Source organism: Ketobacter sp. MCCC 1A13808 (assembly GCF_009746715.1).
In the GTDB taxonomy this organism is placed as follows: Bacteria; Pseudomonadota; Gammaproteobacteria; order Pseudomonadales; family Ketobacteraceae; genus Ketobacter.
Genome location: NZ_VRKW01000008.1, coordinates 115,344 through 173,014, shown reverse-complemented (window position 1 = coordinate 173,014; position 57,671 = coordinate 115,344). Strand labels below are relative to the sequence as shown.

Below are 57,671 nucleotides of genomic sequence, written 5' to 3'. Positions count from 1 at the left end.
ATCGAACTGTTAGCTTGGTGGCTCAAGCAAAAGAATCCGATTTCCGTGGAAAAATTGGCAGTTATTTACGATCGCACTATCGTTTCACCGGTTATCAGGCCGCAATGGAGTTAACTTCGAATAACGTTCGTTACTTACCTACAATTCGGCTACATTGTAAAGTCCCTTCCGCAATACATCCTGCTTTTCGTCGTCCATTAAAAATGCGTTAACAAACAAACGCTTTGTATAGCCTTTAAAAAGCTCAAAGATTGGACGACCTGACTAATTCTTTAGTTTGTCCGGTCTTGTCAGACAATTTATATAGCCTGCGGAAGCATTTTATAACAATATTTTATCGGATAGATTGTTACTATCTATGGGTTGCACATGTCATCGAAAATTCAGGTGCTCGTGCAGCCTGGCACAATAATAATCATTCAAAATAACAATTATAAAGTCAGACTAAATATGATCTATGGAAAAGTCAGGGTACTACGTAACTCGCACAGGGCCTTTAAGTGCATCCCTTGGTTGTTAATTTTGTTCGCATCTACATCTACCTACGCTGCATTTACTGATAGTTTGACTGTAGGTAACGCGAAGGCGCTTGGGCTGGGCCATGCGGTCACCGCCGACCCGCCAGGCATCGACTCCATCCATTTTAATCCAGCAGGCCTGACCCGGCTCAAAGGTCGCCAGATGCATATCAAGGGCGTCTATGGGCTTTTCGAGACGAACTATGATCTGGGCGGATACGGCGAATACCAACAGGGCTTAATCGACGAATTGCTGGAATATCAATATCCCGGTTCGAATGGTGTTATTCCACCAGAAGCCGAAGCGTATTTCTATGACGAAGCACTCAATTCAAAAAGTTCTGTTGAAGGTCCCACCGTTATGCTGCCGGGGGGAATGATCGATATACCGTTTGCCGGGGGAGTGATGGGTGGTGCGTCCTATTCTCCACCGGGTAGTAACATGACATTCGCCACTAACGTATATGCGCCGATGATGAGCGGCTATAATCGTGCAGAAGATGATCCCGGCCGCTTTTTTCAGGAACGCGGCGCATTTACGCTACTCACCTATTTCTCCCCTTCTGTTGGTATAGAGATATCAGACGAACTTCAGGTGGGCTTTGCTCTCAACTTCAGCTACGCCGGTATGGGACTTGAATTACCAGCACGCGAACCGCATCTTCTTTTGTGGCAATACGGACACCCCTGGTTCCAAGACAATTTCTGTAATGACGACGGCACGCCAACGGGTACTCCCGATCTCAATCTTTGCCATATTGTCAGCCCGTACATAAGCTACGGTGATCTGCGGATTGAAGCCGATCAGGCGCTCGTAATGAGTTATAACTTTGGCTTGTTGTGGAGCCCGGAGCCGTGGATAACATTTGGCTTGTCTTATAATTCCGCGGTGAAGAATGACCTTGATGGCGATTGGGAATTCCCCATCGACCCGTTTTTTAACCAAGTCTTGCTGGATAATATGAACGGCAGCTTATGGCCCTCATTCCAGGCGTTAACGGGTGCACTGGGGTTGCCGCTGCCGGGAGTGGCGGAGACCGAGGCTCAAGGCAAAGGTGGAAAGGTCAATGTGCAATATGAACTCCCTCAACACGCCAGTGCCGGGATCAGTATTCAGATTACACCCAAGTGGAAATATAACTTTGACGTGAAGTGGACAGAGTGGTCGGTGTTCAGCGATATCCAGATTAATTTTGACCGGGATATTGCGTTTTTAATGCTCGGCAGTATTGCTGATAAGCTGTTATATCGAGGCCAAAATGGAATCGAACCGAATGGCGTACGTTATCAGCTTAACCTGCAGGATGTTACCTATTGGGGAATGGGTACGGAATACCAGTACAATGACAAGCTGGCGTTCAGGCTGGGATATGAAAATCGCCCATCTGCGGTACCTTCAGAGACACCCAACGCGTTTATCCCTATTAACGACGGTATCCTTTATTCAGTGGGAATTGCCTATGAATTCGAAAGCGAAAACACGCTGGATTTTTCCATCGGCTATATGAATTCCAAATCCCACTACCCGCCCTGCTCGGCCGATTTGGGCAATGGATGTAATCCGAATAACGTCGCCTATGGTCCTTACCAAGGCCAGGACCTGCGCTCGGAGGTATCATTCCTACTCTTTGAAGTTTTATACAGTCGGTACTTTTGATAGCATCTAGAGCTGATTTTTTTGCGGAGTTAGAAATGGATATTATCCACCGACCCTTGTTCGCACCTGACCTACTGGTAAATGCGCTTGGCCAAGATCCTGGTCGACCATTGCTGAATATTCTGGGCGGTGCGATGCTTTCCGTGGGAGAGGTTCGTGACTCAACCAGTCAATTTTGTCAGGCTTTACGTAGTCTGGGTCTAACCAAAGGTTGGCGTATCGGTTTGTTGTCCTCTAACCGGCCTGAAGTTTTAATATTGGCCAACGCGGTGCAAATCAGTGCAGCCATTTATGTCCCCATGCATCCTCTGGCTGGATTTAATGACCACCTTCATGTTGTTACCGATGCCGATATCGATGTATTGGTATTTGACGCGGAACACTATTCGGAGCGCGCGGCTGCTTTAGCGGAACACGTTCCTGACCTGCAACTGCTCGCTTTCGGCAAATCGGATTTGGCCGACGATCTGACTCTGATTGCGCGACAATTCAGTCCTGTGCCATTGATTGCCCCACAGCTGGATGGGGATGATATTTTGAGGCTAGGTTATTCAGGAGGTACCACCGGCAAACCAAAAGCACTGGCCAGTGTTCAGCGCACAGGTATGGCAACCATATCCATTATGATGGCGGAATGGGAATGGCCTGCTTCATTGCGATTCTTGTCCTGCACGCCTCTCAGTCATGCCGGTGCGGCGATGTTTTTGCCGACGTTATTGAAAGGTGGCACCATGTTGGTGTTACCTTCATTCGATCCGGCGCAGGTATTACAGACCATCCAGGATTAAAAAATCAACTGCATTTTGTTGGTGCCGACGATGATCTACGCTCTTCTGGATCATCCCCGGTTTGATGAATTTGACCTATCCAGTCTGGAAACGGTTTTCTATGGCGCATCGGCGATTTCTCCTGCCAGATTGAAAGAGGCTATTGAACGGATTGGTCCGGTGTTTATGCAGTTCTATGGGCAGGCGGAAGCCCCCATGGCGGTGACTGTTTTACGCAAGCATGAGCACGACATTTCCAATCCTCAGCGGTTGGCCAGTTGCGGCCGACCGGTGCCCTGGTTGCACGTGGAATTGCTGGATGCAGATAATCAACCGGTTGCCGAGGGTGAGCCCGGAGAGATATGTGTACGTGGCCCTCTGGTAATGAACGGCTACCGTGATAATCCGGGTTTGACCGCCGAAACGTTTTCCGGTGACTGGTTGCATAGTGGCGATATAGCGATTCGGGATGCAGACGGTTTCTTACGCATTATAGACCGTACCAAGGATATGATCGTAACCGGCGGCTTCAACGTTTATCCTCGGGAAGTGGAAGATATCCTCGCGGAACATGCGGCGGTGTCGCAAGTAGCTGTGATTGGCGTGCCCCACGAAAAATGGGGCGAAGCGATCACTGCGTTGATCGTGCTGCGGGAAGGTGAGACAGCTGAACCGGAGGATTTAATTCAGCGGGTAGCTGACCGTAAGGGTTCTTTTCAGGCCCCCAAAACAATCGTGTTTATTGAGTCTATGCCGCTAACTCCGGTAGGGAAACCGGATAAAAAAGTGCTGCGTGAACGTTATCGTTTATAACAATCTTCGATCATAACTATTAACGAGAGTGACGCTCGTCCAGTGCCGCACGAATATCTAATTCCAGGAAGGCTGAACCAAATCGTTTAGACAAATTTTGGCAAATTACCGGTAGCTGATAATTGTCTTCGGCACCAGTGGTTACCCAAATCGCCAGACCGTATGCAGGAGAGCAGCGGAAACGCCACCAGGCCTCTTCACTGTCCGGCCGATCGGCTTCTGGTAAGTCCAAAGCATCCAGGTAAATGGCGATCAGGTCTTTTGCATGAGTTCGCCGATCTTCTTCACTGAGCGCGCTGATAATAAAATACCCCACGTCAAACGACCAATGCCCGCGACGAACAACCCCCCAATCATAAAAGCCCAGCGTCCCATCCGGCAGCAAATAGGTGTTTCCCACGTGTGCGTCGCCATGCAACAACGTCATTGGCCCTTCGTTTACGCTGCCCAGATAGTCTGTCCAGGCGTCGACCATCATGTTTGGCCCCTGCGCGATGATGGGGTCTGGAATATAGTCCAGTAACCGTGAGGTACCCCGTTTACAGCCGTATTTCAGTAAAAATTGGAACGTAGGTGAGGCTTTCCAGGGGTTGACCCAGCTTAGTTGCGGGTGGGATTTGTGATCATAGTTCCAAAAGCGACTGTGTAATCCAGCCAGTTCCCGAAGCCCGTTTGCAACAGCTTCAAAGCTTAAGGGTGTGGTTGCATCATTGAGCACAGCGCCACGCTCACTTACATCTTCCATCACTATTAAGTCATTTAGTCGCCATTGATCCACTGCTCCATAATAGAATGTGGGGTGCTCTATATTGAGAGCGACTTTGGATTCATAAAGCCTGCCTTCAATAAATGCGTTGCCGGTCATAGCGTGCAGAAATCGCCGCAGCCAATTGCCTTTGCTCTTTGCGAAAACCGTTTTCGGCCCCGCCCCTTGGGAGTAAGTTAAAGCGAAGCGCGCCCGGCTGCTTGTGCCATCGGAACGATAAACCAGATCGACACTAGAAACGTGTGTACCGGGATGGTGTCGCTGAATCGCTTTATTCATCCATTCCGTTGTCACTTTCCAGTCGGTGGGTATGGGGGAGCGCTTAAACAGGTCTTTTACATTCATATTCTTATCCGGTGAATGAAGTTTTATTATGATTCACCTGTATCTTATGAGCCATCTGTATCATAAGATAGTGCTTAACCTTGAATGTTAAGCCGCCTGCGGGGCAGATCAAAAATGATGGCGCTTGGAGGCAAATAAAAGTCGGGTTTTGCACGCACGCATTGAGTAAGGTGGCAAGATGGAGAGGAATTCGACAAAGCCAATGCCAGGAAAACCGGCCGATTCAAGGTCAACAAAATCGCGTGCGGCGCTTCGGGCAGCACTGCTTGTAATGCTTCGGCAAAAACCCTTAGCTGATATTACGGTTCGTGATTTAACCTTCAAAGCGGATATCGGGTATGCAACTTTTTTCAGACATTACCCGAATTTGGAATCACTGCTGGAGGATGTAGCGAAAGAACAAATTGATCAGGTGATCGGAGCCGTGCTACCCGTGATGGGTACCGCAAACGCATTGGATGCGTGCAAGGCCCTTTGCGCAGTGGTTGGAGCGCATCGAGCTGTGTGGGTAACGTTGCTGACAGGCGGCGCATTTGATGCAGTCAAGCAAGAGCTTTTGTTGTTGTCCCGCGAGTATGCGGCAATGCAAACCGGGCTAACCTCCTGGTTGCCTCCGGACTTGGGCGTCAGTTTATCGGTGAGTTGCACCTTGGAGCTATTGGTGTGGTGGTTGACCAGCCCAAATCCGGACTCGTCCGATAACATAGGCCAACTACTGCATAAGGTGATTCACGAGCGGTTGTTAATAAGTGAAACTTTTAATTGAATTGGGAATATGGATTTCCCGCTTATTGGATAGTGGCCGGTGATAGGAAGGATCGTCTGTGTTGCGGCCGGGCGTGCCGTTTTTATTAAGGTCAGCGAGGTTTGCGAAGGGGATGTCCATGGAGGGGATGCTACCGGACCACTCTATCGAATTAGTACGACACGCGATTTTCCATTGGCGATCCCTTCTTTCCAGGCGATCGATATAACGCCCGCCCGCTGCCCAGTTGCTGTGATCGCGATTGCGCCCCAGAAATAGGTAGTAAGTTTCTGTATGCGCGGTATTTCCGTCGATATCGCAACTGAAATTGCTCAGATTATGTTGCGTCGCCACTTGCCCCTCTTCGTGAAGGACTTTTGCCCATTCATAGAGTGCAGCCGGGTCGCCCACAAACACGCCTGCCGAAATGATGGCATCTGTGTGAAATGCGGATAGAAAAATTCCGCGATCGAAGCGATCTATGCCACGACTGAAGCGCACCAAACAATCGTAAATATCTTGTCTGTCCAAAAGTAATTGCAACTGTTCATTCATGACTGAATCTCGTCTATTCAATAGGCGTCCATATTGGTGCCCCACGGCTCTTTCGCAGTGATGGAATCACCTTGCCATCGATATCCACTACGCCGTATTGGTTTGCTAATTCAGCAGTAATAAATGTGCCCCCCGAACGTTTTACCAGCGCAGAATCCTGAGCCAGCGCGGCGATCACCCTACCGGCGAATTCAGTAGAACAGGCTTCTTCGGGCCGTGTCGCAGCACTGCCTTTTAGCTCGGGATTAGTCGCCAGATTTATTTTGGCCCGCTCGGTCAGGGTTAGCCCCTGCCATAAAGCGATAGACGTTACCTGATGTGGCTTGAGCTCGATTGCCATATCCCGTGCCATACGATCAACTGCTGATTTACTGGTGCCGAACACCACGCCATAGGTATAGGCAACACCGGTATAGCCAGAGATGGCAACAATCAAACCTGATTTCTTCGGCACCATGATGTTGGCAGCATGCCAGGCTGAAACAAAATTCGAGCGCACGCCGACCTCCATCATATTCCAGTTGGACAGAGGCTTTTCCCAGAAACCTTCTGGGTTAATCAGGTCATCGGACAAGGCAAAGGCGTTATTGACCAGAATATCCAGTGCGCCCTGCTCTTGGCGTACTTTCTCAAATAGCGCCGCAACCTGCTCATCGCAGCCGTGATCTACTTGTACCGCAACGCCTTTTCCGCCGCGCCTATTACACGCTTCCGCCGTTTCCCCTATGGTTCCAGGTAAAGGGCTGGCGCCTTCCGTCAGCGTTCTACCGGTAACGTACACGGTCGCGCCTTCGGCTGCTAGCGCCAGAGCAATTCCTTTACCAATACCCCGGCTGGCCCCGGTTACTACGGCGACCTTCCCCGATAATGCTTTCACTCTCTAATACCAAAAAACGCGTAACTGAAGTCGTTAGCGCACGCACCTGTATAATGCTCTGAACTGAATGGCTGGCCCATTAAGCCCTGCTCCCAATTCGCCGAAATACCAAAGTTCTGACACCAGTCGTACAGCATGGTGCGTGTGCTGATTCGCCATTCACCTTCGCGTTTTTCCATTTGATCCAGATAGCGTCCACCAATGGTTATATCGTGGTGCGCTTCACCCGTATTAACCCGGTGATAGGAGGTTACATAGGTTTCGCATTGGGCGACATTACCTGCCAACTTAATATAAATTTGGCTTAGCTTATGTTGAGTGAGCAGTACCGCTGCTGAGCCGGGAACGACCCAATCAAGGTACTGCGAAAAATTGCCTTTAAATATTCCGAAGTCGGTCATCGCATTCGCCCAGAAGGCGGCTGTGATTAATTGAGCATCGCGCCGGTCTTCTCCGCGGGCCAGTCCCATTATGCAATTACGTATTTTTTCACGGTCTATCAGATCCGCCAATTCATCCGAATCGGTCGTCATAGCAGCGTTTCCCCTGATGAAATTCTCCGGGTCAGTGTAGTGAATCAGTGAACCTTCGGTTAGTCGTTAAACGAAACGAATGTGGCATTTTACGCTGATGGAATAGCGGGTGTTTCGGTTCAGTGCTGTTTCCTGAACTGCTGGGGAGTAAGACCGGTCCATTGTTTAAATGCTCGTCCGAAACTGGTTCTTTCGGCGTAGCCGAGCAGGTCAGCGATTTCAGCGATGGAAAGGTCTGAATGACGTAGCTTGCTTTTGGCTCGCTGTAAACGGTGGCGAGCCAGCAAATCTGAATAGGTCACGTTCATGGATTTCAAGCGCATTTGCAAAATGCGGGGGGAAAGGCCGAGCTGGTTTGCACAGGCATCGATAGTAACCTCATTGCACAGCAGGCCGGCACTGATAAATTCATTCACTTTATTCAGCAGTCCAGGCTTTTTACAATGCTTAAGACGTTCCAGATAACCTTTTAGCAAATGGTATAGCGGATTATTGGTATTGATAGACGGTTGATAAAGCAGAGCCGTTGGGAACGCAATACAAGATCGTTCCCGACTGGCGCGTACCGGACAGGCTATGGCCTTTTCAATGTCGTTGCCTGCTTTTTGGTAACTGCTTACCGATACATTAACGTAATCCGGCACAAAATCCTTACCCGCCAATGAGCGCAAGAGATTGAGGTTCAGTAGTAATCCCTGTCCATCCGCCTGGTCGTTCAGGCCGAAATCCGAATGCTCTGTCCAGCGCAGTTCCGATGTGGATACGCCTTCAACCAGCTCAAGCACGCTTTCGGGTGAATGGACGACCGGTAAAAACTCGATTAAATCAACCAGGCCCTGATGAACTGTTGGCGCAGACTTGGATAAAACCGACACACAGCCATAAATTTCTGCATCTTGTATTGACGCTAGATGTAGACCAAACAAAGGATCATTTAATCGGGAGGAACAATACTCCAGCATATCAACGAAAGGCTGACAATCGATAAACCGGTTATCGGTTGTCAGTATTTCGGGATTAATGCTGTGACGTTCCAGAATATCGCGATAATTACCACCTAAGCGGCTTACGAGCTCCGGGAAACGGTATAGGTTCACTGCACTCACTTGACTGCGGTCCGGTAGTGAGTGCAAGGGACGATCCAGACTATAAAAAAAATCAGGGGTGGTGGACTGTTCAGAGGTATTGATTCCGGTATAGGAATTTGTCATAGGAGTGCCACCCCGGAGTGTTGATTTTTAGCAGTAGGCCGGAGAGTTAAACAACCCCCGGCTCGCCTGCCGCTTTCAAACGATGAGTCGCTGCGGCTTTAATTTCTTTTGCTTTTGCTTTTTCATTCCCCGTCATCGCGAAGTCGGATTCCGCAAATGACAGCACTTTGCGTGGTAATTTAAAACTAGCCAGTTTTTGTTTTAAAAATGCGGAAAGTTCCTGTGTATCTATACTGACACCTTCCAGTGCAACGATGCATGAAACCACCATTTCCCCCAGGGTGTCGTGTTCAACGCCGACGGTCTGGGAGCGTTTGATGCCTGGAAATTTGGCAATAATTGAATCGACTTCTTCCGGTGAGACGTTGGCTCCCCCGGTTTTGATAATGTCGTTCAGCCTTCCTTCCCAGAATAAACGCCCATTGGCATCTACATACCCTCCGTCGCCAGTGCAATAATAGCCGTCATCGTCAAAACAGTCTTCCAGTGTCTTGCCGATATAACCGAGCATCAGAGTTGGTCCTTTAATGCAGATTTCACCTCGTTCACCCACTGGTATCAGCGCGAGCGTGTTTGGATCAACGATCTTCAGCAGGTTGCCCGGTAATGGTACACCGGCACTGCCTGCATACTCCTCAGCAGAGGTGTCTGCATCGAAACTGGTGTTGATTGTCATGGTCTCGGTGGTGCCGAACGCCATTGGCAAATCCCAGTCAGTATCGACGGTGGGATGGGCAGTGATTAATTCTCCACGGGTGACGTAACGCAAGCTGCTGAGGTCTGCATCAATGTAACCCGGTACCGCTTGTAATCGTGCCCATTGGTGTGGCCGGCCATTAAGGAATGTGATGCGCTCAGCTTCAATAAGCCTGACGGCCTCCTCTGCATCGAATAACGGTTGCAGTATGGCGGCGCCACCGGTAGAAAGCGCGACTCCCACAATCATGGAAATATTACCCGACCAGAAAAATCCGTTGCCAGTCCAGGCTCGAGCCGGTTCTTTCACGCCCATTACACGGGGCCAGCGCCACCATTGAATGGCAAAGGCTTGCTGTGAATGCAGAATACCCTTGGGTAAGCTGGTGGTACCGGATGAGAAAAAAAGGCCCCCTGCATCACCGGGCGTGACTGACGCAGCGCGGGATTCAACGACCGTGTCCGATACTGTCGAGGCATTGGCTATAAAGTCATTCCAGGACTGAAACGCGTTTACCTCCGGTACAGTCGTGCTGGCATCCGGGATACCGGTCATACCGTCGAGGCGCACAAATTGTTTCAAAAACGGGAATTTGGTGGACTCCAGTTTGCCGGGTGCGCTTTGCTTAATGTTCGGTTCCAGCTCTGTCAGTATCGCAGCAAAGTTTTTCTTCAGTACTTTTTCTTCAAATACGAGTAAGGAAATTGCGGATGCAGAGAGCAGATGTTCAAGTTCGTCAGGAGTAGAAAACGTGCTCAGCGCGACGGACACACCACCGGCTAATGCGATGCCAAAAAGCATTGATAAATATTCCGGCCGGTTGGTCATCAAAATGCCGACCCGGGTATCTTTGCCTACACCTGCAGCGATCAAGGTTTTGGCAACATCCACAGAATGCTTGCGCAGCTCGTTGTAGCTCCATCTCACCACACCCTGCGGGGTGTGAATTACGATGGCTTCTTGGTCTCCGTATCGTTTACAAACTTCGTTAAGATAGCCTGGAATGGTCAACGCACCCATGCCCGCTTCTTCAGCGAGCGGCATACCGCGAACCAGGGAGACCGAGAGGTCTCCCACTATGGCTCTTTTTTTACTCATGAAGGTCACCCTTGCTTTGAAAATTAATAGGGTAATTCCACTTCAGCGATACCCGTTAGAATGACTTCACCCGTTTGGGTGGTTTGCTTCACTTTAATCTGTACCACAGGTGCACCATAAGGTGAAACTTCGATCTTATCGATAATTTCACCGTCCAGGAATGTGACATCGCCTTCAAACGCCGGGCTGCGGAACTGGGATTTGGAATGCCATACAAAGCCGTTGTGTCCGGCCCAATATGAAATGTAATCAACGAACCAAGCGTTCATGGAAGCACCGTAGCCATAGGCACCGCCCATACCGATTTCTTCTGCCTTATCTGAATTTATATGTCCGCTGGAAGGGCCATGGAAAAGACCATCTGCTTGGCGAGGATCTACTTTGCGCGCTTCAAAGTCATAGGACATCTTTTCAGAAAAACCGGCATCATCCGTAGCAGGATCGTGGACACCTTCGGGTACGTTCCAGCGCCATGTTCCCCAGATGTTTTGACGGTGAGCACGACATTCCAGTGCAAAGGTGACGACCGAATGCGGTCCAATCACCCGGCGTGGCAGCGTGTCGCCAACGTTAACGGCTTTGAACTGCGGCGATATACCTTCGCGATTGGAAAGAATCCAATCCATACGCAATTTGTTGATGCCTTCTAAATCCTCGGCGCTCCATTTTTTTGGAGAACGCTTTTCCTTGTCGTACATGCCGCGCTTTTTAGCTTCGTCTACCAGGTAACGAATGGCTGTAGCACGCTCTTTAGCGACCAGTGCGCCATGTTGATTGTGGTGAACGGTGTCACCGCGGGTAAACAGGGTCGGCCCAGCGAATTTGGTGTCCGCTACGTCGTAACCATCAAAGCGACGTTTTTGCGTAAGTTTGTCACCGGGTCGGATCGGCGTTCCGTAAAACCACCACTCCTCACCACCAAAGATCAGGTGAGAACCCGGAATATTTCCAACGCAGGAAGGATGACAACCATGACCATAATCCATGGCCACAGTAAAAGATTGGGGAGCGACAATTCCGCCGAATTTGGATGAGTTGGCAAATTGTTCATCCCAATGCAAAGGATTGGGATAATCCATCGCTTGTACCCAACGGCGGATATCGGTTGCGTTGCAGGGATCCCACATTTCTGCAAAAACGACGTCTTTGCCCACCCATTTATCTAATTCACTTAAATCGAGTTGTACTTCACCTTCATTTTTCGTGGCTGCCGTCATACGAGCGAACTCCGTTTTTTATTGTATCGGAATGCGCCCGGAATTATTGGGACCATACAGGATGGTCCCGTTTTCAATCAGGCGCGTTATTTATTTACATCTACAACCAATCGGCCGCGGATCTTGCCTTCCAGAAGATCGGTGGCAGCCGCGACAGCGTCTGCAAGCCCTACTTCACCAGCTATAACACTTTCCAGCACCGAAACATCAAGGTCTTTGGCCAGACGATCCCATGCTGCCATTCGTCGTGCTTTCGGTGCCATTACGCTATCGACACCCAACAGGGCCACACCACGGAGAATAAACGGCATCACGGTAGCGGGAAAGTCTGCGCCCTGAGCCAGGCCACACGCCGCTACGGCACCGCAGTATTTCGTTTGGGCACAAGCGTTGGCTAAAGTAAAGCTGCCTACTGAATCGATGACCCCTGCCCAACGTTCTTTCTGCATCGGCTTGCCTTTCTCTGACAGGGTAGCTCGATCAACGATGGCAGACGCACCCAGGCTTTTCAGATACGCTTCTTCAGAGGTTTTGCCGGTTGCGGCGACGACGGTGTAACCCGCTTTGGCCAACAACATTACTGCTACACTACCCACACCGCCAGTTGCGCCGGTGACCAGGATTTCGCCTTGATCTGGAGTGATACCGTAATTAACCAAAGCATCTACGCAAAGTGCGGCGGTGTAACCTGCGGTACCGATCGCCATCGCCTGACGGCTGGTAAACGCACTGTTTAAAGGTATCAGCCAATCGCCGTTCAATCGCGCTTTTTGTGCCAAACCGCCCCAATGAGCTTCTCCGACACCCCAGCCATTTAGGACCACGCGATCACCTTCTTTCCAGTCTGGGTGGCTGCTTTCACAAACAACTCCAGCCAGGTCGATACCGGGCACCATCGGGAACTTGCGAACCACGGGTGAACTGCCTGTAATAGCGAGGCCATCTTTGTAGTTCATTGTGGAGCATTCAACCTGTACAGTGACGTTGCCTTCCGGCAACTGTGATTCTTCTATCTGTACAACTTCTACCGTCTGACCTGCGTCGTCTTTGTTAATCTGGATTCCGGAAAACATACTAATCGTCTCTCGCTACTATCTAGGATGAATTGAGATCCTTAGTCTGCTGGTTCAGGTAATACTAGTCAACACTGTTGTCGCATTCTCGCCATTCAGAACCATCTCATCGACAATTCGTGCAATGAACAGGATCATAAGCGGAGTAGTTTACAGTCGTTACGGGGAGATGGTGAGGTGAGTGGTTCAGGTTAAGCTATGAAGGGAAAGATAGCCACCCGAGGGCAGCTATCCATTTAAACAACTTATTGAGTTTTTGCCTTGAGCTTGAAGGCCATAACCGAATCACCCATGGTGGATTGATACATGCTGTGACCACCGGCGGGAATGACAATGAATTGCTCGCCATCCACTTCATAACTGACAGGCACAGAAGTACCCGCTGCCGGCAAATCCCCTTCCCATAACAGCTTACCCGTAGAGAGATCAAATGCCTTCAGGGTGTCATCCAGTGAGTAACCGATGAAAACCAGTCCGCCTGCAGTGACCAGAGGGCCTCCCGCGCCGGGCATACCCAGATCCCAGGGAACCGGCAACGGCGACATTTTATCGACACTACCCAACGGTACTTCCCAGGCAATTTTGTTGGTAGACATATCTACCGCGGTCAATGCAGCCCAGGGCGGCTTGGAGCAAGGTGCACCAAAGATCGAAAGCAGACCTTGCACCTTTGGTACATAAGGCGAACCTTCCACGGGGAAAATCATTTCGGATGTTGCTTCGATCGCCTGACCTTCTTTGAAGACCGCTTTTTCACGAGGCACCATGGTCACAATAGTCGGGATTCGGTTAGACGGTACAATCATCAGGTTGCTTCTCGGATCATAAGCACCGCCACCCCAGTTCGGGCCTCCACCAACGGAGGGGAAAAATATGGTTCCCTGCTCACTGGGGGGAGTGAATACGTCACCGTAGATAAGCCCTTCTGCTTTGCGCTTGCACAACCATTCGTCCAGAAAAGTGAATCCCCATACGTCTTCGGGAGAGAAGCTTAAAGGGTTCAACGCGGGCATACCTACCGGAAAAGGTTGAGTGGGTGACAGGACTTCACCTTTTACTTTTCCGTTCTGAGGAACCGGCCGCTCTTCAATGGGGACGAGTGGCTCGCCGGTTTCACGATTAAAGACAAAAACCAGTCCGGTTTTATTGTTCTGCACCAGTGCGGGGACCATTTTGCCATTGTGGGGGTAGTCAATCAGTAAAGGCTGTGAGGGCGTGTCGTAATCGAACACATTGTGATGCACGAACTGAAAGTGCCAGGCGACCTCACCTGTTTTACCCCGTAACGCAACGATGGAAGACGAGTAGTGATTGTCTCCGGCACGTTCAGCACCATAGAAATCACTGGAAGCACTGGAGGTTGGCAAATAGACCAGATCCAGCTCTTGATCGACTGACATGGATGCCCAGACGTTACCGGCGCCGAAACCTTCTGCCGTGCCTTTAGCCCAGCTTTTGCCTGCAGGATCGGATTTGTCACGGGGCAGCGGGTCGAATTGCCACGCTGGTTTACCGGTGCGGGCGTCATACGCTAATACCCGACCGCTTGGCGCTTCTACCCGCTGGTTGTCGGCAACTGCTGAGCCTACTACCACCACATCGTTAACGATGGCCGGGCGGGAATTGGATACCACTTCACCTGTGAAAATCTCAGGCTTGTCGATGGGCATTTTAACCTGACCACCGTCCCCAAAATCTGCACACTTTTTGCCGGTTTTTGCGTCCAATGCAATTAGCCGATAATCGGCTGTGCCGAGAAATATACGTGACTTACACACTGCGTCATCCGCTGCTTCCGAATCCACCCAGTTACCAACGCCACGGCATTTTTTCATTCCGGTTTCCGGGTCCTTCGGATCGAACACCCAGCGCTCTTCGCCCGTTTTCGGATCGAGCGCAATAACCCGGCGATTGGTACTGCACACCACCAGGTTACCTTCGATCAAACTCGGCTGATCCTGGAAAGAGGTCAGGGAGTTCGGTTTCGGATTTGCCCCGTCACCGGTGTGGTATTCCCAAGCGACTTCCAGGTCTGCTACATTTTTCTTGGTCACTTGCTTGAGTGGAGAATACTTGCTGCCAAGCTGGTGTTGATCCACTACTGAAGTGCTTGAGGCAGGCAATTGAGCCTGTGTTAAAGTCGAAATTGCAAACACTGCTAATAACGATGTTAACTGAAAGCCAAACTGATACTTCGTCTTCATATTTATTGTTTTCCAGGGTAGTGCTAGATAGCTAATATGCGGTTCTTGTTGTTAAGTCGGTTCAGGTGAGTAACCCAGGATGCCCTTGATTTCCAGAAAATCATGGAAACCGAATTCGCCCCATTCACGACCGTTACCACTTTTCTTATAGCCACCGAAAGGGCAATTGAAATCGAATCCGTCATTAACGGATACCCAACCTGCGCGAATCTGGCGTGCAACTGCCCTCGCCTTGTCCAAATCGGCTCCGGCTACGTATCCGGCCAGGCCGTATTCTGTATCATTGGCTATTTCGATGGCTTGCTCTACGCTGTCATAACCTAATATGCAGAGGACTGGGCCGAATATCTCTTCGCGAGCGATGGTCATGTCGTTGGTTACATTGGCAAATACGGTGGGCTTCACATAATACCCGACTTCCAGGTCTTGCGGCCGTCCCGTGCCTCCGGCAACCAAGGTTGCGCCCTCATCGATCCCTTTTTGTATCAAGCCTTGAATCTTTTCGAATTGAACTTTTGACGACACCGGCCCCATTGCCACATCGGTATTTGGATCACCGACCGTGACCTGCGATGCCGCTTCCCGGGCAATATCCATGGCTTCCTGCATGCGCGCGTTTGGCACCAGCATGCGAGAGCCTGCACTGCAGGTTTGGCCCGAGTTGGCCATCATGCCCGCTACGCTGCCTGCAACGTGAGTAGCAAACGCCTCGTCATCCAGAATTATATTAGGGCTTTTCCCACCCAATTCCTGAGTGACGCGTTTGACCGAGTGCGCGGCATTGCGGGCAATTTCAACACCGGCTCTGGTGGAACCGGTGAAGGTAATCATATCGATGTCGGGGTGCCCGGACAGCGCCTCGCCGACCCCGGGTCCATCACCCTGAATGAGATTGAATACACCTGCCGGTACACCTGCAGCGTGCAGAATCTCGGCGAAGATCTGAGCGGTGAATGGCGCAATCTCGGACGGTTTAAGTATCATGGTGCAGCCGGTCGCCAGCGCGGGAAACACTTTGACGGCAATCTGGTTTAACGGCCAGTTCCACGGAGTGATCAGCGCACAAACCCCGATAGGCTCTTTCACTATTAATGTCGCGCCCCGTTGTTCTTCGAACCGGAACTTTTGTAACACATCAATGGCGGTCGATAGGTGTCCCTCACCAAGACCCACCTGAAAGCCATTCGCCAATGAGCTGGGTGCACCCATTTCTTCGGTTAGTGCAGCCGCCAAGTCGCCGGCGCGTTTCTGATATTCCGCCAATATGTTTTGCAAGATCCCTACCCGATCGGCGGTACTGGTTTGCGACCAACTGGCAAAAGCTTTGCGGGCTGCTTTTACCGCAACGTCCACATCGGCTGCGGAACCTAGCGCTATTTTCCCGCATACCGTTTCAGTGGCGGGGTTTTCGACGTCCAGCGTTTTCATTTCGGCTGGATCTGTCCATTTTCCGTCGATATAGAATTTGAGTTGTTCGCGCATATTATTAATCCTTTTTTATGATTATTTGTGCTGCATAAGATATTGCAGTGCGCGGATACCTGATATTAAAAAGCGACTACCAGGATATAGATTCCCTCTGCATCCCGTAAATACTTTGTGCGCTCACAGACAATTCCATGGGCGCATTTTTAATTCCATATCCGCATTCAATTCTACTTATCGAGCAATTGCGGTGACCCCCGACTCATAAAGCGGGCCAGATTACGATGGAAGTTAGTAATCTTCTGCTCCTGATGAGGGTTAGGTAACGCGCCACGGAAACCACGACTGCGCATGCCCTTTTGCACTGCCGCCATATTGGAGAAGTCCTGCGCTAATACTTTGCGCCATTTTTCTTCGGTAGGCTCAGCGTAAACCCATTCTGTCTTGGGTTCCTCTCCTTTTGGATACCGCTCCAGCGCATAAGCTTCGAAAATACACTTGTTGGGGTCGTCTCCATAGGGGCGTGCTCGATAACCCAGCGCAAAAGTCAGTCCGGGGATGAAGGACATATTCGGGAAGATATGCCAAGCCAGTCCGGCTTTGGCCAGCTTTTCAGGATCAATCGTCGGCCAGATCACGCCGCGAGCCGCGTCATCGCGCTTAGCGGACTCATACCAATGCTCATGCACCTCTTCGGGTGGTGTGTCTTCGGGCAACTCGTCAACCAACCGTTGTGCTGCATTGACCAGCGTCGGAGTAGTACTGCCGCGTATGGTTTCCCAAAAGTCCTGCTGCATCTGGGCGATGGTTTTGCGTGCATCAGGCCCCTTACCGGCTCGCGTAACAGTGGTGGTTGCAGCGGACGTGTCATTCGGGTCTTTTGAATCAAATCCGTCATGGCCGTGTAAGCCCTGAGCCTTACTCCAGGCATAAAAATCGCCATAAACGCACAGCTGAGGATGCGTGCCTTCAACGTGATAAGGCTCCATAAAAGCCTCCAGCGCCGTCTTCCAATTGCAATCAAAGACTATCCACTGACGCCAGTGGTAACGCATTTCTTCAAACTCAAACTGATCCAATAGGCCTGCGGCAGGTTCCAGATATTCGCGCAGCGGAACGCAATCAGGGTCCATATTGATCCAGACCCAGCCACCCCAGGTATCGACTTTAATTTCATTGAGATGGGTTCGTGCATCGTTGAGTGCACCCTTCCAGTCATCTTTATCCAGAATTCTTGTACACTTGCCTTCCAGGTTGTAGGTCCAGCCGTGGTATCCGCAAACGAAATTCTGCTTTTTACCACAGGCACTATGGCCGCCTTCCGGTTTATCAACCAGCTGTCGTCCCCGGTGTGAACAGACATTGTAAAATGCTTTCAGGGTATCAGGAGTGTCTCTGACGATGATGATGGAATCATCCAGTACGTCATAGGTTATAAAATTACCCACTTCCGGAATTTCTTCTACGCGCCCGGCATGCTGCCATACTTTGGCCCAAATCTTGTCGCCTTCTTCGCGTGCGTATTCCCGGCTTGTAAACGCTTCTGCCGAATACGTCAAAGGTTCGGATAGATCCTCTACTTGAATCAGATTGTCGGGATTAAAATCAGCCTTGTTATTCATACTATTCTCCTGCGAGAATTAATTTCTTTGAGCGTGGTGTCTACTTGGCTAAGAAAATAATTTTAATCTTTTCCTACAACCAAGCCCTCTAAGTCACCTTTATCACGCCATTCCTGCATTAACTTCTGAAATGCATCCCAACCAGGGCCGTAGGATTCACCCAGGTACCAGCGAAATTTCTTTTCGCCGTTACTATCAACCTGAGATTCGCCCTCGTTGTTAAAATAGCTAGGTGTACATTCCTCTTGAAACTGTGAAATGTCTATAGCCGTTTCGCGCACATGCCTAACCCAAGCATCCTGAGCTTCCTGACTCGGCTCTACTGACGTGGCACCCTGAGACAGCGCTTCTTTAATGATGTAGGCGATGTGCTGGCCCTGGCGGCTAAACGTTTCCGTTGTGGTCGCGTTGAATCCCCCCTGATAAAAACCAACGAAAAACTGGTTTGGAAAACCGCGGCTCATCATACCGTGGAGGGTTTCATAGCCATCAGCCCAGTGATTGTAAATAGATACCCCATCTCGACCTTCGATGGTTTCGATACCCCAGCGCCGATCCAGATCACTGGTCACTTCGAATCCGCTGGCAAACATCATGCAATCGATTTCGTATTCTTTACCGTTGGCGACAAACCCCTTTTCGGTCATGCATTCCACGCCACGGGTAGCGGACACATCCACCAAAGTGACATTGGGTTTGTTGAAGGTAGTGTAAAACTCATTGTTGGAGCAAGGCCGCTTGCAAAGAAAGCGATACCAAGGTTTCAATGCTTCAGCCGTTTCTTTGTCTTCGACGAGAGCATCTACCCTTTGGCGAAGCCGTTCCATCAACCTGAAATCCATGACGTTACGGTGTGCCAGGTATTCTTCTGGGGAAGTTGGCCAGCCAGATTGATCAAATTCCGCGACCAAGTTGCGGTTAAGCTCGGTCCAGATATCGCAAATCAAATCTGGATCACCGGGCTGAAAGGTGTCAATGGCTGCGCGCTGGAAATTGGCCTTGCGTTCATCCTGCCAACCAGGCTTCAGGGTTTTAACCCATTCGGGGTCAGTAGGTGGGTTAGTACGTTCGTCGATCGTTGAAGGTGTACGTTGCAAAACATAAAGTTCTTTAGCGTACTTGCCTAACGATGGCACTGCTTGAATGGCTGTGGCACCGGTCCCGATGATGGCCACGCGCTTGTCTGCCAATTTATCCAGCTGCGGGTTCCGATAGCTACCACCGGTGTAGTCATAATCCCAGCGTGCGGTATGAAACATTTTACCTTTGAATTCGTGAATGCCCGGAATCGCCGGCAATTTAGGGATATTCAGTAAACCGTTTGCCATAACCACAAAACGGGCCCTAATTTCGTCGCCTCGGTTTGTGGTTACACGCCAACGTTTAATGCCGTCGTCCCATTTCAGCCCGCTGACCATGGTATGAAAAAGTGCTTTCTCATATAGGTTGAAACGGTCCGCGATGCTGCGAATGTAATCGTAGATGTCATAACCATCGACGAACTTCTTCGGTGGCATGTAGCCCATTTCTTCCAGCAAAGGAAGATAACAGTAGCCGTCATTGTCGCACTGAATGCCCGGGTAACGGTTCCAATACCAGACACCACCAAAATCGCCAGCGTGGTCAATATTGCGGAAATTGGTCACGCCTGCTTTCTTTAAATGAACTCCGGCAAGTAAACCGGACCAGCCTCCTCCCAAAACCACGGCATCGATATCTTCAACAATGGCATCGCGTTCTTTTAACGGTGTGTGGGGATCGACCTCGTAGGACTCGGAAAAGTCATCCACCGGCTTCACATACTGCTTTTGGCCTTTAGGATTGACCCGTAATTCTCGTTCCTGCCGGTATTTTTCTTCTAATGCCGGGATGTCAATTTCCGCAGCCGGTGGCACGTTGGTCGTATTACACTTCATTTTCCGTTCCCTTTATTTTTATTGGGCTTTGATCCGACGATTCGTTGGGTTTCAAAACAGTGCCACGATTGCCGAATATTGTAAATACAGAATACTGTTTTATATGTTGAAGCAAAGCGTCGTAGACGCTCACCCTAAAAAGCCTTAATTATGAGGGCATTAGGGTTCTAGGGCATGACCCTTCCACCGTTTACTCCTAGGGTTTGACCGGTGATATAGCCGGCCTGTTCGGATGCCAGAAACGCTGCAGCGGTTGCGATATCCTCAGAGCCACCAGCCCTTTTCATGGGGGATGCTGCAATCTGCTTTTCCATATCAACGGGAGACTGTCTCAACATGGGCGTATCGATAAACCCGGGAGGGATGTTATTGACCGTGATTCCTTTTGCAGCAAGCTCTATTGCCAGCGATTTCGTGAAGGCAATAACACCACCTTTGGAAGCAGAATAGTGACACATCATCGGTGCACCGGTTTGAGCGCTGGACGATGAGATATTAATGATTCTGCCCCAACCGTCCTTGAGCATATCAGGGATGATTTCCTGACAGCACAGCATAGGGCCTTTGATATTGATTGCCATGATACGATCGATCATCTCTTCTGAGATATCCATGAATGGTGTGAAGGATGAAATGCCCGCATTGTTCACTAAGATTGAAATGGGTCCGAACGCTTGGCGAGTTGCTGCAGCTGCGTGCGCGATATCTGCCTTTGCTGAGGCGTCGCCTGCACAAGCGATCGCTTTACCACCCGCGTCTACGATCATGGCAACGGTCTGTTCTGCGCTTTCTGCGTTTAGATCCCACACTGATACTGCAGCACCGTCATTCGCCAACTGTAAACTGATGGCCCGCCCTATTCCGCTTCCGCCACCGGTCACTACGGCTACTTTTCCAATTAATGACATGGACTCTTTTCTCCTGATTGAATGGTTGTTTAACTAACAACACTGTTGATTAATAATACCGAGTGGTACTTTTACCTGTCAAGCTGGTTGGACGGGGGATTTAGTTGTCAATTGTGGTTGTTTAGGAGGGAACACCCTATACCGTCTTCATTAACGAACCAGTATAGGGTTTGAATATCGATTCACCTTACCAATATCGAACCCGTAGGGTGGTGCCGTCGTAATTGCTGTTTCTTAACACCCCAATGTGCCAGATACCGGGCTCTGGGTTGGAAATCTGACAACGTTTGTGATTATCACTGTTCGGTATTGCTGCTCTTCGTTTGCAGTCAAATAACGGTTTCCAAGGTGGATTAGTGTGGCGTAAATACAGGTCGCGATCCCCGGTGCCCCCCGTAATCTCTACATTCATGTGAGTTGCACAAGAGGGAATATCTGCAATAAAACGTTGCCATCGGGCGTGATGGCCACTCAAATTGTATTTGCGGTACTCTCCCGGGCACGCGTGACTAGCGGGCGTTGCCAGGTAGTAAAAATCTGCCCCGCCGACGGTACCTTTCCCGATAATTTGTCCGGATGCATTGATGGCTGTCGCGTGGGTCAATGTCATTGCAGTCGGATTGTCTGTTACCAGATCATTTAACTTTTGAACGGATCCATCAGTAAATAGGAACGCTTCAGTAGCAGAAGATGCATCCTGGAGTTGCCCCACAACTTGCCCGCGCTCATTGATGGCTTCAGCATATGCATTTCCCTCGAAAGTCAGTGCAGTGACATGTCCTCCGGGAGAAGAAATAAACGCATATTGTTCACTACCCGAAAGCTGCTTGTACACAGCTCCTACGATTTGACCTTGGTTATTAATGTCGTTAGCGATGGAACGACTCTGCGTCAGATTAGGAAGTAAATTTATTTCCTCGTTTTGTAATAGAAACGCTGCTCCTAAATAACGACCTACCACTTTGTTGTCGTTGTTGATAGCAGTAGCAAATATATCGGTGCCTCTAACATAAATATCAATATACGTATTGCCGCCCACATAAATCGTGCGGTTGACGTTATCTGCAGCATCACAGGTTAATAAATAATTACCGTGGTCATTGATATCAATTGGGTAGCAATCGGAATTGCTCTGCACATAGTCTCCGTAACCTGTTCGATATCGTAGCCCGTTTTCCCACAGGAATTGTAAGCCGCTGGCCACGCTATAGAACTGATTCTCATATCGATAGCTAACTCCACCGAAAACCTGACCCCCATTATTTATCGCGACAGGTACCGTCTTGACTTGCAGGGTCTCTTGTTCCGTAAATATAGATTCTTCTGATTCCAGTTCCAGGAGTTGGCCGTCTTTATAGAGATAGCCTCTGGATTCAAAGCGATTGTTTCCATCAATATACACCCCTGAGACATCGCCGGCGTCATTGATATCGGTGGGTACAAAGTGGCCTGAGCCAAAAGCTTCGGTGAGATTGAAAATCTGATATTGTTGAGCCGAGAATGTTGGGAAGCTATAGAGCACCAGCAGTATTGCCGCTAAAAGTCGCCTACTGTTGCTGTTGATTTATTTGAGTGAACAGTTCATTTTATTTCTCCCAATATACCCAATAGCGACATGACAAGCGTTACTAAATTCTGGGCGTGACGTGATACAGAACGGATGGAGTTGCGAATAAGGACTACCGGAGACGCATGCGGTGAGGCATTGCGATGCCGCCTGTTAACGTCGGAGCAGTTTGCATGCCAATCTACTAATCAGGATTTGTGAGAAGGTTTTGAGACGTTGAGGGGGGCATCAATATTTTACTAATTCAGCGGCTTAGATCTATTTCACTTATTTCAAAAAATTTGGCTGGGTTCGACTAACTTTTGCGGGTGATGGATAAATGATCAGGTGGGCGAAGTGTCGAGTTGACCTTGTAAATTCGCTCGACACTTCCCAGGCAGGAGACTATAAAGTTGCATTATGGTCCGACCGCCCTGATGAGTAGCAGGGCCGTTACCGAGGTTCAGGCCCCAGCAAACCAGTGCTAAAGCGTGGCCATATCAATAACAAAGCGATATTTGACGTCGCCACTGACCGTTCTGTCGTAAGCTGTGTTTATATCTTTTATATCAATCAGTTCGATATCGCACTCAATAGCATGCTCACTACAAAAATCCAACATTTCCTGGGTTTCCGGTAGACCACCAATCAGTGATCCGGCCATGTTGCGACGTTGAAAAATAAAGTCGACACCGTTTACTTTAGTCAGTGGTTCAACTGAACCAACCAACACCATAGTAGAGTCCCGCTTTAGCAGTTTCATGTAGGGTTCAGTATCGTGACCGACCGGAATGGTATTGAATAAAAAATCAAAACTGCTCATGGCCGCTTTCATAGCACTTTTATCTTTCGATATCAGAATCTCGTCCGCTCCCAGGCGTTGGGCATCCTTGCCCTTATCGGGCGACGTCGTAATCATTACCACCATGGCACCCATCGCGTGAGCGAATTTGATACCCATGTGGCCAAGCCCGCCGAGCCCGATAATGCCGACCTTTTGGCCCTGCCCTACTTTCCAATGCTTGAGCGGCGAATAGGCCGTAATGCCAGCACACAACAACGGAGCCGCGGCAGCCGGATTCAGGTTTTCCGGTAATCGTAGTACATATCGTTGATCGACAGTGATGAAGTTAGAGTAACCGCCAAGAGTTTGCTTGAATTCAGTCCCACCTATTTTATCGACGCCATTATAGGTGCCGGTCCAACCCTTCTCACAATATTGCTCCAGTCCTTCATTGCAAGCGGAGCAAGTTCGGCAACTGTCCACCAAACAGCCCACACCAACCATATCGCCGGCTTTGTGTTGACTGACGTTGTCTCCCACTTGGCTAACGCGGCCTACAATTTCGTGCCCCGGAACACAAGGATACATGGTGCCACCCCATTCGTTACGGGCGGTGTGAATATCAGAGTGGCACACGCCACAGTAGAGAATATCAATGACGACGTCGTCCGGACGCGGGGTGCGGCGTTCAAATGAAAAGGGTGTCAGTTTGTCGGTTGCAGTTTGGGTTGCGTAACCGTTTACTTTCATCGGGTGATCTCCTGAGCTTAATTCAAGGTACTTTCCATACAGTCAGTTGGGCCGGGTGGCGCTTTTCACCCGCTGACCAGATAGCACGATACTCCCTTTTATGGCATATGATGAGACTGAGTAGTCTGGAATTAAGCATTTGGTTGGCTGACTTAGGAGTCACCAGCCGGGTGAGGTCAACACGTCCTACCAATCTTCCCGGGCTAACATCATCGTGCGGACCACCCTTTCGACCCATTTTTCCATCTGCGCGTCACTTACTTTACGGTGTGACAACATAACATTGATGTACCAACCCCTTAGCAGATGTATGAATACTTCTGCGATTGCATCTGGGTCTTTACAGGGAATATTTTCCGCGTCAGCGCAGATTCGAATGTACTCGGCGATACGGTCGATGCCGCTCTCGGTCCGTTCCGCAGCCGCAAGTCCCAACTCCGGAAAACGATGGATTTCACTATAAATTAAATGATTCACAGCTAACTCATCGTTTTGCAGGCTCAGTTTTAGAGTGCGGTTTGCGTACGCTTTTAACCCCTGCTCCAAGTTGAGCGGCCCATTTCCTATGGTCAACGAGGCCCAGGGAGAATAGCGTTCAATCTGACGTTTGAGGATGGCGCGAAAGAGGTGTTCTTTTGACGGGTATCGGGAATACAGCGTGGTTTTGGACATGCCCGCTGTTTTGACGATATTGGTCACCGAGGCGGCGCCGTAGCCCTGTTCCTGGAATTCTTTTAGCGCCACTGATAGTAATTTATCTTCAATGTCGGCGACGTCTTCGGGTCTAGGGCGACCCCGGGGGCGTCCGGATCTTGCTTTTACGATTTTCTTGGCTGCCATAATTCGGATCAAATGCTTTTGTTCGTTACATTAACTAAACTAAAACGGGGCTGTCGTGTTGGATACACGGTAGCCCCGCTTATTCGTTCAGGCATTGTCCTATTTAATTGGCTTCGCTTTCAAGTCGTTTGCTGGCCAGCGTTTGTAGCTGAGTACTTTTGACCTTGGCACTGCCGGTGTATTCAAGTTCATCTTCCGCAAAAAACAGGATCCGGCGTGGCACTTTAAAACTGGCCAGTTGTTCTTTGGCAAAGCTTCGTACCGTGGCTTCTGTCAACTCAACCCCTTCCAGTGGCACGATGCAGGCGACGACCAGTTCACCCAGTAACTCATCGGGTATTCCGACTGTTTTAGTAATTTTTACCCCCGGACACTGGGCTATAACAGTATCAATTTCCACGGGTGATACATTCGCTCCACCGGTTTTTATGATGTCATTCAGGCGACCCTCCCAATGCAACCTGCCCTCCTCATCGAAAAATCCGCCGTCTCCGGTGTGGAAGAAACCGTCCTCATCCAGGACTTCGTCATTAGGAATACCGATATAACCGAGCATAAGTGTCGGCCCTTTTACTGCGATTTCGCCCCGCTCACCTAAGGGAACGATTTCGCCTGTAAGCGGATCCATTATTTTGAAGATATTGCCCGCGACGGGTTTGCCGTGGCTGTCAGCGGAGACGGCTTTGGGTGTATTGGCGGGAAATACGCTGCTGAGTGTAAACGTTTCAGTATTGCCATAGGCGTGAGTAGCGTCAATCCAGTCGGAGCTAACAGTAGGGTGATTCGAAAGTGGCGAGCTGGCATCAATGTATTTCAAAGCCGAGAGATCCACATCGAGCCAATTTTTTGCGTCGACCAATTGGGCCCATTGATGCGGCCAGGCGAAGATGTATGACACCCGTTGGGCTTCCATGATGGACAGTGCTTCGTCTGGTTGAAAAGTTGGCTGTAGCACCAGAGTTCCGCCGACAGAAAACGTGCCGCCAATACCCATGGCGAAATTCCCGGACCAGAAAAAACCGTTTGTGGTCAATGATCGCACGTCCTTATCCAGGCCAAGCCACTGGCGCCAGCGCCACAACTGCAGACAAACGCCTCGATGGGCACTGAGAATGCCTTTGGGTTTGCCGGTGGAGCCGGAGGAGAAGAACAGTACACCGGGATCAGAAGGGGCTACTGTGGCTGCCGTCGCTTCGACTAACTCCGGGGAAATACGCTTACCCCGGGCCAGAAATTCGTTCCAGCCTTCGATAGCACCGCTGGTTTCATCGCTGTCTACCAATGCGACTGTGCGTAAAAAAGGAAATTTTTTCGAAATCAGCTGGCCTGGCGAGGCCTTGTTAATTTCCGGCTCAAGTTCGGACAGGATGGCAGCAAAATCTTTCTTCAGAACATGGCGTTCGAGCAACAATACGGTGCAACCTGAGCTTGCCAGTACAACCTCCAGTTCAGCCGGAGTTGAGAAAGTACTGAACGTGGTAGCGACACCACCGGCTAACGCTGTGCCGAAGGCAGACGATAAAAACTCGAGTCGGTTCGTCATCAGAATGCCGACACGCGTGCCTTTGCTTATTCCGGCGGCCAGTAGCGCGCAGGCGACGTCCATTGAGCGTGCCCAGAGGTCGTCGTAACTCCAGCTTTCTGTGCCGTTATCCCCTGGCAGCACGGCTGCTTCTCTAGGACCAAAACAGTCGGTGACTTCCTTCAGGTAGCCACCTAACGTGAGTGCACCGATGCCCTCTTCTTCTGACAGAGGTATGCCACGCACAACGGATAGGTTTTTTTCTGTGTTAGCTGATGTGGTCATCTGTTTTTCCTTTCTTATTTTATTCAAGAAATTTTTGCGTCTATTACTACGGCAAAGGCAGGACACACATAAATGCGTGCCCTGCCTGCTTTCCCTAACCGTGCCTTAGAATCTTAATTGCGTTGTTTACAACACCTTAAGATTTGCTGGGCAGCTCTACAATCGCTGCGCCTGTTGCTGACACTTCACCCCGGTGGGTTTCAGCTTTTTGCTGAATTTCCACGAGATGTTTACCGTCTTCAACGAATTTACGGGTCACTGTACCATTAATAAAGATGGCATCGCCATCCGGATTGTGCCGGCGAACCTGGCTTTTGCTTTTACGTAGGAACCCATCATCACCCATCCAGTTGGTGAGTTGATGGGTTAACCAGGAACAACGCTCCGGACCATAATCGTACGCGCCGGGTGCACCCACTTCCAGTGCAAACTCTTCATCCCAATGAACACGCTCAGGGCAATCGGGCACATTAAAGCGATTTTTTATACCCAGGCCAGGGTGTGCTTGCTGCATTTTCCACGCAAGTTTGTTAGCTCGGATGTAAAGACCACCCCAGCCTTGTGCGTAGCAGATGAAACCGGTCACTGTCATTGGGCCTTTCATCATAGTCGGCAGTTCTTCGCCTTCCTGAACATCTTCCCAATAACGGGGTGTGGCTCCACGAATTTCTTCTTTCTCGTACAGCGCGCTGAATTCAGCCAGCTGTTCTTCGGTGTATGGCTCAACGCGGCCACGGGCTTCTGTGTATTTGGTGCCGCGCTCACGAGCTTCGTCGCGGTCAGTACGGAATACCCAGGAATCCGCTTCAGCAACCAGATCACCGTCCTGGTTGTAAAAGTCTACATGATAGATTTGCTGAAACGCCCGTCCGGCAAATTTCGTTTGATGCTCTACCAAGTCCTTCAGGTAGGCTTCGGTAGTGATTACGTCGTTCCGTAAAACCGGTTTGTGCCAGGTCCAATCGGCACCGGCCCACATTGCGTGAACACCGGACAAACCACCACAGTAACCTGAAATCAGTCGGCTGGTGGTAAACAGGAAGCTGGGCAGCGCTACCAGGCTTCCGTACTTTGTTTTGGCCGCATATTCCGGATCACACCATAGCGGGTTATCGTCGCCGATTCCGTGTGCGTAGTGGCGGATTGCATCGCGGGTGGCTTCATAATTCCAGGGTTCTACGGTGTTGGTAATCTTTACACCGATACGCTCGCGCAGATCAGCCAGACCCTGTTCGGTAATTTTCGGAAACTTTGCAGTCATTTATGTTTTCTCCTAAGTTTTCAGTTGCCGGCCGCAGCCGTCAGTTTGTAACGGCAGGTTGGTTGGCAGCCTCGCGGTCGCGTAGTACTTTACGGTGAACTTTGCCTGCCTGTGTTTTCGGTAGTTCACTCAAAAAAACGATGTGGCGCGGAAATTCATGCTGACTGAGTTTTTCACGGGTGAAATTTTTCAATTCAGTAATGAATTCTTCATTAGGTTCGCGGTTGCTGATGACAAATGCTTTCGCCACCTGTCCCCGTGTTTCATCGGGTACGCCTATCACGCCCACTTCGATGACATCGTCGTGCTTGAGCATGGTGTGCTCGATCTCAACAGCGCTCATAGTCCAGCCTGCCGAGATAATCACGTCATCGGCACGGCCACAATGATAGAGGTAGCCTTCGTCATCCAGCTTGGCGCGGTCCTTGGTGGTTTCCCAGTGATCTTTTCTCCATAACATTAACTCCCCTACTTCGCCCGCTTCGGTGGGGGTCCCGTCAGGTCGCTGAACCTCGAGTTTTAGACCTGGCACGGGTTTCCCCAGAGACCCAGGTTTAACCTGAAAATCTTCAGCGCCGGGATAATTCACCAGCACGACGCCAATTTCGGTGGTTCCGTACATGCTGCAGGCAGGTACTTTAAAATAGTGGTCAATAAATTCCAGAGTCGCTGGATCTATTGGTTCCCCGGTGAAGGTGAGCTTTTTGAAATAGAAGGAAAAATCGTCGGCGTTGCCGGTATTTTTCATCATTCGATAATGGGTCGCGGCGGCAGACATATTGGTGATTTTATAGTCCTGTAACGCTTTCATCAGGCGTGTCGCATCAAATCGACCGGCGAAGGTGCCGGTGGTAACGCCCAATGCCAGTGGCGCTAAGGTACCGTGCCATAAGCCATGACCCCAGGCGGGTGAGGACGGGCAGAAAAACTCATCTTCAGGGCGGATGCCGGTGCCATAGAGCGCCGCAAACATCAACGTAACAATCGCTTTATGGGTGTGCTTAACTGCTGCCGGTAATTCACGGGTCGTGCCGGAAGTGTATTGGAATACCGCAAGATCATTTGCTTTCGTCTTGGGCGCGTAAGTGTCAGGGTATTTGGTGATTTCTTCGAGCAGGCTGTCGTCTGCCACTACCACGCGCAATCCGTCAATTTGCCCGGCAAGCTCGGCTTTTTCTGCGTTAGTGATCAGAATGCTGGGTTTGCAGTCGTCAATGCGTAGACGCAAAGCATCGGGACCGAATAAGGTAAACAGCGGTACGCTGATGGCACCGGTTTGCATCGCACCGAACAGGCACACATAGAACGGTAACGAAGGCTCCAGCATAAACGCAATGCGCTCGCCGGGGCGGATGCCGTTGTCGTCCAACCAGTGGGCGAAGCGTGCAGCACCTGCAGAGAGTGTATCGAAGCTTAGTATCTCGTCTCTGCCGTCAGAGTGCGCTATACGTACTGCGGCGCGCCCAGAGCCATCTGCGTGACGGGTAATACTTTCGTGAGCAATGTTGAGATGTTCTTTGTCACCGTCAAACAGCTCCCATAAAGCACTTGAATTGGCGTACTCCTGGGCATCCGCATAACTGGAATAGTCTGTGAGTCTTGGCATTCATTCACCTGATTTTTTCTACGTAAGATTCCCCTTGATTCCATTCAAAATATTGAACAAGCAAGAAGCATTTCAGTGTCGAAAAACAATGCCATGAAAAATAAGTGTTGTAAATATAGAAAGAAATTTTATATATTGAATAAAGAGATTCTGATATTCATTGACGAGTTAGCGCAGGAACAGCAAAAACTCAGCACTAGGTTTAAATACAGGACGGGCTTATAGTGACTCAACGATCTAAAAGTAATACACCGAAAGACCAAAAACTGGCTAATGCTCTGAAAGAAAGTAAGGCCCCCGCCATTTCCAGAGCTGCCGCAATTCTACGCTTGCTGGGCAAAAGTGAAACGCCTCTTGGTCTGCAATCCATCGCGCGCGCTCTCAACCTTGTGCCAAGCACCTGCCTGTATGTGCTCCGGGCCTTGGTCGATGAAGAGTTCGTTTCCTTCGATACCGATACCAAACGCTATTCACTGGAAGCCGGTGTGCTTACGTTGGCTCGCCACTGGCTCAGGCGAAATCAATTTACCGACCTGTCCCAGCCGGTGCTCAATCGCATCAGCCAGGAGTTTGATGTCACGGTGTTGGGCGTCAACGTGGTCGGCCTTGAACACATCATCGTAGTCGCTATCTCCCAGGCTGGTAATAATTTTCAGATCAGTGCCCAGGTCGGCAGTCGCTTCCCTGCCATGATCAGTGCAACCGGACGCTGCATTGTCGCCTTTGGTGACTACACGGAGCAAGAATTGGAAGAAAAATTCAAAACACTCCGTTGGGACGAACCGCCAACGTTCGACGAATGGAAAGCCCAGATCGGGCAAGCCCGCATTGATGGATTTGCTGTCGATGAAGGCAATTACATTTCCGGCGTCACCGTTGTAGCGGCCCCGGTCTGGAAATCACGCGACAAGCTAAGCCATGCCCTGGTGGCGATCGGAATCAGCAGCGTACTGAAGCGAAATGGATTACCAGAACTGCAGCAAGCGTTGCTAAAAAGCGCGCAAACCCTATCGAACCAACTCAGCGGTGAGGTGCTTGCGCAAGCGAAATAAACGGTAGTCCGCTGCTCAGACACGCTGATTCGCAAATTGGGCATAGGCGCCGGGAACATTATCCTGGCTCCTATGTGCGTGCTCCCCATTCGGCAACCTGTCTTATTTTTTCGGTAGCTCTATTTCCGCTTTTGCCGTTGCCATTGTATTACCCAGTTGATTTGTCATTTTGCATGCCACCTGAATAATATTGCGTCCTTCTGCATCCACTAATTTGTCTTCAACAGTGGCTGTCATAACCGTGCTGTCACCGGTAAATGCCGGTCCACGATAAGACGAATTGCAATGCACAACCTGACCCCATTCACCTGCCCAGCCAGCCAGGTAGTCGAGAATCCAGGCGCCCATTGAAGCGCCATAGCCGTAGCCCCGAGGCATACCGATTTTACGTGCGAAATGCGGAAATAAATGCCCACGAGACGGACCGAAGTAAGCGCCGTCGGTCCATTCGGGGTTATCTTTTTCCATTACCGGATCGTTTTCATGTCCGGCCATTTCTTTGGTAAAGCCAAACGATTCCATATCCATCCCAGGGCGATGGGTGCCGCCCCAGATTGTGAACAGGTAGGCGCGCCATTCAGTGGCAAAGCTGGCAATACTGTGCGGGCCGATAATGCGTACCGGTAGCTCGTCGCCTACGGTAATATCATCCCAATACCGCTTACCATGCCCCAGATCGTGCATCATCTTGATGTATTCGTACTTTTTGGTTTCTAATTCTTCCAGCTGTTCCGGAGTCCAGATCGGATCGTCTTCGCTGTCTTTTATGGCGCCCATTTCAAGTGCCAGATCTGCACGATAACGGATGGTAGTGGAGCGCTGTTTTGCAATGAAATCACCATCCTGGTTGTAGTAGTTATTATCGCCGCGCTGGAAGCAAGTAGGACCTGCGAATTTGGTTTCTTTGACAGAGTAGTCGAATGGCACTTTTTCATTGGTCAAGCTGTCTCCGCCGAATACTTTGGGGCCGTAAAACCACCATTCATCACCACCGAAGATCAGGTGTGAGTCCGGGATTTTGCCAACACAGGCCGGTACGGCACCGTGTCCGTCATCGGCAGCAACTGCGAAAGATTGGGGTGCCACTAAACGACCATATCGACCTTCAGCCGCAAAATCATGATCGTAGTGCAGCAGGTTTGGATAGTGCATGGCCTGCACCCAGCGCCGGAAATCGTTATTGTGTAGAGGTTCCTTCATGCGCGCCGGTGCCATGGGTTTCCCCATGTGTTGGTCCAGCTCTGAACAGTCAAGAGTTGCGTCTTTCAGGCTTGTGTTAGTCATGTTCACTCCAAGTGAGTAATTGTTTTTATAAATCGATATAAACTAATAGAAACTAAGCGATGGATGGTCTAAGCGAAAGCACACTACCCTCTGCATCAGCAGAAATATACAGCGTACCATCGCGGTCATCTGTAAGGTCTGCAAACGGACCCATCGGTCCGGAAAGCACACCTATCGCATCCAGGAATTTTGGCACTACACCCGGTGGCGCACCGATAGGTAGTTGTGTGGCAATGGTGCGTCGTGACTTCGTGCTCATGTTGTACTGGATGAGTTCTTTGGTGCCGACATCGAGCACGAACAAGAGGTCACCGCGTACCAGAATCCCCTGTGGTTGCTGTAAACCATCCAGCACGATTTCTGTACCGCCTTTTGCGGCCTTCACTACTCTGCCTGCGCCCTCCTCGGCCACCAGGCACGTGGTACCGCTCACTGCGACTCCGGAAGGCTTATTCAAATTGCTGGCGAGGGTTTCTATGGCACCGTCAAGAACTGAAAGCAACCGGCCTGTGCCCTGCTCTGCAAAGAAAACCGTGCCTCCGGATGCTATAGCGATACCGTAGAGTTGATTGAAGCCATCGGCCAGCACCTGGTGTTCTTGTTTAGCAGGAGACCAGCGCGAGACCTGACCATTGGCAGTAGTAACTACATATTCATCCGAACCCAGAGCCACGACGCCACGCGTATAACCCGGAAAACCCGGTGAAAATAACATACCGGCGTTTTGCAGTGTTCCACCGGGTTGCAATGTGTAGGTGAATCCGCCGTCTGCGACAAACAATACACCGTTGTCGTTCATTGCTAATCCCAGAGGCCAATTGAGCCCGTCCGGGACCAGGGACTGGACTTTTCCGTCCGCTAGTATTTCGTTAATTTGTCCCGAGATACTGGAAACGAACAGCCGGTTACCCACAAAGGTTAAATTGTCCAGTCCCGGCGCGATTGTGGCTAGTGGAGTCTGTTCGCCGGTACTGGGATTGATGCGTAACACCTGTCCGCTGGCGACTTGCGTTGACACAATAAACCCTTCGGAATCGAACTTGACTGCGTCCGGCACACCTAAGTCTTTGGCGACCACTTCGTGCGGGCCGCCCTCGGGACTTACGCGCCAGATTTCGTTGGTGCCCATTACCGGAAAATACAGCATCCCGTCAGGGCCAACTTCCATCGCATTGGGCATGGGTACGTTTTCGAGCAGCACTTTCGGCGCCCCACCATGGAGGTCAAGCTCCATAATTCGGCCATCGGGGCGGCATTCACCGGCAAACAAACGGCCTTGATAAATGGTAATGGGGTTAGCACAGGGCATATCGCCGTTAATTACCCTGGCCTGGCCATTCGGGGTGAGCACGCTGACTCGCCCTTCGGTTATTTCCGTAGCGAAAATATTGCCTTTGTCATCGAATACGATGTCGTCAGGCGCAACAATTTCCCCACCTTTCGGGCTGATGGTTTCGATGACGCCACTATTCACGTCAATCGCGCTGATTTGGCTGCCCGACACCTGGGCAATATAAATGCGTCCGTCCGGGCCGGTCCGTATTCCATTAGCGCCGAACAATCGGCTTGGTGGCGTGAGCCTCTCCATTGACCAACCTTCTGCCAGTTCAACTGATCCGGGTTGTGCATAGCGTCCGGTTTGTGAGGTCATGGCGTACTGCTCTCCTGTCATAATTGTTTTTTATTTATCGTTATTATTAATGCGCCGTTATCAGTGCCAGCCGCTCTGATGTAATGGGTCTCTACACCGGAACGGAGTCTTGTTCTGCTCCTGCTAATGATTGCCTTCGGAGACAACTATTCCGGGTGGACCTTCGTCAACATCCGCAACTTGGAACACTCAAAATATTGAACAGCAGGCCTGTTTAATTCTACGCTAATAATCAACACTTGTGTTCATTTGCAGTCAAATGATATCGTAACGACATGGGTGCAAACAACACATTTGAACGCGAAAGGGGCCATTTTTGACATGCAGTCCGTAGAACAGGTTGGGCGCAAAACCATTGCGGGAAAGTCCATCCGCTGGGATGAGAAGCAGGCGGAAGCCGCCTACGGCAAAGGCTATTGGGTTAAAGAAACGCTCGCAGATACATTGCTGCAAGCGGCAACCCAAGAGCCGGAACGGATCCTGATTATTGATGGCGCGGTGCGTCTTGATGCCCGCACTTTACACCAACAATCGCACGCGCTAGCCCTCGTAATGGCGGACCGATACCCGGTAGGCAGTGTGATCTCCTTCATGTTGCCCAATTGGCATGAGGCTGCAGTCATCTATATGGCGGCTACCATGGCCGGCATGATTGCCCATCCTGTTCTGCCCTCGCTGCGGGAACACGATTTGTGTTTTATGTTGCAGGATTTGCAGTGTCGAATGATCTTTATACCGGAACAATTCCGGAATCATCACTACGCAGATATGCTAACCAGTGTAGTCGAGAAACTTCAAAACCAGATGAAGAAGGTTCCGGAAGTTATTGTTTTGCGTGGTAAATCCCAGCAATTTGATACCTATGAATCTTTGTTTGACGGGAACTCTGCGGTATCTGAACGTTCACCTGACGCAGGTGGCCTCCCCAAGGTCGATCCCAGAGCTGTGCGGATGATTATGTACACCTCCGGCACCACGGGGAACCCCAAGGGTGTGATGCATAGCCACAATTCCATTCACGCGCTGATCAAGCAAATAGGGGAGCATTGGCTGGTGGAGCCGGGCAATAAGTTCCTGGTTGCCTCTCCTATCAGTCACATTGGTGGCTCGATTTATGCGTTCGAATGCCCTCTTTTGTTGGGCGCTACCGCAGTTTTAATGGAGCACTGGAATGCAGATCAGGCGGTGGAACTGCTGGTGTCAGAGGGATGCACGCATTTTGCTGGAGCAACCCCATTCCTTGTTCAAACGTTAGCAGCCGCGCGTCATGCGGCGACGAGATTACCGGACTTGAAGTTGTTTGTGTGCGGCGGCGCCTCAGTTCCACCGTCACTTATCCGCGAGGCGGACGCGTATTTTGAACGCGCAGTCGTGACTCGCGTGTATGGCTCCACAGAAGTGCCGGTGATGACGGTGGGGGTTATCGGCAATGTCGAGCACGCAGCGGATACGGATGGTCAGGCGGGTATCGCGCATCTGAAATTATCCGATACCGGTGAAGTGGTCGCTAAGGGGCCACAAATGCTGGTGGGTTACCTTGATTCCGAAGCGGAGGCCAGCGTGTTCGATGCTGAAGGCTATTTCCGTACCGGCGACCTGGCGCGCTGGGAAGACGATAACTATCTGGTTATCGTCGGGCGCGCTAAAGATATTATTATTCGTAATGGTGAGAATATTGCGCCGAAGGAAATCGAGGATCTCCTTGTCAATCACCCCTCAATTAATGAAATCGCTATTGTTGGCTTGCCCGATCCGAAAACCGGAGAAAAAGCCTGCGCGGTGATAGTCCCTATCGGAGCTGCAACACCCGGAGTTGCTGATTTGGCAGAACTCTTATCAAGCAAGGGTGTGGCAAAGTTCAAATACCCCGAACAGGTTGTGTTGTGGGATGCGCTGCCTAAAAACGATGCTGGTAAGGTGTTAAAGCATAAAATACGTAGTTTATTGATTAACGCTGAGTAACCTTTTCTCTCCCATAAGGGCAATATTTGATTGTTGCCCTTCCCTTCTCTGGTTTTAATGTTTTCGTTATATATGCGGTGCACCAAACAGCCTGCTATCACTTGGAGCAATCAGCGCTGAGCAGGTCCTGTCATAAGATGATATGCCGGGAAAGTAATAAAAAAAGCCGGCTGAGGGCCGGCATAGGACAACAAACTAACTCAAAATCTCTAAAAACAACTCATAAAAAAGATAGGCTATTCGCCCACTCGGTTCGACACTTAAATAAATCGGTGGCGAACCGCTAATGCTCGTCGGCTCGCCTCCCTCAATCAATATTGTTACTTACTGCAGCGAGCCTGAACGTTCCAACAGGCCCAGCAGGTTTCCACCCATAACCTTTTGCTTCTCGGCTTCGGTGTAGGCATCCAGTCTGTCAATAAATTGCAACGGGCTGGCTACGCCCTCTGGATGTGGGTAATCGCTACCAAACAGCACCTGATCCGCGCCAACTGAATCGCGCAGAATATCCAGGGAATCTTCATAGAAAGGTGCTACAAAAATATTTTCTTTGAATCGTTGTACCGGATCGTATTTGAACTCCTGCGGGAAAACTTTATGCGCTTTGCCCATGGTTTTAATCAAATCACCAACCCAGGCAGCTCCATTTTCTATGGTCGCAACTTTCACCTCGGGGAAACGATCAAAAACGCCATGACAAATTAATGCAGCACAAGTATCTGCAATAACGCGAGCGGCAGGTTTCAAAATATGGCTAAACGCGGAAGGTGCAAACGGCTGGAATTCATTGCCGCCAACCCACATGCGAACAAAGCGGTCATAGCCACTATCAGATGCGTGCAGGGAGACGAAAATTTTCGATTCGTTGATGCGCGCCCAGAAAGGATCAAACTCTTTGAAACCGGGTGAGCGAGTGCCCGTGATGCCGGGAACCGGAGCGGGACGTACCAGAACGGTTTTGGCGCCGTTTTTGATCGCCCAGTCTAATTCTTTAACTGCCCAGTCGACGTCTGCAAGACTAATTACAGGGGCGGTAAAAATCCGGTTATTGCGGTTGAATGTCCACTCTTCCAGCATCCACTGATTAAGAGAGTGCATGATGGCGCACATGGCTTTGATGTCATAGTTTCCCATGCGCTCTTCAACTGCGGAGACCAGGGTTGGGAACATCAGTGCCCCGGTCAGGCCTTGCTCGTCCAGTTCTTTCAGACGCTCTTCGCCTGTACGCCAAGCTGTCGGAGGTGCAATCGGCTTGCCCATGCACTCGCGCATGGTCATGCCTTCTGGGTTTTTACCTGAAAACCAGTCAACCAGTCGGCCGGGTGCTGCAACGTGACCGAATGTGGGATCAGGAATGTAGTTAGTAATTTGGCCGCCGATGGCCAGTTTAGTGCGACCGTTTACCTGTACATAGGCAACCGCATTTCGAAATTCTTTAGGCAGATAACGCATCAGAGCTTCAGGTGGCTCGTAAAAATGGTTGTCAGCGTCGTAAGTCGGGTAAGACAAACCAGACATGTTAATTCACCTCTCATTCATATTATTAGTTTTAGCTAGGGTATCCAAGGAAACACCGCTAGTCAACAACACTGTTGATTTATGTTATGCAAATTTGTGACCGTTTTTAGGGTTGCTGGTCACAACCGGACGGTATAGTCGGCCGCACACCGGGTTGATGTAGAGTGGCGTGTTCGACTGTCCGGTCACGAGCCTGGCCGGGCCGGAGGTTGGTCTTGCGCTGACTCGCTGACTATATAAATAAAGCACCAAAGAGCACAGTTGCAACGGTGTGAGACCCAAAACACAGTTGGTCTTCTGTTCGGATATCAAAGGGGAAAAATGACCGATGCACAGCGGGTTGTTTCAGCGTTAAGCAACTGATCTACACATGAAAAGGCATCCAGGGGTGCAGTCGCGTTTTGTGTCTTCGAACCTGTGCTGTCGCAGGAAGGCTACTGAAACTGCCCGGTCACAGCTTTATATTGAACATCACTGTTGACTAATATTATCGCTACGGTTTAAGCTTGCAGCATTAGGACATTAAGGCTTGTTCGGGACGTGTTTGTAGGCTTTTAGGCTTTGCCGATTGGTATTGTACTGTCGTAGCGAAGCTGGTCACACCACGCATCACCATCCAACCGATATAGTCTAAATTGAATAGTTTTGTATTTACCAACCTCGATCAATAAGAATCGATTTAATTAGAGGTGTTTTACACTATGACCGCTCCGGAATCACCACTTTACTATGACCCGTATGACTTTGATATAGACACCGATCCATATCCTATATGGAAGCGGATGCGCGATGAGGCACCTCTTTACTACAACGAAGAGCATGATTTCTATGCCCTGAGCCGCTATGAAGATGTCACTGCCTGTTTGAAAGACTTTGATACCTACAGCTCCGCAAGGGGTACCATCATGGAGCTGATTAAAGGCGAGTTTGAGCCGCCACCGGGTATGTTTATCTTCGAAGATCCGCCGATGCATGACATCCATCGCGACTTACTGAGAAAGTTATTTACGCCGCGTGCGATTGCCGCTGTTGAGCCCAAGGTTCGGGAGTTTACTACCCAGGTACTTGATCCTCTGGTGGGTAAAGGTGGATTCGATTTCATCACGGATCTTGGCCAGGAAATGCCGATGCGCACTATAGGCATGCTGTTGGGTATTCCCGAAGCCGATCAAACCAAAATCCGGGACTTTTCCCTGGAAGGGTTGGATCTGGATGAGAAAGGTGCTCCCTCTGATAACTTTAAATTCCGTTTCAGCGGCGAGGATGGCGAACCCATCGAAGTTAATGATTTGTTTGGTACTTATCTGGATTGGCGTGAACAAAACCCGTCAGACGATCTAATGACGCAACTGCTAACCACTGAGTTTGTCGATGATACCGGTGAAAAACGTTGCCTTAGCCGTGATGAAATACTGGGTTATGTCCGCTTACTTGCTGGCGCAGGTAATGAAACGACAACCCGGCTAATCGGATGGACGGGTAAAACACTGGCAGAACATCCGGATCAGCTCGCGGAGCTGGTGGCTGATCCCAGCCTGGTTAATAGCACGATCGATGAAGTTTTACGTTATGAGCCGCCCTCCCCTGTGCAGGCGCGTTATGTAACAAAAGACGTGGAACATCACGGACAGATCGTACCCAAAGGCAGCGTTATGTTGTTGCTGAATGCGTCAGCTAATCGTGACGAGCGAAAATTTAAAGACGCAGATACGTTTAATATCCGTCGCAAAGCGGATCAAATGCTGACGTTCGGACACGGCATTCATTTTTGTATGGGAAGCCATCTTGCAAAATTAGAAGGTCGCGTTGCGTTGCAGGAAGTTATCAAGCGTTTTCCCCGCTGGAAAGTGGATATGGAAAAAGCAAAACAATCCAGAACTTCTACGGTCCGGGGTTGGGATTCGCTGCCTGTCATCACCTATTGATTTCATTGTAATTGAAGTAAAAACATCAAAGCGGCCGATGCAAATCGCCGCTTTTTTTATGGGCATCATGCGATCGGCATAGAAACTATTTGGTGAGGAATGCGCGTGTGAGCGGCAAGACAAGGGATCTGGAAAGGGTTTTTGCTGGGTAGGTGGGATTTATCTGTTAATTGAAAAAGTATGGCCGTTGATAAATCGTCTTTATAAAGTGGTCTGGTGACTACCCTAGATCAGTCGTTTTCAACGGCCAAACTTATTTAATTGCTATTTCGCCAACATTCAAACCGGGGTGCCGGTAAAAGGGATTTTTGCCATCATAGCATTTGCTTTTCCCTTGATATTGTTGTTTTCATCAAGAGTAGCTGTATAGGTCAGGGTTAGTTTCATTGGCTTGGTGATTTTGCTTTTCCAGCTCAGCGTTTCACCGTCGTATTTGCCGTCTTCAATGTCCTGAACACCGAAACTGTCATTAGCAATAGTGCCGGTCAGAGCGTCGCCTTCTGATTTCAAGGTCAAAACACTTTGCTGTTCGCCATTTGGCGCTTTCAAGATCAAGTTCCACGCGCCGTCAATAGTAGACATGATTTCCTCCAGAGATTTATTGTTTTGAGTACGTATAATCACACGAAATATACCCTGTTAACTATACACGCGGGGAAAGCGGGAAACCATAAAAAATGCTGTAAAAATAGGGTTAAAAGACAAATTCAGGATGAAATTGATTAGTCTAAATGGGTGTTGCACAGGTTGAACAAGTTGGCGTTTTTATTTTTTTGCGGCGGGATAATATCTCCGATTGCTGTAGGAATTCCATTGGCTCAAGCCGGCTCGTTCAAAATAATCGTTAAATGAAGTACAGTTTTGTGGTGAAATAAATGTTGGCTCAGATTGATGTTCTGTACTTTGTCTTAGTAAATTGATTGAGAATGATGTCCGATATTTTAAGCCAGTGCCAGATAACCTGGCGATTTTTATTATATGCGTTTTGTGTTTCGACAAGGATTAAATGCAGTGAAAAAACTTTCAATCGTTGATGACGCCTTCTTACGGATCGAAAGCCGCAGACAGCCCTTCCATATTGGTATGTTGATGTTGTTTGAGCCGGGTATGGATACGCCGGTGAATTTTATTGAAAAGCTTGTGCAGAAACTTAAAAGTTCAACCGAAGCCAGTGAACCCTTTAACCGGCAACTGGTAACGAAAAGGGGAATTCAATATTGGAAGGAAGATACTGATTTTGATATCACCCAGCAATTTGCTCATATTTCCCTGCCGAAACCGGGACGTATTCGGGAGTTGTTAGAGTTTGTCTCCCGCGTGCATTCCAGTCATCTTGATCGGGCCTACCCTTTGTGGCGGCTGTATCTTATTGAAGGCCTTGAGGATGGGCGCTTTGCCGTTTTTCTTAAGTTTCATCACTCGATGATGGACGGAGTCGCCGGGCTCAGGGTAATGGTCAATGCCATGTCCGGTGATATTCGAGAATCCGAAAACCTGCCCGCTTTCTGGCAGAGCCGGGTCGATAAATCAGAAGCACATCGTTTGCCAAGCCTGAAGCCGTTCGCAGTTAACTTAAAATCACTTCGATCGTTGCCGAAGCAAAGTTTTCAATTTATTAAACCTCTCTATCGCGATGTTAACCGGAGTATTCTGGATTATCTGAAAAGCAATCCCAACGCGGTTTTCTTTGGCCAGGCACCACGCAGCATTTTTAATCAAAAAGTCAGTGCATCCAGGCGCTATGCAGCACAGTCCTATTCAACTGCGCGTATGCGGGCCATTGCCCAACGACTTGATGCGACACTTAACGATGTGGTTCTTGCGTTATGTGGTAGTGCGTTGCGAATATACCTTAAAGACAGAAACGAATTGCCGGACACCCCATTGGTGGCAGCTATTCCGGTATCTATCCGTGAGCAGGGAGATAACAGTCTGAATAATGAGGTCGCCTTTACGCTGACCCATCTCGGTACGCATATCGCCGATCCGGTCAGAAGATTGCAGTCCATTAAAAATTGCATGGATTACAATAAAAAGAATTTACGGGAACTGTCGCCCGGACAGACGCTTGCAAGTGCTGTTATGAAGTTAGTGCCCGGGGCCGTCAATGCGGTGCTGGGATTAAAGCCGGACAATGCCTTGGCCAGTATCTGTATTTCCCATGTGCCAGGACCGCGGGAGGCGCTTTATTGGCAGGGAGCCAGATTGTCCGGACTGTATCCGGTATCGTTGGTTACCGATACCGGAGCGGTGAATATCACTATTATCAGCCGTCATGACTACGTCGATTTTGGGATAATAGCTTGTAGTAAAACGGTACCTTCAATGCAGCGATTAATTGATTATTTGGAAGACGGTTTGATTGAACTGGAGCAAGCACTATTACCCCCTTCAGTCGACGGCTTCTCTGCGGAATTGCATGATCCGGAACGCAGTTTGGTTACGGGTAAGGTAGAGCGAAAAGACGTTTGTTTTGAAGAAATCACTGACTAGCAGGGATCAACTACTGAAATGAGTGAAGCTAATAGCACTGTGACACGTGAGGATCTGTCTATCGAACTTGTGAAGGTCAATTTGAGTTTGAAGTCCCGATTTAAACTCGGTGTTATGAAGTTGATCTACAGAAAAATTCTGGGTTTTATTCTACGGGCAAAGCCAACGACCATTGCTTGGTTTCAATTGAAAACGGCAGGTTTGCCGTTACCGGTCATTGACGGTGTCCCTATATACTATGATGTGATCGGGCGCTCTTCGGGGCATTGTTTTGGAAATTTGAAGGACAGTAAACGGCCTGCCATTCTGTGGTTGCATGGCGGAGCGTTTATACTTCCTGCTTCGCCCACTGCTCACCACCCCACTGTTGGGAAGCTTTGCCAAAAATTGCGAGCAAACGCGTTTATGCCGGACTACCGCCTGGCCCCGTTTAACCCTTTCCCCGCCGGGTTGAATGATTGTGAGCAAGCTTACAGGGAACTTTTGGATCTGGGTTACCCCCCATCACAAATCGTATTGGGTGGTGATTCTGCTGGTGCAAATCTGGTATTTGGATTACTGCAAAGAATCCGTAAATCGGAACTGCCCATGCCAGCGTGTGCGGTTTCAATTTCACCAGTGACCGAGCTCGGGCGTGTCCAGGGGCCACCCTCGCGTACAGAGAACCAGAGCTTTGACGCGTTAATTCCAGCGTCCGGTTTGGCCAGTGCCTGGCAGTTGTATGGTGGAAATCAGGATAGTTCAGACCCCGAAATTTCACCCCTCTTTATGGACTGTCGTGCTTTACCGCCCTTACTCATAGTAGCCGGTGCTCATGAGATTTTGAGGGACGACGCGATTTTTATGGCGCAGCGCTGTCACGCTGCCGGGGTTTCCGTGAAGTGCCGCATTTGGGAGCGGTTGCCGCATGCGTTTCCATTATTTGCGAACGTGCTGCCGGAAGGCGCGCAATCATTTGAGGATATAAATGAATTTTTTATGGCACATCTTGGCAGTTCTAAGGCGACAACCAGGAGCGAACCCGACCTGGAAACCACAATAGATTAATTATTTAACGTATTGATATGTAACAGCTATTAAATCGGTGTTAGCGCACGATGCGAACGTGAACGATCTACTCACCGGTCAATTCAGTCCTCAACTCCCTTTTGAGAATCTTGCCCGCGCCGGAAAGCGGTAAGGCTTCTGTCCTTATGGTGATAGATCTTGGCTGTTTGTAATCAGCGAGTAACACTTTACAGTGTGTCGTGATCTGCTCCTCGGTGATTTCATGGCTGGGTTTTGGAACTACAACCGCATGCACTGTCTCGCCCCACTTGTCATGGGGCAGTCCTATCACAGCACACTGTGCGACAGACGGAAGCTCATAAATGGCTTGTTCCACTTCGACAGAATAGACGTTCTCGCCGCCGGATATAATCATGTCCTTGATGCGATCCACTATATAGACAAACCCTTGCTCGTCCATAAAGCCGGCATCTCCCGTATGCAACCAGCCACCACGCAATGCCTTTTCGGTCTCGGCTTCACGTTTCCAGTAACCCCGCATTACCTGCGGACCTCGTGCAATCACCTCCCCTGTTTCTCCGGTTGCCAGAATTTGATCGTCTTCATCCGCTATCCGTATTTCAGTGCCCATCATGGCCCGTCCTGCCGATTTAGCCTGGGGCAATGGCTCGCCTTTCCCGTGTCCGTCGGATTTCAGCAAGGTTAATACCGGAGACGATTCTGTCTGGCCATAGCATTGAGTCATATCGAGGTCGGGGTAGTGCTTCAGGATTTGTTTGGTGATCGTTTCCGGCATCGGAGAGGCGCCGTAAAACAGTCGGTTCAGGTTATTAAAAACGTCGTCGGCTACCGCAGGTTCCGCCATGATCATTTGGATCATGGTAGGCACCAGGACGGTGAAGCTACCCCGGTGCTCGGTAACCATTTGGGCCACACCAAGGGGTGTGAATTGTGGCAGGATGATATGGGTTCCGCCCAGCAAACTGACGACATGGGTGAACAGGGAGTCGGCAATATGGAACATGGGAGCGGCATGTAAATAGTTGCTGCCTGACGCCGCTAAACCGCAGTCGGCGATGAACGCAATACTGTGGCTCATTTGATTGTCGTGAGATAACAGAACACCCTTGGAGCGACCAGTAGTGCCGCCGGTGTAAAAGATACTGGAAACAGTTGAACCCGCCACCTCTTTTGCAAGGATGGGCTGATGAGAGGCAATAAGGCCATCGAGTGTGTCTAAATCCGCTGGCGGGCTACCGTCGTCTGCCCAAATTAGGGTGAGCTTAGTGCGTAAACGGTCGCTAAGTTTTTCAACGGTCGGCCAGTTTTGTTTATCAACCAACAAAACGGTGCTCTCACAGTCCTCTATCGCAAATTCAACCTCGGGAGCCGACCAGCGAATGTTAATCGGCACAATTGCCGCCCCAAGCCATTGAACCGCATAAGTCGACTCAATATTGCGATAGGTATTACCCAATAGCGTGGCCACATGATCGCCGTCTTTAACGCCGAGATGCTGGAGCCCCGCTGCCAGGTTAGCAACGTGGTCGTGCAATTCCGACCAGCTCAAATGAAGCGAACCCTGAATGATGGCAATATTCTCTGGGATGCGCTGCAGATTGGTAGAGAGACTTTCAGTGGTGTTCATCGGTCGCGTCCTGTAACTGATGTCTTTATTTCAAATCGCGGTAAGTATCTTTAGCGACCTTTAAAATTTCCCGGCCGTCTTTCTGTAACGGCTTTCACGCCTTCCGCAAAATCTTCTGTGGTCTGGAGTTTCAATTGTTCTCGGTGTTCGTGCATTAGCGTAGAGGTTACCTGCTGCACCAAATCACCGCGCAGGGTGGCTCGGGTTGCCAGTAAGGACAGTGGTGCGTTGGCCGCAATTTCGCTGGCGAACCGAATGGCGTCTTCCTGCAGCTGGTCTGCTTCTGCTATCAGATCCACCAAGCCCCATGCCTGTATCTCTTCGGATTTGTATCGGCGTGCATTTAATAGCATCTGGCTTGCCCGCTGTTGTCCGATCAGGCGCGGCAGCGTGTGCGTTAATCCGAACCCCGGATGAAACCCCAAGGCTACAAAGTTCGCTGAAAATCGTGCTGCGGGGCTGGCAATACGAAAATCTGCGGCAACTGCAAGTCCGAGGCCGGCGCCAATCGCTGCGCCTTGAACAACGGCAACAATCGGCTTTCGAGTAGCGAATATCCGTATCACCTGATCATAGAACTCGCGCAGCGGATCATCACTGTTGGCACCAAACCCGTTTTCCGACACCAGGTCGGCACCGGCGCAAAAAATAGTCCCCTGTGCTTTTAGAATAACTGCGCGTATCCCGTCATCCTGGTCCAGCTGTTGCAGCGCATCGGCGATATCTTTCAATAACCCCACGGTTGCGAAATTGAGTGGCGGGTTGCCGAATTCAATGCTGGCGATATGCCGGTCTGTTTGTCGCGTTATGACTACACTCATGCTCATACTTCCGTTTTTTTGACCTGGGTGTTACGCCGGTTCTGCACCTAGCTCATCTGCTGTAGGGGTTGAACTGAGTGTCAGCAATGCGATAGCACTGGCGCCCATCATCACTGCGGTCAAAATCAAAAACGGTACGTAGCTGTTGTAATGGTCATAAATGGATCCGGCTCCCAGTGGTCCAAATGCAGTGCCCAGAGAAAGCGCCATTACCAGGGCGCCGTATAGTGCACCGAAGTTTTTCAAACCGAAGTATTTTGCAGCGAGGTAAGCGATAACGTCCACTTCAGAACCCAGCGTCAGGCCGAATATAGCAGCAGCCAAGGATTGGCTAAGCGGATTGCTGCCATCATAAATCAATAAAAGACAGGCAAAAATAGGGATCACAAAAGCGACCGCGCCTATCAGGTGGCTGGGGAACCGGTCGAGTAAAAAGCCAGTACCGAGCCTTCCGATTATCGAAAAGATACCGATCAAAGAAGCCACCCCTGCTGCGGCCAGTGGATCGGTTCCGCTGTCTTTCAGGATCGGTACAAAGTGCACCACGATACCGATCGCAGTGAAAGCGAAAAAGCCACCTGCCATCAAGAGTTTATACAGTGCTGGTGAACGGATACCTTCGGCGATGGTTAGGCCGGCTATGGTGTCCTTGTCGATCGGTGCTGCTTTAGTAACTTTCTGGTCTCTGGCTCCCCGGAAGCAGAAGAACATAAATGGCAGCGTCACTAAAACCCAAATTCCGGACATAGCCATGTAAGATGTCCGCCAGTCGTATTTTTCGATCAACCACGTGGCCAGTATTGGAAACACGGTGGCTGCGACTGACGCTCCGGATAAGGTAATAGCCAAGGCTAATCCACGAGAGGCAACAAAACGGCTATTAACTGCGCTGGTCCACACGGTAGCCTGCACAAACATGGTTGATACCGCCAACAAGCACCACAGTGTAATCCAGTTAGCTTGAGTGCCGGTTGCAGTGCCCAACAGGGCAACGCAGCCGCACATCAAAATTACACCGGTTAGGCCTACCCGGCGGGGGCCGATTCGATCCACCAGAATACCGATGGGTATACAAAACAAGGCGCTTAGGAAAGCGGCAATAGTGATGCCGGATGACACTTGGGCCCGGGACCAGCCGAACTCCTGCTGGATGGGATCGATGTAGGGACCCATTGAATAAACGTACATAACTGCAGTGGCATACCCCAGAGAAGCGGCGATGGGTAAATACCAAAAGCTGCGCCACTCGTTAAGTGCGCTTCGTGATTCGACCATTGTTGTTGCCTCGTTCAGTTCTACTTATTGTTCTATTGAGTGTTCGGTACTGGTGCCTTTGCACAGTATTTCTAATTGAGCATTTGCTTGTATTGGTGTACGCATACAGATGCTAATATACAGCAATGTTGTGTAATAATAACCTGCTCAGTCAAGTAAAAGAAACCCTTGGCAATAAGGGAATGGTCGGCAGGTATGTACAGGCCGGGGATCCGGCCACGTTTTGCTAGCAATCTCTTTTACATAAATTGCATTGCGACCCGGTAAGCCACAAACTGGTGATCACGACTATAACAATAAGGAAGGTGAATATGATCGCTAATCTTTTTTTACCGGCGCATCTGAAGATAGGCGCAGGCGCCCGTCACGATATTCCGTCGGTGCTAAAGCAACTGAATTTGAGCAAACCGTTTCTGGTTTCCGACCCGTTTATGAAATCCTGTGGTTACCTGGAAGAGTTGTCGCAAACCCTTGTCAGAGCAGATATTTCCTTCGGCGTATTTAGTGATTGTGTGCCTGATCCGACCACGGATTCCGTTAACGAAGCTCTGGCCGGATGGCAACAGGGAAACTATGACTGCATCATTGCCCTGGGTGGAGGAAGCTCGATCGATACCGCGAAGGCGCTGTCGGTATTGGCTCGCCATGGCGGTGCGATGCGTGACTATAAGGCCCCCAACCCGGTGCCGGCTGGCTTTCCGTTGATTGCGATCCCTACTACCGCCGGTACGGGATCTGAAGCCACTCGTGCAACGGTGATCACCGATACCGAAAGCCAGGAAAAAATGCTCTGTATGGGTTTTGGGTTCTTGCCTGTAGCGGCATTGGTGGATTTTGAGTTGACTCTGTCCATGCCTTACCGGCTAACGGCTGATACCGCCCTCGATAGCCTCTGTCACGGAATGGAAGCGTATGTCAGCCGCAAGGCTAATCCGTTTGTGGACCCGATTGCGCTGTCGTGCATATCCAGCATTGCCGCTAACGTGGGTATTGCCTGCGCAGAACCGCATAATCGGGTTGCTCGCGAAGCATTAATGTTAGCTGCTACTCAGGGGGGCATCGCGTTTTCAAATTCGTCTGTTACGTTAATTCATGGTATGAGCCGGCCAATAGGCGCTTTCTTCCATGTGCCACACGGAATGAGCAACGCAATGTTGATGTGTGAAATCACCAGATATTCAATACCCGGCGCTACATCCCGCTACGCAGATTGTGCCCGCGCCATTGGCGTTGCCGCAACCGCAGAGCGTGATGATAAAGCAGCTTATCGTTTGCTGGACAGATTAATAGAGATCTGTGATCAGCTGGATGTGCCCTCTCCTCGCCAATACGGTATTGACCGGGATCAATACCAGCAATTGATTCCTACTATGGCCGCCCAGGCGTTGGCCTCGGGGTCTCCGAATAACAACCCGGTGATTCCGGATCAGCGGGCTATCGAACAGATTTATGAAACTGTTTATTCTTGAAAAAGCTACAATAACATCCGAGTATCGGGGGGTATATGTCTACACAAGCATTCGTCAAATCAATCCGTTTCAACTGTTTCAGTGTCATTGCATTCATCGCAGTCAGCATTAATGCGTTCGCTGACGGTGGGGATTGGGAAAGCCAATATTCCGAAGACGGTCTTGAGGTTTTCACAAGAGCAGTCGAGGGGGCTCAGGTTAAAGCGTTTAAAGTTCAAACGGTGTTTGATGCCCCGCTGCAATCGGTCATTGCGGTGATCGGTGATACCGAGAATTACCCCAACTGGTTTCACCTGTGTGAGTCTTATACTTTTGTTGAAGCCCCTGCTGCTGCCGGAGCCTACACAAGTTACTATATTGTAAGTGCGCCCTGGCCTTTAAAGGACAGAGACGTGTATGTTAAAAACAGGATCAGCCAGGATGCTGAAACCTATACGGTTACGATAAAGTCCAGCGGTGCAGCTGATTTCGCACCAGTGAAAAAAGGGTACACCCGGGTGCCGGACGTTTCGGCTTACTGGACCTTTAAGCCGGTCGACCGCAACAAGACCTATGTTGAGTTTATGGGCCATGGTTATCCCGGTGGTATTATTCCGGTGTGGATTGCCAATATGGTGGTAACCGACGTGCCAAAAAAGACGTTCCAGAACCTGCGCAAAGTGTTGACAGAAAGCCGATACGATATTGCGAACGTGAGTCAGAAAGAACCCGCTTTTCCGAATCTGAAATTTCCTGATTCCCGAGTAAGTTTAAAATAAACGACAGGTCAGAGCCGGAGCAATTGAATATCACCCCGGCTCTGATCAGCCACCACACACTAAAATGCGACTCACAATGCGACGTACCAAACGTTATTCGGGCATAACCCGTTCGCAAATCAATGCTTCCGGTGCCACGTATTTAGTTGTTGACCATCCGCCATCGAGTGCGATGGTTTGGCCGTTGATGTAGCTGCCGTCTTTGGATGCCAGAAAAAATACGGTATTCGCAACGTCATCCACGGTGCCGTCACGATCAAATGGCGTAAGTTCCTGATTGGTGCGTTGAAATCCGGGATGATCCCAGGCTGCTGCGGTCATGTCGGTTTTGACTACGCCGGGTGCTACTACATTGGAGCGTATTCCCTTGGCACCATACTGGACCGCAAATGCCTGGCTCATGCCGATCATACCGGCTTTGGCCGTGCAGTAGATGCCGCCGTCCAGCCCGCCCAGTAAACCGAATACAGATCCGATATTCAGGATAGAAGCGCCGGGCTGCATCGCTCTGAGGGCTTCACGCGCAAAACGGAACGGCGCTTTCAGGCTAATATTCAGTACGTCATCAATCATCTGGTCGGTGGTGTCTCCGGGAGGAGCCCAGGATCCGGAGCCGGCATTGTTAACCAGGCAATCCAACCGCCCAAACGATTCTAACGCCAGATCCACAGCGCGCTGTGGAGCGTCTTTTTCAGTTACATCAGCCACCAGGTATTCAACTTCCGTGAGGTCAGCCAGATCCTGTTTCAGTTGTTCAAGCCGCTCCTGGCGCCTGGCGACAGCAACAATACGCCAGCCTTCCTTGGCAAATTTGCGGGCGATACCGTCGCCAATGCCGGAGCTGGCACCGGTAATCAGAACAACCGGTTTATCTGATTTGTTTACCATGAGATCTAGAGCCTCTATCTAATTGTAATTATATCGTCGTCTTTATCTGGGCATCCGGGCATAGCCCTTGCCAGCCGACTGGTAGTTATAGTCCGTACGATATTAAACAAAATGCATCAGCCATGACGAGGCAAGGCGGGGTCGGAAAGGAGGTAAATGCAGTTGCAGGCATGTCTCTAAGCGCCATCAGACTATTTTCTGCTGATTCCACGGACTCTGCACTGACGGTAGAGTCTGTGGCGCGAACTGTCAGGAGTTATCACGCTGTCTCGTGGTAAAACAACGCTATCTAATGTAGGTAAATCCATCTCCATCGATCCCCGGACAGGCGGTAAAACATGACTAAGTCGTTGAATATTGACGAGCTAAAAGAAGAAGCCAAACAGTATATTCGTTACGAAAAGGATACTGATAACAAGATCGCGTATTTGACGTTCGACCGGCCCAAAGCACTCAACGCCACTACCACTGGCATGCGCCAGTACTATGCCGATCTAGTGTTTAAGGCGAACGTAGACGATGACGTAAAAGTATTGGTAATTCGTGGCGAAGGGGAGCATTTCGGCAGTGGTGGTGACCTCCAGGAGCAGGCTGGAATGTACGGTGAGGAAGGTGAAGACATGTCCTTGCTGCATGAATTCGGGATTAATGACCCGGACGTAAAATATCCGCCACGGGGCTCCTATCGGTTTTTGCATAGCATGACGGACCACTACGCAAAAGCGCCCGCCGGCAATCGCCCGCTTCAGGAATTCAAAAAAATCAGCATTATAGAAACGAAGGGTTATTGCTATGGGTGGCACTTTTATCAAGCCGCCGACGCCGACTTACTGATTTCATCGGAAGACACGTTGTTTGGGCATCCGTCCTTTCGTTATGCCGGTTGGGGGCCCCGGATGTGGACCTGGATTGAACAAATCGGGCTGCGTAAATTTTCTGAAATGCTTTTCACAGGTCGACCATTTACGGCCGCGGAAATGTACGAAACCAACTTTATTAACAGCGTTGTGCCGTTGGAAAAACTGCAGGACGAAACTAAAAAGTACGCCATGGCGTGCTCCATTAGCCGGCCGATGGATGTGGTTCAGGTGCAAAAAACCTTTATTGAGCTGTACAAACAGTATCGCGGGGAATACATGGGCAGTTTACTGACGGGGTTTGTTGAAGGCATGTTACCGATGATGATGAATGACCGCAAAAATCAGGCAGGTGTGGACGCTGATACTTTTGATAAAGGCCTCAACAATGTGGTCAAGGATATCGATATGTCCTATCCGCCTGAGTGGCGCATGGGCATGTCAAACCGGAAAAAACCGTAACCGCGAGGAACGCCATTATGTCATTTGAATTAAATAAATTGTTGGCTGCCAAGCGCGAGCCATTACCGACCAGCAGCGAGCTTGATCCGGTCACTGCAAGTATTATTCGTGGTGCTTTGGAGACGATCTGTTTTGAAGCCTGTGCTCATCTCGGGCGGGCCGCCTCCTCCCCTATTATCAACCAATCGAACGAACGTAATTCTTCCATTATCGATTCTAATGGCCGCTTGGTGGTGGGCTCTGTCGGCACACCTCATCTAACCTTCGTAACCCAGCTCACAGTACGCTACGGGTTGATGCACCTGGAGGATTACGATTGGGGCCCTGGTGATGTATTTCTTGGCAATGACCCCGATCATGGTGGCGGGCACTTGCCGGACTACAACGTGTACGCGCCGGTATTCGATGACGACGGTAACCTGGTGATGGTGCAGGCTCTGCAAGCGCACCAGGGCGATACGGGAGGTAAAGATCCGGGTGGGTTCACCCTGGAGGCAACCGATATTTTTACCGAAGGGCTGGCGATACCCTGCCTGAAGTTGGTACATCGTGGTGAAAAGCGTCGCGATGTCATTAAGCTGGTTGAACGCAATAACCGCTTTGCCACATTCTCCGGTGACCTGGCCGCGATGATCGGTGGCGTTCAGATGGCGGCGCGGGAGCACCAGGCTCTGATCCGTAAATACGGTACTGACAATGTTCGAGCTGCGTTGAATTACAGCGTAGAAAATACGGAATCCCGGTTTCGTGAAGAGATCGCTAAATGGCCCGACGGCACCTATGAATCAGATGTGTGGATTGATGCGGATACGCAGGGTACACCAGACGTGCACGTACATGTCGCCTGCAAGGTGAAGGGGGATCAGTTGACGGTGGATCTGACCGGCACCGATGATCGCCAGAATCTGGTTGGTGTTTGGAATACCTTCGGTAACACTCGTGGTTATATCATGATCCAGTTGGGTAGCATGGTCGACCCGACCATTCCCAAAAACGAAGGTTTGTTCAACGCGGTTGAGTTTGTTATTCCGGAGGGCTGTATTGCGCACCCGCCACCAAACAAACCCGCTGCACTGGGCTCTTTTCATCCTGCCTGTGAGATCACGGAAGCGGTTTGTATTGCGTTATCGAACGTCGTACCGGAACGGGCCCAACCCCAGGTCTATAAAATCGGAATGCCGAACGCGGTCATTGGCTTCTATGATAACGGAATGATGTGGATGGATCAGGGTGTGGACTCGCGCTCTATGGATGTGTCCGCGGTTAAAGGTGTAGACGGCTGGGGCTCTTGCCCTGCTTCGTTGGGATCGTTGCTGTTGTCGATGGCGGAAGAAAGCGAAGCCCGTTTTCCGGTGATGAATGTTAGCCGGGAAATGACCACCGATGGTGGCGGTGCCGGTCAATGGCGCGGTGCGCCCGGTAGTCTGAACGTTAAGAAAGTGCTCGAGCCAGTATCGGCTATGGCCTGGATGGTTTCGGCCAAGCATCCGCTACGTGGAATGTGTGGTGGCGATGATGCTATCCCTTACAGTAACCACTTTCTGGTCGGTACCGATAAAGAATACAAAATTGAGCTGGTTGAAAGCACTCAATTGCCCACCGGTGCAGTAATGGCCTATCAGCATGGTGGCGGCGCTGGATTCGGTCTTGCTATCGACCGTGATGCAGATGCAGTGAAAGAGGATGTACTCGACGAATATGTGAGCCTGGCAGCGGCGAAGGACAAGTACGGCGTCGTTCTGACCGGCAGCCTGGAAGAATACGATCTTGAAGTTGATCGGGCCGCAACCGAGGCCTTAAGAAGTACCATGAGAAGTAAGCAAAATGAACAAGGAGCACAGCAATGAGTTATCGTGTAGGTATAGATATCGGCGGTACGTTCACCGACTTTGCTTTGCTCAAAGGCGATGAGGTTATTCTTCACAAAAACCTCAGCACACCGGAAGACCGCTCAATTGGTGTAATGACCGGGTTGGAAAAATTAGCACAAAAAGAATCCTTAACACTCAGTGACTTTCTTGCTCAGTGCGATGCGATTGTGCACGGAACCACGATTGCCGATAACACGCTTATTGAAATGAACGGTGCTGTTACCGGTCTGATTACCACAAATGGGTTTCGTGATGAAATGGAATACCGCCGTGGCTTCAAAGAGGATATCTGGGATTCGACTTTGAAACCTTTTAAGCAGATCACGCCCCGCCGCCGCCGCTTAACTGTGCCGGAACGTATACTATTCGACGGTTCGGTTTATGAAGAACTGGATGAAGCGGCTGTGCGAGAGGCCTGTCGCAAGCTGAACAAGCAAAACGTAGAATCGGTGGCGATTTCATTGCTATTTTCTTTCGTCAATTCTGCTCATGAATTACGGGTCGCAGAAATAGTGAAAGAGGAAATGCCCAACGCTCACCTGTCCATTTCGCACCAGGTTTTACCGCGCGGACCGGAATACGACCGCACCAGTACCACGGTAGTGAACGCGTACGTCGGACCGCGTGTCACATCCTATTTGGAAAAACTGGTCAGTCGCCTACGCGACGGAGGGTTTCAAAATCAGTTGCTGGTGATGCAAGCCAGCGGCGGCGTAATGACCAAAGAGTACATTGACGGATCGCCCATTCGGGTGCTGGCTTCGGGTCCGGCTGGCGGAGTAATCGGCTCCGCTCACACCGGTTCGGCCAAGGGAGCCCCTAATCTGTTGTGCGTGGATATGGGAGGTACCTCCTATGATATGTCGATCGTACTAAACGGCACGGCTCCGGCTACCTCTGGCTGGAACATGCATCATCGCTATTTGATCGGTATGCCGATGGTTCAGGTGGAAACCCTGGGTGCCGGTGGTGGTTCGATTTGTCAGATTAATGCGGGTGAAGTTCAGGTTGGCCCGCGTTCTGCGGGATCCGATCCCGGCCCTATGTGTTACGGTCGCGGTGGTACAGAGCCCACGGTTACCGATGCGTTATTAATGTTGGGCATCCTTTCTGCGGATGGCGAATTTGCTGGTGGTAGTTTCTCATTACAAAAAACCGGTGTGGAAGACGCTTTTCAAGTGCTGGGTGACGAGATGGGCTACAGCGCTGAAGAGGCTGCGTTTGATTGTTGGCGTGTGGTGAACGCCAATATGATTCAGGCCATTCGCAGAACCACGGCGGGCAAAGGCATTGATCCCAAAGAAATGGTGATGCTGGCTTACGGTGGTAATGGTCCTGCATTTGCGGCCGTGCATGCGGATGCATTGGGGATCGAAAAAGTATTAGTGCCGAAAGCGTCGCCCACCTTTTCCGCCTTGGGCACTCTGGTTGCTAAACCTACGATTGATGAAGAACGTTCTTGTAATTGTTCCGTGGGCAGCCCTGATTTGGATACCATGAAGACCATGTGGCAACAGCTTGAAGCACGCGCACTCAAGTATTTTGCGGACGCCAAATTCAGCGGGGACCAGATCCGGTATCAATTCCTGGTGAATATGCGTTATGCCGGACAGAATTTTGCAGTCAGTTTTGAAGTGCATGATTGTCGTGGTTCTCAGGATTATCTGTTTTTGAATGACGGTTTCGGAGAAAAAGCCCTGCAAGCATTCAATAAACGCCATATGCAAGAATTCGAGCATATTCGTGAAGGCGAGCTGCCAGAAATTATTGGTGTCCGGTTGGTTTCATCTGTTAATACCACTGCGCCGGCTGTGGGACAGGGGTTCAATTCTGCCAAGCAGAACGCCATACCGGTAAAAACCCGTCGCGCCAATTTGGGCGAGGGTTACCAGGACACCTCGATTTTTGAGGGCGCAGCGTTGCAGCCAGGTCACGAGATTCAGGGGCCAGCCATTATCGAGGAAACATTCACAACCATTGTGGTGTATCCGGGCTGGAACGTGATGGTGGATGATTCAGGTGATTATGAAATGAGGAAAATTAAAACTTCCTGATGAGGAAGCGGCCGCCGGTGCCTGGGGTACCGGTGGCTTTATTACGTTTAATTATTAAAAATGCGGTTGTGATTTTGATCGACTCGTTCGTTCAGTTTAACGAAATCTTTTGTCTGTATTGCTTCGGCGTTAACCCCGTCCAGCGCTTGAATGCGCGGCCAAAACTCGATTGTTCTGAGTAACCCAAATTGGCGGCGACATCATCTAGAGAATATTGCGCTTGTTTCAGGTAATTTTCCGCAAGCGCAATACGCTGCTCTTCAAGAATATCGGAAAAGCTAAGTTGAGATTCGCTTAATTTAGCCTGCAAGGTACGGACAGATACGTCCATTTTTGCAGCGCAACGTTCGATGGTGCAGTTGCCTTCCGATAAAGACGAGCGAACATAATCCTGAACTCGATCAGCCAGGGTAATTCGTGCCGCTTCTTTTACACGCCCCAGATACCCGCCCAACAGTTTGAACAACAGTTTGTTGGCGCTGGTAATCCGCTGATCCAATACTTGCGCTGGAAACGCGATCAGGTTTTCGGTGGTGCGGCTGTTGAAACGGCAGCCGAGTTGACGTTCCAGTTCGTCAATATCTTTGTGCCGGGTATCAACGGCAAGGTTGACGTAGTCGGGCCGGAAATTTCGGCCACCAAGTTGGCGCAACAGTTTCAGATTTAATAATGCTGCCTGGTAGTTGGCCTGCTTATTGTTGCCCAGATCAGTACGCACACCCCATCGCAATATCGCAGTCTCGTCATTCACGATTAATTCCTGCATGGCAGCGGGCGAATGGGTAACGGGAATGAATTTGGTCAAGCAATGGATGGCTTCCCGGACAGTGGATGAAGCTCTGCACAAGGCGGTAACGCAACCGTAAACATCGGGCTCCTGCAATTGGGCGAGACGCAATCCGAACAGCGGGTCGTTCAACGATGAGCTGCAATCTTCGAGTAAGTTAACGTAAGACTGGCAATCAATATAATGATCTGGATCGCTCAGCCGGAAGGGGTCAATATCGTGGCGTTCCAAAAGACGGTGGGGATCAGCACCCTGGTTGCGAGCTAAAAAAGGGAATGCACCCAGGTTTGCGATGCGCATCTGACGTTCTGTCGGCATCACTTCCAGGGGGCCATCCAAGCTGAAAAATTGGTTGGTGTTCATGCGCCTCTCCTCTCGGGTTCTTATTGTTCTTATCTTTATGCTGTTTTCCGGACCCTGTTCGTTCCCCTTTTATCTGGCACCAACTGTGTATTGATTCTCGTCTACTGTCAGGAACCTTGTGGCAGCCTATGGAAACCTATAAATCCATACTACTGCACACCAGTGTTGTTGTATACCTTGAACAGATACAAATAAACTAACTGAATTCGGAAGGTGTCGGCATGACGGCTTTGCACGGAATCAAGGTGCTGGAGTTGGCGGAGAGCGTCAGCGGTGAATATTGCGGCAAGCTGCTTGCCGACTTTGGCGCAGTGATTATCAAAATCGAAAAACCCGGTTGCGGAAGCCCTACCCGCGCGTTGGGGCCCTTTAGTGGCGGGGTCCCCGATCAAGCGGAGGGGAACGAAAACAGCGGGCTGTTCGGCTATCTCAATACCGGCAAGCAATCTGTTGAACTGGATCTGGATTCCGAGGCGGGGCACCAGGCGCTTCAGGTTTTATTGGGTCGGGTGGATGCGGTCATCGATGACCACAGTGCTGAGTGGTTAAGCAGGTTAGGTCTGGATGCAGGGATTGTGCAACAACAGCATCCCGGGCTGGTGGTTTGTTCCATCTCTAACTATGGTCTTGAGCCACCTCAAGATCGTCTTTATGGCGAAGATATCAATGTGTTTCATGCCAGTGGTTGGGGCTTCCATACGCCAACCGGCGCGTCGCCTACCCTACCCCCCCTTCAGGGGGCAGGTCGGTTTCTGCCCAGTTACGAAGCCGGATTGGAGGCCGCCCTGTGTATTGCTGCGTCGCTTTTTGAACAAGTGGATTCCGGCGCGGGGCAGTTTATTGAAATCTCCAAACTGGAAGTGCTGGCATCCCGCATAGATTACGTATTGGCGCAGATGGTCAACGGCGATATGAACGTAGGTACTGAACGTCATGCGTTCGACCTGGGCGGGCCTGCGGGCATTTTCCCCTGTAAAGATGGGTATATCTATATCTGGCTATCTTCTCCAGCTCATTGGGAAGGATTGCGCAATTTACTCGACGATACGGATTGGATGAATGATTTTCCGGACAACTGGCTGGAGCGTGAATGCACTCCAGAGCGGGTAGCATTGTGCCGCCAACATCTTGTGTCGTGGCTAAAAACTCAGAATAAACATACGGCAGCCGAAAAAGCACAGCAGTTGGGAGTGACGCTGGTGGCAGTTAACAATGCCGAGGATCTGGTGGCCTCCCCGCAATACCAATTCAGAGAATATTTTGTCGAACTGGAGCACGAGGCTTTGGGCACAACCCGTTATCCTACCGTACCCTACCGATTAAGCGCTACGCCAGCCAAACCTGGCCAGGCCGCTCCATTACTGGGGCAGCACAACCATACCGGTTTTCATGATCAGGATGCAGTCCCGGCCGGAGGTGCCCAATGACCCAAGCCATTCAACGACGAGGTGGCCCATTACAGGGTGTGCGGGTTGTCGAGTTAACCAAAGTGTGGGCTGGTCCGTATACCGGCAAGCTCCTGGCCTTTTTGGGCGCGGAAGTAATTCGCATTGAGAGTGAGAAGTCCTTGGATGTGACCCGGGTATATGGAGTAGACGACATTAATAACGCGCCTGGCTTCAAATCCGTAAATCCACAGAAACTCAGTGTGCAGATTGATATGAAGTCGGAAGCCGGTATCGATCTTATTCTCAAGCTGCTGCGTGAATCGGACATTCTAATCGAAAATTTGCGCCCGGGTGCAGTGAAGCGGCTAGGGCTGGGTTATGACGCTGTGAAAGCAGTCAAACCTGACATTGTGTACACCTCTATGGGTATGTATGGCAATGAAGGACCGCTCAGTTATCAGACCGGGTACGCGCCTTGTTTTGCTGCCCTGAGCGGCCTTAGTTCCCTGGTTGGTTACGAAGGCCAGCCACCGGCGGGGATGAATGTGCGATATGCTGATTCAACCTTTGGCGCGGCCGCGGCCTTTGCCACTATG

General features: G+C 50.3%; 44 protein-coding genes and 1 pseudogene (2 of these 45 cut by a window edge). 17 read left to right on the top strand and 28 right to left on the bottom strand.

Going from position 1 to position 57,671, the window contains the following annotated elements; translation table 11 throughout:
* The 4 genes and pseudogenes from FT643_RS15490 to FT643_RS23495 all read left to right on the top strand — a co-directional run.
* Positions 1-114: the end of a TetR/AcrR family transcriptional regulator gene (locus FT643_RS15490; RefSeq protein ID WP_156872322.1), read on the top strand. Its footprint begins 474 nt before the window's first position; only the last 114 of its 588 coding nucleotides appear in the window; its start codon lies beyond the left edge, outside the window; its stop codon occupies positions 112-114.
* Positions 115-522: 408 nt separating this feature from the next.
* A complete protein-coding gene (locus tag FT643_RS15485) occupies positions 523-2,175 on the top strand; it encodes an OmpP1/FadL family transporter (RefSeq protein WP_198043593.1) in 1,653 nt (550 codons plus the stop codon).
* A 35-nt stretch (positions 2,176-2,210) separates the two neighbouring features.
* A pseudogene (locus FT643_RS23500) lies at positions 2,211-3,326 on the top strand (AMP-binding protein); the annotation flags it as partial.
* Positions 3,327-3,755 carry an AMP-binding enzyme gene (locus FT643_RS23495; protein WP_411267814.1) on the top strand — a complete coding sequence of 143 codons (429 nt, stop codon included), beginning with the start codon at positions 3,327-3,329 and terminating at the stop codon, positions 3,753-3,755. It begins immediately after the preceding pseudogene.
* Between the two features lie 19 nt (positions 3,756-3,774).
* On the opposite strand, the gene FT643_RS15475 is transcribed toward FT643_RS23495, so the two are convergent.
* Entirely contained in the window at positions 3,775-4,866 is a 1,092-nt protein-coding gene (locus FT643_RS15475; RefSeq protein WP_156872320.1) for a phosphotransferase, read from the bottom strand.
* Between the two features lie 271 nt (positions 4,867-5,137).
* Here FT643_RS15475 and FT643_RS15470 point away from each other — a divergent pair, with 271 nt between their 5' ends.
* Entirely contained in the window at positions 5,138-5,632 is a 495-nt protein-coding gene (locus tag FT643_RS15470) for a TetR/AcrR family transcriptional regulator (protein WP_156872319.1), read from the top strand.
* Here the strand turns inward: FT643_RS15470 and FT643_RS15465 are convergent.
* The 18 genes from FT643_RS15465 to FT643_RS15380 all read right to left on the bottom strand — a co-directional run bounded on the left by FT643_RS15465 (position 5,609) and on the right by FT643_RS15380 (position 29,541).
* Positions 5,609-6,166, bottom strand: coding sequence for a nuclear transport factor 2 family protein (locus tag FT643_RS15465; protein ID WP_156872318.1), 558 nt, complete (start codon positions 6,164-6,166; stop codon positions 5,609-5,611). The two genes, FT643_RS15470 and FT643_RS15465, sit on opposite strands and share 24 nt — an antisense overlap.
* Positions 6,167-6,179: 13 nt before the next feature.
* Positions 6,180-7,043: an SDR family NAD(P)-dependent oxidoreductase gene (locus FT643_RS15460; protein ID WP_198043590.1), complete on the bottom strand. Its 864-nt coding sequence runs from the start codon at positions 7,041-7,043 to the stop codon at positions 6,180-6,182.
* Positions 7,040-7,576, bottom strand: coding sequence for a nuclear transport factor 2 family protein (locus tag FT643_RS15455; RefSeq protein WP_156872317.1), 537 nt, complete (start codon positions 7,574-7,576; stop codon positions 7,040-7,042). The genes FT643_RS15460 and FT643_RS15455 overlap by 4 nt, the downstream gene beginning before the upstream one ends.
* 119 nt (positions 7,577-7,695) lie before the next feature.
* On the bottom strand, positions 7,696-8,787 hold the full coding sequence (locus FT643_RS15450) for an AraC family transcriptional regulator (RefSeq protein ID WP_156872316.1): 1,092 nt from the start codon (positions 8,785-8,787) through the stop codon (positions 7,696-7,698).
* Positions 8,788-8,833: 46 nt separating this feature from the next.
* Positions 8,834-10,582 (bottom strand): class I adenylate-forming enzyme family protein, encoded by a 1,749-nt coding sequence (locus FT643_RS15445; protein ID WP_156872315.1) that lies wholly within the window; start codon positions 10,580-10,582, stop codon positions 8,834-8,836.
* A 23-nt stretch (positions 10,583-10,605) separates the two neighbouring features.
* The gene (locus FT643_RS15440) at positions 10,606-11,799 is read right to left on the bottom strand and encodes an FAS1-like dehydratase domain-containing protein (RefSeq protein WP_156872314.1); all 1,194 of its coding nucleotides are present in this window, start codon (positions 11,797-11,799) and stop codon (positions 10,606-10,608) included.
* A gap of 86 nt (positions 11,800-11,885) precedes the next feature.
* Positions 11,886-12,872, bottom strand: coding sequence for an acrylyl-CoA reductase (NADPH) (acuI, locus tag FT643_RS15435; RefSeq protein WP_156872313.1), 987 nt, complete (start codon positions 12,870-12,872; stop codon positions 11,886-11,888).
* A 245-nt stretch (positions 12,873-13,117) separates the two neighbouring features.
* Positions 13,118-15,076: a pyrroloquinoline quinone-dependent dehydrogenase gene (locus FT643_RS15430; protein ID WP_156872312.1), complete on the bottom strand. Its 1,959-nt coding sequence runs from the start codon at positions 15,074-15,076 to the stop codon at positions 13,118-13,120.
* A gap of 51 nt (positions 15,077-15,127) precedes the next feature.
* Positions 15,128-16,558 carry an aldehyde dehydrogenase family protein gene (locus FT643_RS15425; protein WP_156872311.1) on the bottom strand — a complete coding sequence of 477 codons (1,431 nt, stop codon included), beginning with the start codon at positions 16,556-16,558 and terminating at the stop codon, positions 15,128-15,130.
* Between the two features lie 173 nt (positions 16,559-16,731).
* Positions 16,732-18,123 (bottom strand): aromatic ring-hydroxylating oxygenase subunit alpha, encoded by a 1,392-nt coding sequence (locus tag FT643_RS15420; protein ID WP_156872310.1) that lies wholly within the window; start codon positions 18,121-18,123, stop codon positions 16,732-16,734.
* 62 nt (positions 18,124-18,185) lie between these two features.
* Complete coding sequence (locus FT643_RS15415; protein WP_156872309.1) at positions 18,186-20,039, bottom strand: flavin-containing monooxygenase; 1,854 nt, start codon at positions 20,037-20,039, stop codon at positions 18,186-18,188.
* Positions 20,040-20,206: 167 nt separating this feature from the next.
* Positions 20,207-20,947, bottom strand: a complete 741-nt coding sequence (locus FT643_RS15410; protein WP_156872308.1) for an SDR family NAD(P)-dependent oxidoreductase — start codon at positions 20,945-20,947, stop codon at positions 20,207-20,209.
* Between the two features lie 187 nt (positions 20,948-21,134).
* Entirely contained in the window at positions 21,135-22,469 is a 1,335-nt protein-coding gene (locus FT643_RS23925; RefSeq protein WP_198043589.1) for a DUF3466 family protein, read from the bottom strand.
* 508 nt (positions 22,470-22,977) lie between these two features.
* Complete coding sequence (locus FT643_RS15400) at positions 22,978-24,027, bottom strand: NAD(P)-dependent alcohol dehydrogenase (RefSeq protein WP_156872306.1); 1,050 nt, start codon at positions 24,025-24,027, stop codon at positions 22,978-22,980.
* Positions 24,028-24,213: 186 nt separating this feature from the next.
* Positions 24,214-24,867, bottom strand: a complete 654-nt coding sequence (locus tag FT643_RS15395; RefSeq protein ID WP_156872305.1) for a TetR/AcrR family transcriptional regulator — start codon at positions 24,865-24,867, stop codon at positions 24,214-24,216.
* Positions 24,868-24,970: 103 nt separating this feature from the next.
* Complete coding sequence (locus FT643_RS15390; RefSeq protein WP_156872304.1) at positions 24,971-26,674, bottom strand: class I adenylate-forming enzyme family protein; 1,704 nt, start codon at positions 26,672-26,674, stop codon at positions 24,971-24,973.
* Between the two features lie 136 nt (positions 26,675-26,810).
* Complete coding sequence (locus FT643_RS15385) at positions 26,811-27,935, bottom strand: FAS1-like dehydratase domain-containing protein (protein ID WP_156872303.1); 1,125 nt, start codon at positions 27,933-27,935, stop codon at positions 26,811-26,813.
* Between the two features lie 40 nt (positions 27,936-27,975).
* The gene (locus tag FT643_RS15380; RefSeq protein WP_156872302.1) at positions 27,976-29,541 is read right to left on the bottom strand and encodes an acyl-CoA synthetase; all 1,566 of its coding nucleotides are present in this window, start codon (positions 29,539-29,541) and stop codon (positions 27,976-27,978) included.
* A gap of 224 nt (positions 29,542-29,765) precedes the next feature.
* Here FT643_RS15380 and FT643_RS15375 point away from each other — a divergent pair, with 224 nt between their 5' ends.
* Positions 29,766-30,593, top strand: a complete 828-nt coding sequence (locus FT643_RS15375; protein ID WP_198043588.1) for an IclR family transcriptional regulator — start codon at positions 29,766-29,768, stop codon at positions 30,591-30,593.
* A gap of 102 nt (positions 30,594-30,695) precedes the next feature.
* Here FT643_RS15375 and FT643_RS15370 read toward each other — a convergent pair whose 3' ends face one another.
* On the bottom strand, positions 30,696-31,877 hold the full coding sequence (locus tag FT643_RS15370) for an FAS1-like dehydratase domain-containing protein (RefSeq protein WP_156872301.1): 1,182 nt from the start codon (positions 31,875-31,877) through the stop codon (positions 30,696-30,698).
* Between the two features lie 52 nt (positions 31,878-31,929).
* The gene (locus tag FT643_RS15365; RefSeq protein ID WP_156872300.1) at positions 31,930-33,528 is read right to left on the bottom strand and encodes an NHL repeat-containing protein; all 1,599 of its coding nucleotides are present in this window, start codon (positions 33,526-33,528) and stop codon (positions 31,930-31,932) included.
* Between the two features lie 321 nt (positions 33,529-33,849).
* Between FT643_RS15365 and FT643_RS15360 the strand changes: the two genes are divergently transcribed.
* Positions 33,850-35,490 carry an AMP-binding protein gene (locus FT643_RS15360; protein ID WP_156872299.1) on the top strand — a complete coding sequence of 547 codons (1,641 nt, stop codon included), beginning with the start codon at positions 33,850-33,852 and terminating at the stop codon, positions 35,488-35,490.
* A 324-nt stretch (positions 35,491-35,814) separates the two neighbouring features.
* Here the strand turns inward: FT643_RS15360 and FT643_RS15355 are convergent, their stop codons facing one another.
* A complete protein-coding gene (locus FT643_RS15355; protein ID WP_156872298.1) occupies positions 35,815-37,008 on the bottom strand; it encodes an amidohydrolase family protein in 1,194 nt (397 codons plus the stop codon).
* Positions 37,009-37,709: 701 nt separating this feature from the next.
* On the opposite strand from FT643_RS15355, the gene FT643_RS15345 reads away from it, so the two are divergent.
* Positions 37,710-38,933, top strand: coding sequence for a cytochrome P450 (locus tag FT643_RS15345; RefSeq protein ID WP_156872297.1), 1,224 nt, complete (start codon positions 37,710-37,712; stop codon positions 38,931-38,933).
* A gap of 279 nt (positions 38,934-39,212) precedes the next feature.
* On the opposite strand, the gene FT643_RS15340 is transcribed toward FT643_RS15345, so the two are convergent.
* On the bottom strand, positions 39,213-39,515 hold the full coding sequence (locus FT643_RS15340; protein ID WP_156872296.1) for a hypothetical protein: 303 nt from the start codon (positions 39,513-39,515) through the stop codon (positions 39,213-39,215).
* A gap of 429 nt (positions 39,516-39,944) precedes the next feature.
* On the opposite strand from FT643_RS15340, the gene FT643_RS15335 reads away from it, so the two are divergent.
* Both FT643_RS15335 and FT643_RS15330 read left to right on the top strand, forming a co-directional pair.
* On the top strand, positions 39,945-41,426 hold the full coding sequence (locus FT643_RS15335) for a WS/DGAT/MGAT family O-acyltransferase (RefSeq protein ID WP_198043587.1): 1,482 nt from the start codon (positions 39,945-39,947) through the stop codon (positions 41,424-41,426).
* 18 nt (positions 41,427-41,444) lie between these two features.
* Positions 41,445-42,473, top strand: coding sequence for an alpha/beta hydrolase (locus tag FT643_RS15330; protein WP_156872294.1), 1,029 nt, complete (start codon positions 41,445-41,447; stop codon positions 42,471-42,473).
* Positions 42,474-42,540: 67 nt separating this feature from the next.
* Here FT643_RS15330 and FT643_RS15325 read toward each other — a convergent pair whose 3' ends face one another.
* The 3 genes from FT643_RS15325 to FT643_RS15315 are packed head-to-tail and all read right to left on the bottom strand — an operon-like array spanning position 42,541 to position 46,178.
* Complete coding sequence (locus tag FT643_RS15325; protein WP_156872293.1) at positions 42,541-44,082, bottom strand: long-chain-fatty-acid--CoA ligase; 1,542 nt, start codon at positions 44,080-44,082, stop codon at positions 42,541-42,543.
* Positions 44,083-44,132: 50 nt separating this feature from the next.
* A complete protein-coding gene (locus FT643_RS15320; RefSeq protein ID WP_198043586.1) occupies positions 44,133-44,903 on the bottom strand; it encodes an enoyl-CoA hydratase/isomerase family protein in 771 nt (256 codons plus the stop codon).
* Positions 44,904-44,933: 30 nt separating this feature from the next.
* Positions 44,934-46,178, bottom strand: a complete 1,245-nt coding sequence (locus FT643_RS15315; RefSeq protein WP_156872291.1) for an MFS transporter — start codon at positions 46,176-46,178, stop codon at positions 44,934-44,936.
* 311 nt (positions 46,179-46,489) lie between these two features.
* On the opposite strand from FT643_RS15315, the gene FT643_RS15310 reads away from it, so the two are divergent.
* The gene (locus FT643_RS15310) at positions 46,490-47,647 is read left to right on the top strand and encodes an iron-containing alcohol dehydrogenase (RefSeq protein WP_156872290.1); all 1,158 of its coding nucleotides are present in this window, start codon (positions 46,490-46,492) and stop codon (positions 47,645-47,647) included.
* 35 nt (positions 47,648-47,682) lie between these two features.
* Entirely contained in the window at positions 47,683-48,405 is a 723-nt protein-coding gene (locus tag FT643_RS15305) for an START domain-containing protein (protein WP_156872289.1), read from the top strand.
* Between the two features lie 93 nt (positions 48,406-48,498).
* Here FT643_RS15305 and FT643_RS15300 read toward each other — a convergent pair whose 3' ends face one another.
* Positions 48,499-49,293 (bottom strand): SDR family NAD(P)-dependent oxidoreductase, encoded by a 795-nt coding sequence (locus FT643_RS15300; protein ID WP_156872288.1) that lies wholly within the window; start codon positions 49,291-49,293, stop codon positions 48,499-48,501.
* Positions 49,294-49,631: 338 nt separating this feature from the next.
* Here FT643_RS15300 and FT643_RS15295 point away from each other — a divergent pair, with 338 nt between their 5' ends.
* The 3 genes from FT643_RS15295 to FT643_RS15285 are packed head-to-tail and all read left to right on the top strand — an operon-like array spanning position 49,632 to position 54,537.
* Positions 49,632-50,612, top strand: coding sequence for an enoyl-CoA hydratase/isomerase family protein (locus FT643_RS15295; protein WP_156872287.1), 981 nt, complete (start codon positions 49,632-49,634; stop codon positions 50,610-50,612).
* A 17-nt stretch (positions 50,613-50,629) separates the two neighbouring features.
* Positions 50,630-52,459 carry a hydantoinase B/oxoprolinase family protein gene (locus FT643_RS15290; protein WP_156872286.1) on the top strand — a complete coding sequence of 610 codons (1,830 nt, stop codon included), beginning with the start codon at positions 50,630-50,632 and terminating at the stop codon, positions 52,457-52,459.
* Positions 52,456-54,537, top strand: a complete 2,082-nt coding sequence (locus tag FT643_RS15285; RefSeq protein ID WP_156872285.1) for a hydantoinase/oxoprolinase family protein — start codon at positions 52,456-52,458, stop codon at positions 54,535-54,537. Before FT643_RS15290 ends, FT643_RS15285 begins: the two co-directional genes overlap by 4 nt.
* A gap of 91 nt (positions 54,538-54,628) precedes the next feature.
* Here the strand turns inward: FT643_RS15285 and FT643_RS15280 are convergent, their stop codons facing one another.
* The gene (locus FT643_RS15280) at positions 54,629-55,687 is read right to left on the bottom strand and encodes an AraC family transcriptional regulator (protein ID WP_156872284.1); all 1,059 of its coding nucleotides are present in this window, start codon (positions 55,685-55,687) and stop codon (positions 54,629-54,631) included.
* Positions 55,688-55,908: 221 nt separating this feature from the next.
* Between FT643_RS15280 and FT643_RS15275 the strand changes: the two genes are divergently transcribed.
* Both FT643_RS15275 and FT643_RS15270 read left to right on the top strand, forming a co-directional pair.
* Positions 55,909-57,114, top strand: coding sequence for a CaiB/BaiF CoA transferase family protein (locus FT643_RS15275; RefSeq protein ID WP_156872283.1), 1,206 nt, complete (start codon positions 55,909-55,911; stop codon positions 57,112-57,114).
* A protein-coding gene (locus FT643_RS15270; protein ID WP_156872282.1) for a CaiB/BaiF CoA transferase family protein crosses the window boundary here: on the top strand, positions 57,111-57,671 show its beginning. The gene runs 651 nt beyond the window's last position; the window shows 561 of its 1,212 coding nt (coding positions 1-561); its start codon is at positions 57,111-57,113; its stop codon lies off the right edge, out of view. The genes FT643_RS15275 and FT643_RS15270 overlap by 4 nt, the downstream gene beginning before the upstream one ends.

Bases quoted from the DNA above. Each gene is read 5' to 3' on its own strand.
- FT643_RS23495 (WP_411267814.1), top strand. From the start codon at position 3,327: ATGAACGGCTACCGTGATAATCCGGGTTTGACCGCCGAAACGTTTTCC.
- FT643_RS15475 (WP_156872320.1), bottom strand. From the start codon at position 4,866: ATGAATGTAAAAGACCTGTTTAAGCGCTCCCCCATACCCACCGACTGG.
- FT643_RS15470 (WP_156872319.1), top strand. From the start codon at position 5,138: ATGCTTCGGCAAAAACCCTTAGCTGATATTACGGTTCGTGATTTAACC.
- FT643_RS15465 (WP_156872318.1), bottom strand. From the start codon at position 6,166: ATGAATGAACAGTTGCAATTACTTTTGGACAGACAAGATATTTACGAT.
- FT643_RS15455 (WP_156872317.1), bottom strand. From the start codon at position 7,576: ATGACGACCGATTCGGATGAATTGGCGGATCTGATAGACCGTGAAAAA.
- FT643_RS15450 (WP_156872316.1), bottom strand. From the start codon at position 8,787: ATGACAAATTCCTATACCGGAATCAATACCTCTGAACAGTCCACCACC.
- FT643_RS15445 (WP_156872315.1), bottom strand. From the start codon at position 10,582: ATGAGTAAAAAAAGAGCCATAGTGGGAGACCTCTCGGTCTCCCTGGTT.
- FT643_RS15440 (WP_156872314.1), bottom strand. From the start codon at position 11,799: ATGACGGCAGCCACGAAAAATGAAGGTGAAGTACAACTCGATTTAAGT.
- acuI (WP_156872313.1), bottom strand. From the start codon at position 12,872: ATGTTTTCCGGAATCCAGATTAACAAAGACGACGCAGGTCAGACGGTA.
- FT643_RS15430 (WP_156872312.1), bottom strand. From the start codon at position 15,076: ATGAAGACGAAGTATCAGTTTGGCTTTCAGTTAACATCGTTATTAGCA.
- FT643_RS15425 (WP_156872311.1), bottom strand. From the start codon at position 16,558: ATGCGCGAACAACTCAAATTCTATATCGACGGAAAATGGACAGATCCA.
- FT643_RS15420 (WP_156872310.1), bottom strand. From the start codon at position 18,123: ATGAATAACAAGGCTGATTTTAATCCCGACAATCTGATTCAAGTAGAG.
- FT643_RS15415 (WP_156872309.1), bottom strand. From the start codon at position 20,039: ATGAAGTGTAATACGACCAACGTGCCACCGGCTGCGGAAATTGACATC.
- FT643_RS15410 (WP_156872308.1), bottom strand. From the start codon at position 20,947: ATGTCATTAATTGGAAAAGTAGCCGTAGTGACCGGTGGCGGAAGCGGA.
- FT643_RS15400 (WP_156872306.1), bottom strand. From the start codon at position 24,027: ATGAAAGTAAACGGTTACGCAACCCAAACTGCAACCGACAAACTGACA.
- FT643_RS15395 (WP_156872305.1), bottom strand. From the start codon at position 24,867: ATGGCAGCCAAGAAAATCGTAAAAGCAAGATCCGGACGCCCCCGGGGT.
- FT643_RS15390 (WP_156872304.1), bottom strand. From the start codon at position 26,674: ATGACCACATCAGCTAACACAGAAAAAAACCTATCCGTTGTGCGTGGC.
- FT643_RS15385 (WP_156872303.1), bottom strand. From the start codon at position 27,935: ATGACTGCAAAGTTTCCGAAAATTACCGAACAGGGTCTGGCTGATCTG.
- FT643_RS15380 (WP_156872302.1), bottom strand. From the start codon at position 29,541: ATGCCAAGACTCACAGACTATTCCAGTTATGCGGATGCCCAGGAGTAC.
- FT643_RS15370 (WP_156872301.1), bottom strand. From the start codon at position 31,877: ATGACTAACACAAGCCTGAAAGACGCAACTCTTGACTGTTCAGAGCTG.
- FT643_RS15365 (WP_156872300.1), bottom strand. From the start codon at position 33,528: ATGACCTCACAAACCGGACGCTATGCACAACCCGGATCAGTTGAACTG.
- FT643_RS15360 (WP_156872299.1), top strand. From the start codon at position 33,850: ATGCAGTCCGTAGAACAGGTTGGGCGCAAAACCATTGCGGGAAAGTCC.
- FT643_RS15355 (WP_156872298.1), bottom strand. From the start codon at position 37,008: ATGTCTGGTTTGTCTTACCCGACTTACGACGCTGACAACCATTTTTAC.
- FT643_RS15345 (WP_156872297.1), top strand. From the start codon at position 37,710: ATGACCGCTCCGGAATCACCACTTTACTATGACCCGTATGACTTTGAT.
- FT643_RS15340 (WP_156872296.1), bottom strand. From the start codon at position 39,515: ATGTCTACTATTGACGGCGCGTGGAACTTGATCTTGAAAGCGCCAAAT.
- FT643_RS15330 (WP_156872294.1), top strand. From the start codon at position 41,445: ATGAGTGAAGCTAATAGCACTGTGACACGTGAGGATCTGTCTATCGAA.
- FT643_RS15325 (WP_156872293.1), bottom strand. From the start codon at position 44,082: ATGAACACCACTGAAAGTCTCTCTACCAATCTGCAGCGCATCCCAGAG.
- FT643_RS15320 (WP_198043586.1), bottom strand. From the start codon at position 44,903: ATGAGTGTAGTCATAACGCGACAAACAGACCGGCATATCGCCAGCATT.
- FT643_RS15315 (WP_156872291.1), bottom strand. From the start codon at position 46,178: ATGGTCGAATCACGAAGCGCACTTAACGAGTGGCGCAGCTTTTGGTAT.
- FT643_RS15310 (WP_156872290.1), top strand. From the start codon at position 46,490: ATGATCGCTAATCTTTTTTTACCGGCGCATCTGAAGATAGGCGCAGGC.
- FT643_RS15305 (WP_156872289.1), top strand. From the start codon at position 47,683: ATGTCTACACAAGCATTCGTCAAATCAATCCGTTTCAACTGTTTCAGT.
- FT643_RS15300 (WP_156872288.1), bottom strand. From the start codon at position 49,293: ATGGTAAACAAATCAGATAAACCGGTTGTTCTGATTACCGGTGCCAGC.
- FT643_RS15295 (WP_156872287.1), top strand. From the start codon at position 49,632: ATGACTAAGTCGTTGAATATTGACGAGCTAAAAGAAGAAGCCAAACAG.
- FT643_RS15290 (WP_156872286.1), top strand. From the start codon at position 50,630: ATGTCATTTGAATTAAATAAATTGTTGGCTGCCAAGCGCGAGCCATTA.
- FT643_RS15285 (WP_156872285.1), top strand. From the start codon at position 52,456: ATGAGTTATCGTGTAGGTATAGATATCGGCGGTACGTTCACCGACTTT.
- FT643_RS15280 (WP_156872284.1), bottom strand. From the start codon at position 55,687: ATGAACACCAACCAATTTTTCAGCTTGGATGGCCCCCTGGAAGTGATG.
- FT643_RS15275 (WP_156872283.1), top strand. From the start codon at position 55,909: ATGACGGCTTTGCACGGAATCAAGGTGCTGGAGTTGGCGGAGAGCGTC.